Source organism: Mesorhizobium metallidurans STM 2683 (assembly GCF_000350085.1).
In the GTDB taxonomy this organism is placed as follows: Bacteria; Pseudomonadota; Alphaproteobacteria; order Rhizobiales; family Rhizobiaceae; genus Mesorhizobium; species Mesorhizobium metallidurans.
In genome coordinates this window covers 1-52,733 of sequence record NZ_CAUM01000143.1, presented here as the reverse complement: position 1 = coordinate 52,733, position 52,733 = coordinate 1, and the positions used below count along the sequence as shown (strand labels likewise).

The window sequence follows — 52,733 nt, the reverse complement described above, 5'->3', positions numbered from 1 at the left end:
CCGGGCACTTCTCCCCGTATAGTGACGGGGAGAAGGAAGCTGGCCGCAACGCTGGTCCCCCTCTTTGCTGCGCTGATAATTGGTGAAACCGTCGATGATGCCGGCAGGCAGGTGAGGGGCAGCGCAAACCTGAAGCGATTGGCCTGCCCGTCCGGCGATGCCGCTCTTGCCGGCCGCCAAAATACATGTGCCGACCGCTTTTGGTCGCTTCGATGCCGATGCGTCTTCGTTCACGCCTGAAACATCGCCCGTTCTTCCGCGGTGAGATGGCGGGCCTTGCCCTTGGCGAGGTCGCCGAGCTGCAATCGGTCGATCGCCACCCGCACCAGGCGGAGCACCTCGATGTCACAGGCGTCCAGCATGCGGCGGATGTGGCGGTTGCGGCCTTCGTCGAGGGTGATTTCCAGCCAGGCGGTGCTGGTGCCGCTGCGCAGGATTTCGATCGACCGTGCGGTCAGCTGCTCGCCATAGACCGTCACGCCGGCGCGCAGCCGCGCCAGCATAGCCGCGTCGGGCAGGGCGGCGATCTGCACGTGATAGATCTTGGCGACGTGCGAGGTGGGGTCGAGCAGGCGCTGGGCAAAGCGGGTGTCGTTGGTCATCAGGAGCAGGCCTTCGCTGGCCTTGTCGAGGCGGCCGACCGGCGAGACGAAAGGCAGGTCGAGTCCGGCCAGGCAGTCATAGACGGTGCCGCGATCCTGCGGGTCGTCGCGGGTGGTGACCAGGCCGCGCGGCTTGTTGAGCATCAGATAGACCTTGCGTTCGGCGACGACGCGCTTGTCGTCGACCTCGATGCGGTCCCGGCCGGGATCGACGCGCATCGAGCCGTTGCGCACGACCTTGCCCGCGACCTTGACGCGTCCTTCGGCGACCAGAACTTCCGCCTGCCTGCGCGAGCACAGGCCGAGCTTCGACAGCGCCCGGCAAAGGCTCACTCCCGGCGGGCTTGCCCCTTGAGAGGCGGCTTCGCGGCGTGGCCGGCCTGTGTTCGCTCGAGGCGTCATGGTCTTGCGTCGTTCCGGCTAAAAGATCAGGGCTTTCTCGTCGGCCCGGCCTGGGCGAGCGTTGCCATGCCGTCGCCGAGATGCTTGCGCAGGACGCGGACGGCCGCCGCGGCATCGCGGTGGCGGCAGGTCGTCAACAGGTCGCGGTGCTCCTCCTGCGATTGGCTGCGATAGTTGAGGCTCGACAGGAGAATGCGGACGTAGCGGTCGGCGGCATTGTGATGGGCTTCGATCAGGCCGAGCAGGCGGGCGTTGCCGCAGGCGCTGTAGAGCGCCAGATGAAAGATGCGGTTCAGCGTGCCCCAGCGGCCGACATTCGGCTCGGCGTCGATCTGGTTGAGCACATGGCCGGCCTCGTCGAGCTTCTCCCTGGTAAGGTTCGGGACCGAGAGCCGCAGTGCTTCGCTCTCAAGCAGTTCGCGGACGGCGAAGATCTCCCTGATCTCGGTCGCGTCCATCCTGGCGACATGCGCGCCCTTGGTCGGATGGATCGAAACGATGCCCTCGGCTTCGAGCTGGCGCAGCGCGTCGCGGACCGGCATGCGGCTGAAGCCGAAGCGCTCGGCAAGGTCGTCCTGGCGCAGCGGCGTGCCCGCCGCCAGGCTGCCGTCGGCGATCGATTCGCGCAGCACATTCGCCACCTGTTCCGCCACCGTCAGCGGTTTCTGCACCAAGCCTTCGCCGAGACCACGCAATCGATGCCTCCATGTCACGCGGACCGATGCAGGGCCGGCCTATGTCACGCCGGCCTTGCCTAGCAGAAAGCCGTTTGTGTGGATATGTGGATTCTCGTATACGAGTATACGGTTAGCTTTGCGTGCTGCTGCTCGGGGAACGCCATGGCGCTTACATCGGGTGGCAAAAAATCGACAGAGGGGAGCAGGCCTTGACGCGGCCGACCGTGTTCCGTCTTGATGCACCAAACCGCTCGCTCTGGTATGTGCCCTGGGTCATCACGCTGGCCGCGAACCTGATCTACCTCTGGCAGTCGCTGTCCTTCGGCATCGGCTTCTGGCTGTGGCTGAGCAATGTCTTCACGGTAGACGTGGCGCTGATCCTCATCGCCATTCCGCAGATCAGGAACCGGGCGATCGACCAGATCCGCAACGGCACGGCGAGCCTGTCGCTCTATTGGGCTTATTTCGTCGTGTTCTTCTTCGGCTCGACGGCGGGTATCCAGCTCAACTGGGTACCGTCCTTCGCCACCAATCCGTGGCCGGCCGAAGTGTGGCCACCGCTGATCTTCATCATCTTCGCCGAGCGCGTCGTCTTTACCGCCGTCGGCGCCCTGGTCGCCTTCGCGCTCATCGCCGCCATTCGCCGGTCTCCCATCGCAAAGGCGAAGCTGGCGGGTTACTGATGGCGCAGGCCAACACAGTGCCGGGGGAGGATGGGCATTCACCCATCCTCCGGGATGAACGGCCCAAAGGGCCGCTCATAAGCTTCGACAATGTCAGCTACCGCTATTCCGGTGCCGATCGACCGGCGCTGGACACGGTCAGCCTGACAATCGGCCGCGGCGAGATCGTCGGCGTGATCGGCCCGACCGGGGCCGGCAAGACGACATTCTGCCTGGCGTTGAACGGGATCGTGCCGCAATTCTTCGGCGGCGAATTCTATGGCGGCGTCCATATCGCCGGCCTCGACGCCATCGAGACGCCGACAAGCCGGCTGGCGGAAATCGTCGGCATGGTGTTCGAGGACCCCGAAACGCAGATCACCGCGACCACGGTGGAAGGCGAGGTGGCCTTCGCGCTGGAGAACCTCAAAGTGCCGACGCCTGAAATCGCCCGGCGCGTCGGCGAGGCGCTGAAGGCGGTCGGCCTCGCCGGGCAGGAAACCCGGCACCCGGCCAACCTGTCGGGCGGCCAGAAGCAGCGGCTGTCGATTGCCGCGGCGCTGGCGCTGTCGTCCGACATCATCGTGCTCGACGAACCGACCTCGCAGCTCGACCCCGTCGCGTCGGCGGAAGTCTTCGCCATCCTGCTGAAATTGAACCGCGAGAACGGCCTGACGGTCGTCATAGCCAGCCACGCCAGCGAGGAGTTGGCCGAAATCGCCGACCGCGTCCTGCTCATTTCCGATGGCAAGGTGGCGGCCGAGGGGCGGCCCGAGACCGTCTTTGCCGCGACGAAGATGCTGGCCGAGCATCGCGTGCGGCCGCCCGACATCGTGCGCAGCTTCGAAGTGCTCGTCGGTGATGGGTCGAGCGCGCCTGGCCGTCGCAAACCGCCCGTCCTGCCGGTGACGCTCGGCGCGGCGGAAGCGGCCATCAAGGCGCATCCACCTGCCGTCTCGTTGTCGGCCGGCGCCCCGATGGATACGCGGCGCGACATCTCCAAGGCCGGGGTCGCGCTGGCGGTCGAGGGGCTGACCCACATCTATCCCGATGGCACGCAGGCGCTGCGCGGCGTCGATCTGACGGTCGCCAATGGCGAATTCCTCGGCATTGTCGGCCGCAACGGCAGCGGCAAATCCACGCTGGTGCGGCATTTCCTGAATCTGCTTTCGCCGTCCGCGGGCACGGCGCGCGTGGCCGGCGACGACATCTCGACGCTCAAGGTCAGCGAGCTTGCGCAGCGCATCGGCTATGTCTCGCAAAATGCGCATGCGCAGGTCTTCTGCGATACCGTCGCCAAGGAAGTCGGCTTCGCATTGTCGATGATGAAGCGGCCGAAAGCCGATATCGATGCCGCCGTCAGCCGCTCGCTTGCGGCGATGGACCTTGCCCGCGCCGCCGACCAGCATCCGATGTCGCTCAGCCGCGGCGACCGGCTGCGCGTCGTCATCGCCGCCGTGCTGGCGCTCGAACCTGAGATACTGATCTTCGACGAACCGACCACCGGCCAGGACTGGCGCGGATCGCTGGCCATACTCGACATGCTGCGGACCCTGAACCGGATGGGCAAGACGGTGGTGCTCATCACCCATCACCTCTATCTGCTGCCGGGCTATGTCGACCGCCTCGTCGTCATGGATGGCGGCAGGATCGTCGGTAATGGCGCGCTGCGGGACGTCTTCTACGACAATTCGGCGATGGAAGCCGCCGGCCTCGTGCCGCCGCAGACGGTGCGCTTCGCCGGGCATGTGCCCGCCCTTGGCGTCGCCCGTCCGCTTGGCCCAGACGATCTGGCGGCAATGCTCGGCCCCCGGCTGGAGGTCGCCTAGATGGTCAGCTACGCCATCCAGCTTTTGCCGGCCGAGACCATTTTCGCCCGGGCCGACATGCGGATGAAGTTCGCGCTGCTTCTCCTGGCAAGCTCGCTGATCTTCGTCTGGAACAGCATTGTGCTGCAGGCAACCTTTCTCGCTTTGATCGTCGGGCTGATGGTTTCCGCCGGTGTCACCGCCGCCACCATCCGCAAGCTGGTTCTGATCGTGTTGCCGGCGCTGGTGTTGATCACGGTGATCCAAGGGCTTTGGAGCCCGTTCGGCAAGACGCCGGTCTTCACCGTGCCGCCCGGCGTGCCGCTGTTCGGCTCGCTGAACATCTTCTATGGCGAAGGCTTGCTGTTCGGCCTGGTTGTGTGCTGCCGCGTGCTGATCCCGATGCTGGCGTTTCAGCTGGTGTTCATGACCAGCCAGCCCAACGACATCGTGCTCGGACTGGTGCGCATCGGCGTGCCTTACCGCATCGCCTTCCTGTTTTCGACGACGTTCCGTTTCGTGCCGCTGCTGTTCCAGGAATTGGAAGGGATCAAGGAGGCGCAGCGCCTGCGCGGCATCGACATCGACGGCATCGGCATGCTGCGCAAGCTGATCGCGCTCGGCCACATGCTGGTGCCGCTGATCATGATCTCGCTGACCAAGGCCCAGCTCATGGAAATCGCGCTGCAGGCGAAGGCGTTCAGCGGCTCGGCCGACCGCACCAGCCTGCATCCCTCGCGTGAAAAACTGTCGGCCGGCGAAATCCTGGCGATCGGCGCCTGCTTCGCCGTCTTTGCCGCGGCGTTGGCCGGCCGGCTGCTGTTCGGATTTGGAGGTTCGGTGCTGTGAGCATAGTGGCGGCGACTATTACGGCCCCCGATGCCAGGATCCATTGCGATGCCGCCACGCTTGCCATGCTCGAACGGCAGGCGGACGCGTGGAAATCCGGCGACTTTTCGATGGCCGTCGCCGACTGGCATCCAGACGGGGTGCTGACGGCGCCCGGCAACCGGATTCCCTACCATAGGCTGGCGCGCGCCATCGCCGATTTTTATCGCGACTATGGCGATCTCAGCGTCACCATCACCACCGCCTTTGCCTCCGCCGACGGCAGGCGGATCGCGCTGGAATGGCTGTGGGAAGTGACGCGGCGGCGCGACGGCGCCCGCAGCGCGACCGAGGACGCCATAGTCATCGATCTCGACAGCGACGGGCGCATCCTGTCGTGGCGCGAATATTTCGACACGGCAGGCGCCGTGGAAGATCACCACAAGCCGCAGAGCTCAGCATGAAAGTCCTCGTCGTCTATTGCCATCCCTGCACAGACAGCTTCAACGGCGCCGTGCGCGACACGGTGCTGGAGGCACTTGCCGAAAGGGGCCACGCGATTCACCTCCTCGACCTCTACGCGACCGGCTTCGATCCGGTCATGCGCGCCGACGAGTGGCGCGGCTATGGCGACAAGGCAGGCAACCTCGAACCGGTCATCGACCGGGCGCAGGAACTGCTGTGGGCGGAGACGGTGATCTTCATCTACCCGACCTGGTGGTACGGGCTGCCGGCCATGCTCAAGGGCTGGCTGGAGCGGGTGCTGGTGCCGGGCTTCGCCTTCGACATGCCGACGGCGCAGCGCGGCCCACGGCCGAAACTGCGGCACATACGCCGGGTGATGGTGATGACCACATGCGGCGCGACGCCGCTGATGACGTGGATCATGGGGCAGCCCGGCCGGCGAACCCTGCTGCGCGGCTTCCGCTCCGTCTGCCATCCGCTGTGCTCGACCAAATTCCTGGCGCTCTACCGGATGGATACCGTCTCGGCGGCCGGGCGCCAGGCGCATCTGCAGCGCGTCAGGCAAGCGGTCGCCAGTCTTGGGCATGCGGCTACCGTGGCTTCGGACGCGGTGCAGAAGCCGCATCGCGTCTGAAGAGATTTCAGCTGCGCTCTATGTTTGCGCATGGCGTTGTCCCGGCCCCGGCGCCGACATCCAATCGGCTGATCGGCGGGACAAGCGCGACAGAAGTCAATTCGACGCGGGATCGTTCAGCGTCTCGACAACGAAAGACGCTGCGATCAAGTCGTCGGCATCGAGCCGCAGCGAGCCTTCACCTCCTCCCATGATGGCCGCGACTTTCTGAAAGGTCTTCATCTCGTGCCTGGAGATATCGGCGTCTTGCATCCTGGCTTTGAGATTGGCGACACGCAGGCTCAATGTGTGGGACGTTCCAATTTCACGGTTCGACATAATGCTCCTCCTCCCCAACCCATGTTTGTTTGCCGCCGCTGTATTCGGGTCAGCCTTTTTTCTGCCTAAATATGAGGCATCGCGAATACAGCGCCCCGAACGCTTGGTGGAAGCGAAGGTTCCGGTCCGAAACGGTCACGAAATAATACGGGGCGGCTGGACGGGGTCCGCTTAAGCAGCGGCGCGTGGCCGCCGCTGACCGCGCCGGGCCAGCAAATTGGCGACGACCAGCAGCATGATCGACAGCGCCATCATCAGCGTCGCGGCGGCGGTGATCGCCGGGGAGAGTTTTTCGCGCAGGCCGATGAACATTTCGAGCGGCATGGTGCGCTGGTTGGCGCTGGCCAGGAACTGCACGACGACGACCTCGTCGAAAGAGGTGACGAAGGCGAAGGCCGCACCCGAGAGCACACCAGGCAGGATCAGCGGCAGCATCACCCTGGAGAATGCCATCACCGGTCTTGCTCCGGAGATGGCTGCGGCGCGCATCAAATTGCGGTCGAAGCCGGTCAGGCTCGCCGCTACCGTCACCACCACGAACGGGCTGGCAAGCGCGGTATGCGCCAGGATGATGCCGGCATAGGTACTGGCAAGGCCGACACGGGCGTAGAACAGATACGAGCCGACCGCGGTGATCACCACCGGCACGATCAGCGGCGACAACAAGAGAGGCATGACGATACGGCGCCCGGGGGCAGCGTCGCCCTGCTGGCCGACGCGATCCACAACATCGGTGACGCGACAACCGCCATTCCGCTGTGGATCGCGTTCATGCTCGCCCGGCGCAAGCCATCGCGGACGTTCACCTACGGCCTCGGCCGGGTCGAGGACCTCGCCGGGATCATCATCGTGCTCATCATCCTGTTCAGCGCCATTGTCGCCGGCTACCAGGCGATCGACCGTTTGATAAATCCGCAGGTGGTGACGCATCTCGGCTGGCTGACGGCGGCAGGTATTGTCGGTTTTCTCGGCAACGAGGCCGTCGCGGTGTTCCGCATCCGCGTCGGCCGGGAAATCGACAGCGCCGCCCTCATTGCCGACGGGTACCACGCCCGTACCGACGGCCTGACCAGCCTTGCCGTGGTCCTCGGGGCGCTTGGCGTCTGGCTCGGTTTTCCGCTGGCCGACCCGATTGTCGGCCTGCTCATCACGATTGCGATCTTCGGCATCGTCTGGCAGTCGGCCCGCTCGGTGCTGACCCGCATGCTCGACGGTATTGAGCCGGGCGTCATCGGCGAAATCCATCATGCCGCCGGGCACGTGCCGGGAGCGCGCATTGTCGATGCCAAGGCGCGATGGATCGGTCACAGGCTGCACGCCGACATTGCCATAGCCGCGGACGAAACCTTGCCATTGTCCGAGGCGAACAGGATCACGACAGCGCTGGAAGACGAGCTGTTCGAGCACATGCCGGCGCTCGCGGCTGCCAATATCCGGTTTTCCGCCGGGCATGAAGAGCACAACCTTCCGCCCTCCCATGGACACGCCCATGGCGGACATGACGGCCACAAGCACTGACGGCCGCTTCGACCGGCTCGTTTCCGTTAGCCCCGCCTGACGTTGAGCCGTGCCTCATCACCCTCGTTCAGGAGCCATTGCCGAACGGCTTGCGTCGGCTCGGGGTGCCGCTGCTTGCGTGGAACCACGACGTAGAAATCCTGCGTGCCGCGCATCTCCACGCCGAGAGGCTGGACCAGCCGGCCGGCGGCGAGATCAGCCGCGACAAGAAAGCGGCTGGCAAGCGCGATGCCCTGGCCCGCGACAGCCGCTTCTATCGCAAGGGCGGTCTGATTGAAGCGTATGCGTCTCAGCTCCGTCGTCATCTTTAGACCGACGGCCTTTTCCATGAATTCTGGCCACAGATTGTGCGCATCGTGGAGCAGCACATGATCCTTGATTTCTGCTGGCGCGATTTCGCTCGCGCCAGCAGGCAGCAAGGAGGGGCAGCACACGGCGATGATCTGTTGCCGAAACAAGAGATCGACGACGAGGCCGGCGCCGAAGGGCGGGCGGCCTTGCCTGACCGCGATGTCGACGCCGTCGGCGTGGAAGCTCGACAGGCTTTCGCTGGCCAGAATTCGCAGGTCGACAAGCGGGTTGTGCGCCACGAACTCCGGCAGTTTCGGGATCAGCCATTTGGTGGCAAAGCTCGGGGTTACGCTGATCGTCAGCCGGGCCGGCTCGGGGCGGAGCAGCAGGGTTGCATCCGAGATCAGGTCAAAGGCACGGCGAATGTTCGGCACATAGGCGCGACCCTCACTCGTGAGCGCGAGGCCGCGCGGCAGTCGCTCGAACAGCTTGACCCCCAGATCGGCCTCCAGCCCGCGGATATGCTGCGCCACAGCACCCTGCGTCACGTTCAGCTCTTCGGCTGCGATGCGGAAGTTGAGATGGCGCGCGGACGCTTCGAAGGCGCGAAGCGCATTGAGCGCCGGCAAGCTATAGAAGGCTTCGGGCATCCAGGAGTTTTTCTACAGGTTGATTTCAGACTTTCTGGTTCGAACCAGCCAGGAGAACCAGTTATATCACTGCTCCAGCCGCGAAGACATCGCTTTCAGATTCCTGCCACCCGAGAGGGAAGATACGATGAGTGTAGAAAAAGTAGCTCTTGTCGTTGCCGGTGGCAGCGGCATGGGCGCTGCGGCCGCAAAACGTCTGGCGGAGGATGGCTTCAAGGTCGCCATCCTGTCCTCATCCGGCAAGGGCGAGGCGTTGGCCAAGGAGCTTGGCGGGCTTGGCGTGACTGGCTCCAACCAGTCGAACGACGATCTGCAACGCCTCGTGGATCTCACGCTCGATCGCTGGGGTCGCATCGATGTCCTGGTCAATAGCGGAGGTCATGGGCCGCGTGCGCCGATCCTCGAAATCACCGACGACCAATGGCACACCGGCCTCGACATCTACCTGATGAACGTCGTCCGGCCGACGCGCATCGTCGCGCCGCAAATGGTCAAGCAGAAAGCCGGCGCCATCATCAACATCTCGACGGCATGGGTTGTCGAACCGAGCCCGATGTTCCCGACCTCGGCCGTGTTCCGGGCGGGGCTTGCCGCCTACACCAAGATCTTCGCCAACACATACGCCGCCGACAACGTTCGCATGAACAACGTCCTTCCCGGCTGGATCGACAGCCTTCCCGCCACCGAGGAGCGCCGCGACAGCGTGCCGATGCAGCGTTATGGCACCAGCGATGAAATCGCCGCGACGATTGCCTTCCTCGCCTCCGGAGGGGCCGGATACATCACCGGCCAGAACATTCGCGTCGACGGTGGCATCATCCGCTCGATCTGACACATCGGGCAGGAAAGCCGGGTCCCGATCCCTCGGCACGCCTCGACGGGATGGGTGTGAGTACGTGTGCCACTTCCTGGTGCGACCCACTGTTCAAATATGCAGAGCGAGGCTGCCTCGGTGGCCGCAGAAACCTGCATTCCGGTCAACACGCCGGGACGCCACTCTTCTGCCGGCTGAAGGCTATGATCGACAATCTGCATGATCCCCTCTGTTGTTGGCAGAGTAGCACGCCGCGCCCGCGTGAAGCCGGCAACCGGTGGTTCATCAAGTTAGTAGAGCCGGTCGCGATTGCCCGTGTCGATGATCGTTTGCATCTGCTCAACCGTCTCCGCGAGTTTGCCGTGGGCGACCAACATCTCTGCAAACGACGGAAGGTTGCTGGTATCAGGCCACGCCTCCGGCTGCCACAAGCCCGAGCGGACCATGCATTTCGGGCAATGAGAAAGTACGTGCGAGATCTCTATGACGAGTATGTGCTCAGGGAGCTTTCCGTTGACAGCCATGGCCTCACGCAGCTCAGCATCACGGACAATGAGCGCCCTGCCGGCCATGCGAAGGGTATAGGTCACACCGGGGATCAGGAAAATCAGGCCGACATTCGGGTTGCTCAGGACGTTGCGGAAGGTGTCGAGCCGACGATTGCCGGGTCGGTCTGGGATGGCGAGAGTTCTCTCATCCAGCACCGTGACGAAGCCGGCGGGATCGCCCTTTGGCGAGATGTCGAGCATGCCATCGGCGCCGGCGGACGCTACGAATACAAAAGGCGCATGAGCAATGAAGCGGCGAGCATGTTCGTCAATTACTCGCACAACCTTGGCAACTGCTCGATCTGTGGGTGCCCCTAATACCGATCGTAATTGCTCTTCGCTCGTGATGACATCGCGGAAACGGCGCCGAAGACTGCTCTCGTCGTCTTGCATGATGCCAATCCCCATCCGCGTACCTGCGCAGAATGATGCAAATGTCGCGCGACCGCAATGCAAGTGACGAGCCATTCCCTGCCGGCGCCGCGTTTCTGGCGCGCATTTGAGCCGTTCAGCCGTGCGACTGAAAGTCGGCGCGTCACTCTCTCCAGCCGTTCAGACGGCCGCGTCAAAATTCAGATGCCTGCTCTCCGGCTGGCCGCGCTCATTGGCTGCCGATCACCATACGGTTGCCCTCGCTGTCGCGAAATTCCGCCACCGTGCGGTCCGGCTGCCAGGGCGCCTCCTGCGGTTCGGTGATGATCTCGACGCCGCCCGCCTTCAAAGCGGCGATCGTGGCCTCGACATTCTCGTCGACCAGCACCAGCACGGGCTCTGCGCCTGGCGTGTCGTCGGCGCGCCTCACGAAATGCAGGTTGGTGACAGCGCCGGGTAATGTCAGTTCGATCCAGCGCCAGCCGCTATGGCCCATCTTCTCGTCGGCCGGTGGCAAAGGTGTTCGAGGCGCTGGATGAGACGGCGCCGCAGACCGTGCGCTATCTCGTGCTCGAACTGGACGACGGCGAGTTCATCCACGTCGTCGGCGAGGGAAATGATACGTCCGCGCTGACCGGGCTTGCGGCCTTCGAGGCGTTCACGCAAAACCATGCGGAGCGGCGTTCGACCCCGGTCAAGCGATCGCCCGCCAAAATCATCGGCAACTACCATGTCCTCGAGGGCGGCAAAGCCGGATAGAATGGACGCCATGATCCCACGGAAACTCGACCGGCCGGCGCTGGAGGCGATGCTCTCCGAGCTCCGCCCGAAGCTGCACCGCTACTGCGCCCGCATGGCCGGCTCGGTGATCGACGGCGAGGACATCGTGCAGGAGACGCTGCTCAAGGCGCTGCAGGCGGTCGACGGCAGCGCGGCGGTCGAGCGGCCCGAGCAATGGCTGTTTCGCATCGCCCACAATGCCGCGCAGGACCATCTGCGCCGGCGCCAGCGGGAGCGGTCGCGCATCACCGAGGCCGACATGACCACGATCGAGGATCCCTCAGGCGGTGCCGACAGTCGGCTCGCCGCCGCCACCGGCCTGCGCAGCTTCATGCGGCTTTCGCTGGCGCAGCGCAGCGCCGTGATCCTGGTCGACGTGCTCGGCCTTTCCCTGCACGAGACCTGCGAGGTCTCTGGCGCGACGCTGGCCGCGACCAAGGCGGCGCTGCATCGCGGGCGGGCGCGGCTTCGCCTTTTGGCATCAGAGCCCGAACAGGCCGCTGTGCCAAAACTCGACGCCGAGGACGAGCGGCGCCTGCGCCGCTATGTCGACCTGTTCAACGCGCGCGACTTTGACGCCGTCAGGGCGCTGATCGCCGAGGATATAAAGCTCGAAGTCGTCAACCGCACCCGCATGCGCGGCAAGGCCGAAGTGTCGACCTATTTCGGCAATTACGACCGCGCGAGCGACTGGACGCTGTCGCCCGGCTTCGTCGACGGCCGGCCGGCGATCCTGATCCGCGACCCAAGGCAGCCGGACGGCCCCGTGCGCGGCTTCATGCTGGTCGAGTGGTCGGGCGAGCGGGTGATCGAGATACGCGACTTCCGCTACGCGCCCTGGTGTCTGGTCGATGCGGAAATCAGCACGATCGAAGGCTGAGGGCCGGAATGGCGCTGAGATGGCGCGCGAAGGCGACAGAGGGTGGCGGTGCGGCCGGCGCAGGTGTATGATGATGGTCTAATATTCCGAGATCAGGGAGGATCGTCATGACGTCTTGGGAGATCAGGGGACGCGAACTCGTCAATTGCACCTGCGAATATGGCTGCAACTGTCAATTCAATGCGCTGCCCGACAAGGGCCATTGCCATGCGGTGGCCGGCATCCAGATCGATGAAGGCCATCATGGCGAGACCGGTCTCGATGGCCTGCGGATCGCGGCGATCTTCAAATGGCCTGGCGCGATCCACGAAGGCAATGGCGAAGCCATCGCTTTTGTCGACGAGAATGCAACCGACCGGCAGCGCGAAGCGCTGCTGCGCATCATGACGGGCCAGGACACCGACCCGTTCGCGACGATGTTCGCCGTCTACGCCTCAACCGTGACAAAAATGAATGAACCGGTTTTCACGAAGATCGATCTCGACCTCGATATCGACGGCCGCAGGGGTCGTATCTTCGTCAAGGACTATATCGAAACGGTCGGCGAACCGATCCGCAACAAGGTGACAGGCGCGGACTCGCGCGCTCAGATCGTGTTGCCGAACGGCTTCGAATACGCGGTCGCCGAGATCGGCAGTGCTTCGAGCACAACCAGCGGGCCGGTTCAGGTGGACACGAAAGACAGCTACGGCCAGTTCGCGCGGCTGCATCTCAACAATCACGGGGTGGTGCGCGCCTGACCGCCGCATGGACGGCGCGTCGCCACTGGAACGCCTGCTCAGACGCGACCGCGTCCTCACGATTGCGGGCGTGGTGGCGCTGTGCCTGCTGGCCTGGCTCTATATCGTCGCCGGTGCAGGGCTCGGCATAAATGCGTGGGAGATGTCGAGGCTCGCGCTGTTCCCCTATCAGCAAACCGCCGACATGACCTCCGATATGCCCGGCATGGACATGGGTGGTATGGACATGGCGACGGAACCGCGGGTCTGGGGGGCCGCGATCTGGGCGCTGATGATCGCGATGTGGTGGGTCATGATGGTCGCCATGATGTCGCCAAGCGCCGCGCCGACTGTCCTGCTCTATGCGCGCGTGCATCGCCATGCGCTCGCACAGGGTCGGATCCAGGACAAGCTCGCGCCCACCGGCGTATTCATGGCAGGCTACCTCCTGGTCTGGCTGGGGTTCTCCGTCGCGGCGGCCGCGCTGCACTGGCTGCTCGAACGCGGGGCATTCGTTTCCGCGACGACGATGAGTTCGCAGAGCCGCTGGCTTTCAGGCATCGTCCTGATTACCGCGGGCCTGTATCAGCTCTCGCCGCTCAAGAACGCCTGCCTGTCGCACTGCCGGACACCGACGGCGTTCCTTTCCCGCCACTGGCGTCCGCACGCACTTGGCGCGCTGCGTTTGGGCGCACTGCACGGGGCCTTTTGCGTCGGATGCTGCTGGATGCTGATGGCTTTGCTGTTCGTGGGCGGCATCATGAACCTGGTGTGGGTTGCCGCGCTCGCCATTCTGGTGCTGGTTGAAAAGGCGTTTCCTGCCGGCCACTGGGTCGGCCGGGCAGCCGGCATCGCCCTGATCGCCTGGGGCGGCGCAACACTTCTGGTCTGACGACCAGCTGGCCGAGGCGAACAGATAGTTCCATTCCTCGATCCATCCGGACGCGGCAGCAGGGCGGGCCGCGACGACTGGGCGATTGCCTTTTTGTCCGACCTGATCGCTGGGAGCCAGTCGGATCCCGCACCTCAGAATCCGATATCGCGGCCGAGAATGCCCTCGAGATCGTGCTTGAGCTTTTCGCTCTCGGCGGCAGGCAGCGCCGTCAGCGGCGGCAATGGCGAGGCATAGGACGGGTCGGCCATCATTTCGGCAACCATGGCCTTGATGCCGGGGATCAGCGGGCCCGAGGCCACGCGTTTGCGAACGGCCGACGCCGTCGCGAGCGCGCCGGCATCGCCGTCGCGCCAGGCGGCGGCGCACAGCCTGCTGGAGAGATTGGCGGTGGCGGAGATGCAGCCGGCGAAGGTGCCGTCCCTGGCCTCCATCAGCGATCCCTCGTCGCTCGGGACCGTGCGGGAATAGGCGAGGTCGCCCGATGAATCCTTGAGGCCGCTGAGGCGCGGTCCGATCCGCTCCCGCAATGCCGTCACCAGCGCCGGGTGGAAGGGAACTCCCGACAAAGCCGGGAAATGATAGAGGTAGAGCGGCGTCGCCTGCGCCGCGGTCATCTGCGCGACTGCGTCGAAATAGGCGATCACCCCGTCGTCGCCGACGTTCTTGTAGTAGAAGGGCGGCAGCAGCAACGCGCCGGCGAGGCCGAGTTCGCCGGCATGGCGGGTGAGCTCGATCGCGTCGGTGACGGACGCGGCCCCGGTGCCGACCATCAGCCTGTCGCGCGGCAGGGCGTTGGCGGCGGCCGACATCAGCGCCTTGCGCTGGGCAAGGCTCATCGAGGTCGCCTCGCCGGTGGTGCCGCACATGTTGAGCGCGTCGCAGCCTTCGTCGAGCAGCCTGCCCGCCAGGCTGACGAAACGGCCGATGTCGGGTTCGAGTGTCTGGGTGACCGGGGTTGGAATGGCGGCGATGACGCCGCGCAGCTTGCTTGTCATGACGGATCCTTTTCTCGGCGCCGGCTCGCCGAAGCTGCCCGGCCGGCGCGGCGGATCATTCACAGGCGGATGCGGTTCGTCAACCGGGCGGCCGGGGATCGCCAGCGCCGGTTCACAATTCCTTCTCGGCCAGTTCGCGGAACGCGTCGGGAACCGACCGCCGCGGCCCGAGCGCCACCGAGGCATAGCCGACCGCTTCCCAGCCGAAACGGTCGCGGATCTTGTCGATGGCGCGGTCGGCGGTCCAGCGTGCCGCACCCTTGCGGGTACCGGGACGGCGCCGGTCATCGTCGAGGCCGAGCGGCAGTTCCAGTTGCAGCCCCGCCTGCTGCTCCAGATGCGAGACGGCGATGGCCAGCAGCGAGATGGTCTTTTCGTGCGGATGGTCAACGAGCACCTTGCGCACCAGCGCCTCGGCGATCTCGGCCAGCATGGCGGTTGCCGAAATCGGCTGGTCAAGCGTGATCGAGCGCGTCACCGAGCGCAAATCGGCGAAGCGGACGCGGACCGTCACCGTGCGGCCGGGCCGCGATTTCGCCCGCAACCTGGTGGCGACCCTGTCGGCCAGATGCAGCAGCGCCGGCACGAAGATTTTTTCCGCTGCGGGTTTCCTGCCGAGCGCCGATTGCGCGCCGGCCGATCGCGCCCGGCGCTGCGTCTCGAGCTTGCGCGGATCGCGATTCCACGCCAGTGCATTGAGCTTTTCGCCCGCGGCCGGACCGAGCAGACGCTCCAGCGACCATCCCGGCATCTTCGCCAGCTCACCGATGGTGTTGACGCCGATGCCGGCCAGCCGCTGCCTGGTGACCGGGCCGACGCCCCACATCAGCTCGACCGGCAGATCATGCAGGAATTCCAGCTCATGGCGCGGATCGACCACCACCAGCCCGTCGGGCTTGGCCACTTGCGAGGCGATCTTGGCCAGATGCTTGGTGCGCGCCACCCCGACCGAGATCGGCAGGCCGAGCTCGGACTTGACGCGGCGGCGGATGGCTGCGGCGATCTCGGCCGGCGGGCCGAACAGATGGGTGCAGCCGGCGACATCGGCGAAGGCCTCGTCGATGGAAATGCGCTCGACCACCGGCGTGAAATCGCCGAGCACTTGAATAGCCGCATCGCCTAGCCGCTGGTATTCCCTCAAGTTGCCGCCAACGAAGATCAGCCCGGGGCAGAGTTCGCGCGCCCGCCGCCCCGGCATTCCGCCGCGCACGCCGAAAGCCTTGGCCTCGTAGGAGGCGGCCAGCACCACGCCGCCGCCAGCAGCGATCGGCCTGCCGCGCAGGGAAGGGTCGAGCAATTGCTCGACCGAGGCATAGAAGGCGTCGAGATCCGCGTGGAGGATGTTGGCTTCCATCCGAGCCGTTCGCCCGCGGCGGTTGGAATGCCGCATTGTTGAGAGGTGATTTTGAATAGAACATAAAGGGAACAAAATGGGCGGATTGTCAAGAAGCTTGATCGCTCAAGACTCGGGTTCCTCCCCCACTTTCGTGAAGGCGAGGAACGCCGACCTGCCCGGCTCACGCGGCTTCCCGTGTCCAAAGGCGCTGGCCGAAGCGGCGGAAGAAGCGCGCCAGGAGCCGCTGCTGTTTGGCGCGGGCCAGATCTCGCATTCGCCTTTCCTGGCGCCAGCGCGGCATGTTGCGGTAACAGGCGATGAAGCGGGCGGCATCCTCGATCGCCTCCCCGGCCGACAGCGCCGGACAGATCGCCGCCAGGAACAGGGCCTCGCTCTGCTTCAGCCGGTCTACCACCGCCTTGCGCTGGTCGTGGCCCTGCCGGGCCCTGGCTATGCCGTCGAGGCGGATGGCCGTCAACGCGGCCAGCATGGCCGGGCTGTCGCCGGTATAGCCGCAGTCGCGGGCGAATTGGGTGGAAACCATCGTCACTTCCTCAATGCCGACGGCCGCGCCTGCCGCCCATCGGTGTCGGTCGCGACGGTGGCTTGGCAAATATAAGCATAACTCAAAAATATGTACAAGCGAAACTTTTATTGTGACTTTGAGCGGAACCGACTCGACTCCTGGGGAAAAACCGACAATGATGTGAACAAAACAGGAACAAAGGGGCGAAGTGACGATGACATTGCCGGGCAAGGAGGCGACGATCGCCGATGTCGTTTCGATTGCGGTCGAATGTATCGATTGCGGTCGAAACCGATGGTGGAAACCGGCCGAACTCAGGCGATACGGCGTGAACGGACAGACCCCGCTGGCGGCGCTTTCGGAGCGCCTTCGCTGCTCCGCCTGCCAGGCCGACGGCCTGCCGGGCAGGGCGGTTTCGATCCAGGCGGCATTCATCGAGGAGCATGAGCGGCGGCGCAGGGCGGCGCGCAGGCGTAATGAACGCGAGATGCCGCTGGAGAGATCCAGGCGGGCTTGAAGAGGCGCGTCCCTTCTCCCGCAGCGGCAGGGCGGTCGCATATGGATTCTTGCGAAGAGGACCCCCACCCTAACCCTCCCCACAAGGGGGAGGGAACGCTGCCGCGCGCCTTAACTTCCCTCTTTGGCGCCGAAAGGCAGGCAATTTGCCGAGGTCAGCGCCAGCGCAAGTCTCCCTCCCCTTGTGGGGAGGGGTGGGGGTCCGTCGTAGAGCGAAAGCCTCGGTTTTCCGCCTGCGATAACCCCGCCCGCAGGGGAGAAGGGAAAGGCGCTAGTACCCCAGCAGTTCCTTGAGCGGGATGACGCGGAAGATGCTCTTGATCGCGTAGCGGTTGAAGGTCAGCGTCTTCGGCGGATTGTACTGCTCGACGACCAGCTCGCCGGCGGTGCGCTTGACCAGTTTCTTGACGAAGGCCTTGCCGTTGCGCTCGCCCTCTTCGGGCAGCGTCTCGATCACCACATGGTCGCCGGGTACGGCGTCGCGGCCGCCGCAATAGATCATGTCGCCGGGCTCGTAGCGCGGCACCATCGAATCGCTGAGCACATGCAGCGCAAACACATTTTGCAGATGCTTTATGCCCGGCGGGCGCTGGACATAACCGGCCGTTTCGCCGTTGAAGGTGAAGTCGCCGTCGTCGCCGCCGACGGCGGCGCCGAAAATCTTGATATCCATCGGGCCGGTGGGCAGGGGAGCCGGATCGGTGACGATCTCGGCGTCGGCGACATTGTCGGCGTCATCGAGGAAGACGACCTCACCCTTGCCCAGCGCCACCGGGTCGACGCGCAGGAAGGCGGCTGTCTTCAACAGGTTCTCGGTCTTGGGCAGGTTGCGGCCGGTCTCCCAATTGCCGACGGCGGCGACATCGGTGTCGTTGTGCTCGGCGATGTGGCGCATCACCAGGCCGCGCTGCTTGCGCGCCTTGCGGATCGCCGCCCCGACCTTGATCGACAATGGGGTTTTCGTCATGGCGCCATCTGAAACATAAGATTCGATTTCGTCCATGAAAGAATGACTTGCATTTATTTATGAGTTATGCTTATATCTCGCCATGCACAAGCCGCAGCGTCCCTTTTCGCTTTCGCATCCGTCCCGGCTGTCCTCCTCCCCCGCCGGGACGAAGCCCGAGGCTGAGGCCTCGGATCCGGCGCCGTCTCCCCCGGCGACCGGAACGGCCGGAGGCCTCGCGCCTCCGGCCACGAATTTCGGTTCGCCCGTGCGCGATGCGGGATGCAGATCGTGCATCCGCACCCACGACGGCACGGTCATTGTGCTGGACCGGCGGACGGGCAGGGCGGTGTCCGGCGCCAGCCGCGATGCGGCCGAGGCGAAGCTTGGCCGCTTCGCGGGCCAAGGCAGCACCGCACCGCCGGCCGAAGGCTGACCGGCCTCCGGTCGGCGCCTCTGACGGGCCTCTGGCCGGATTTGAATGACCAAAACCTTTCGAGCGTCTCCCGGCGTGGCCGGAGGCTGTCCAACACGCTGCAATGGATCAAGAGAATGGCCGGCTACACCGACACCGAACTGGAAGCGATCGCCCGCTGGCTGAAGGATGGACTGTCGGCCTCGAAGATCTCCGACCGGCTGAGCGCCCTGCGCGGCAGCGCGGTCTCGCGCAATGCCGTCATCGGCATCGTCCACCGCAACGCCGGTTTGAGCGCCATCGGTTTTGCCAATCCCGGCGGGGGCAGGTCGGGCGGGCGGCCAAAAAAGAACGCGGCAAAGCCGGGCACACGGCAGGCCAGATCTCCGGGGCAAGCACAACTGCCTGAGCAAGCGAAGCTGCCTGAGCAAGGCGGGCCTGCAACGGTCAGGCCGTTGAGACCGGCAAGCCATGTCAAGTCGGTCAGGCTGGCACCGCCGGTTTGGCTGCCGCCGCAGCGGTTCGGGCTTCCGGCGCAGAAGGGCGAGGCCCTCAAACCGCCGGTACCGCGCCCTGCCGGGCGCCAACCGCATGTCGCGGCCATGCGCTTCATCGATTGCCTGTTCAACCGCTGCCGCGCACCGCTCGACCTGACGCTCGAGGAAGACCCCGAAAACGACGCGCCCGGCGCCCGGCCGGGAGCGGAGATGCTGTGCTGCGGCCTGCGCACGCGGGCGCTGAAGAGCTACTGCGCTTATCACGCGGCGCGCTTTTATGACCATCGCCGCACGCTGCTGGCGAATGCGGCATCGGCGCCGGCTGCGCGAGCCGATCGCCAGGCGCGCGGCCAGGGCGTCAAATCAAACCAGGGACAAAATCCATGAGCAAGAAGACCGCCCAAAAGGCCAAGACCAAGCCGCCGAAGCTGCCCAGGGACGAGGCCGAGCAGGTGCGCATCCGCAAGGAGGTCGGCCATGATTTCGCGCTGAAGGACGACAGGTTCGGCCGCAAGCGGCTGGCGGCGGGCACGGCCGAGGCGCGGCGCGTCTACGAGGTGTCCAATGACGGCTACACCTCGACCGGCGGCATCGTGCGGGTGCGCAATGTCGATCCGCTCACCGGCATCACCTCGCTGTCGCACCAGCAGCGCGAGGCGGGCCTGCGCTACCGCGAGGATTTCCGCATCTCGCAGCAGGACGGCGTCAAGTCGACGACCTGGACCGAGCGCGTCGATGGCGGCCGCGTCGGCGGCGGCGTCGCCGACCGCATCCTTTCAGCCGGCCGCGCCCACGCCAATGCAACCAAGGCGCTGGCGCACTGGGAATTGGCGGGCGTGGTGCAGAAAGTGTGCTGCATGGGCGAAACGGTGAAGAGCGTGGCCGAGCAGACCGGCGAGGGGCGGGATGTGGTGACGAAGCTGCTGAAGCTCGGGCTGGATTTGCTGGCGGTGCATTACGGGATGATGCTGGGAAGGCGGGTGGGGTGAGGTGCCGATCCCAAAGGGAACGCAAGCCCATCAAGCCGGGCGGGATCGTTGGAAAACACTGGAGGTTTCAGCCGCCCTTGGCGACGTAGCCGGCGGTGACCTCGCCCTTATGGGCGGCGAAGGCTGCCAGGACCTCGTCCGTCTCGGGCTTCGGCACCTTGAGGAAGGCCAGGGTCCTTCCGAGTTCCGCTGCGACCTCATCGAATTCTGCGGGAGAGATCCGCAGGTCCCGGTGGGCCTGCTCAAGGCCGAGCGGTGTCGTGCCGGGCTTGGTGGCCGTGAACTTGAACGGCCCGCCGGAAACGTCGCAAACCCACAGCGTGCGCATGAATTTAAGGCCGGGCAGCCTGTCAAGATTCTTGGTGTGCCATTCCCGCAGCCGCGGGTTCTCGGACGTCTGGCCGACGATGGGGTTCTTCACGATGGCGTCGCTGAAGTGATCCACCACCGCGGCGCACCACCGATCCCATTCAATCACAGCCCGTGGCGTGAAGCCGGCACGGCTGACGCCCATGCCAAGCCCGCCAGCGCCCGCGAAGAGCTCGATCGATTCCATGCTATTCCCCCACGAATTGGCGCAGCTTGTTCTCTAATTGTTCACTCTGCCCCAATTCGCATTCCCAAACAACAAGGACGTTCCATCCAAGCCGCCTTAATGCTTCTTGATGGCGCACGTCGCGTTCGGCGTTCGCCGCTAGTTTCGGACCCCAAAAATCGAGCCTCGACTTTGGCAAGCGCGCGAGGCGGCAAGCCGGATCGTCGTGACGATGCCAAAAGCACCCGTGGATGAAAATCGCCTTCTTGCGTTGTCCAAAGACAATGTCGGGCTTGCCGGGCAATTCAGCTCTGTGAAGCCGATACCGATAGCCCATTCCATGGAGGAGGCGTCGCACGGCCATTTCAGGCTTCGTATCCCTGCCACGGATGCGTGCCATTCGCTCGCTGCGTTCGTGCGGCGTTAGACTGTCCACTTTCCCGTCATCTTCTCGATTCGTTTGGAAGATGGTGTTTCGTTTTTCATCGAATGGGAAGAGCTAACGAACGCATCACCCGGACAATCAGCTTTCTTAGCGATCGGGTAGGAGGGGCAGCTATCGCGGAAGGTGGCCGAGAAGCGGCCCGGTAGAGCAGCCCGAAGGATGGTCCTCTCTAATCCTTCGCCCGCTCCACATACGCCCCATCGGCCGTCATCACCACAACCCGCGTGCCGGCTGAGATGTGGGGCGGCACCGTGGTGCGTACGCCGTTGGAGAGCGTGGCCGGCTTGTAGGAGGACGACGCCGTCTGCCCCTTGGTCACCGGCTCTGTGTCGACCACTTCGAAGGTGGCGCGCTGCGGCAGCACCAGCGAGATCGCGATGCCATTGTGCTGCGAGACCTGCACGGCCATGCCTTCCAGGAGATAGGGCGCCATGTCGCCGACCACGCTTTCGGGCACCGCCACCTGGTCGTAGGTTTCCGGGTTCATGAAATGGAAGCCTTCGGCGTCGCTGTAGAGGAAGGTGTGCTCGCGCTCCTCGACATAAGCGCGCTCGACCTGTTCGGTGGTGCGGTAGCGCTCCGAAACCTTCACCCCGTCGGCGATGCGGCGCATGTCGAGCTGGGTCACCGGCGTGCCCTTGCCAGGGTGGATGTTTTCGGCAAAGAGGATCACATAAAGCTTGCCGTCCTTATCGACGACGTTGCCTTTGCGTAGGGAACTGGCGATGACCTTCACCACGATTTTCAATCCTGCACTGGTTCGTTGGCCTTGCCGGCCTGAAACGGTTGATCGGCGCAAATCGGCCGCGCGAGCCGTCGCCCTAGCGCATCTTGGCTTCAACCGCCAGCCTTCTGTGCAATTCCGGTTCGCATGACCGGCGCCTCGCCCTGGTGGACTCCGCACGTCCATGCCGACCGCCGGCCGCGGCTGATCCTGCGCAACCGGATCGCTGCCGCCTTTCGCGACTGGTTTGCGCGGCGGAATTTCGTCGAGGTGGAGGCGGCGGCCCTGCAAATCTCGCCCGGCAGTGAGGCGCATCTGTCGGCCTTCGCCACCGAGGCGATCGGGCCGGATGGTGCTCGCCAGCCGCTCTATCTCCATACCTCGCCGGAATTCGCCTGCAAGAAGCTGCTCGCCGCCGGCGAGAAGCGCCTGTTCAGCCTCGGCGCCGTCTACCGCAACCGCGAGCGCGGGCCTCTGCACCATCCGTCCTTCACCATGCTCGAATGGTACCGGGCCAATGAGACCTATGAGAGCCTGATGGCGGATTGCGCCGGGCTGGTCGCTCTTGCCGCGGAGCAGGCGGGCGCCAGGCGTTTTGCCTTTCGCGGCCGCGAGGCCGATCCGTTCGCCGAGCCGGAACGGTTGAGCGTCTCCGAGGCGTTTTCTCGCCATGCCGGCATCGATCTGCTGGCCACGGTCGGGGCGGACGGCAGCACCGACCGTGAGGCGCTGCACGCGGCGCTCGTCGAGGCGGGCTTGCGCACCGCGCCCGACGACAATTGGGCGGATCTGTTCAGCCGGGTGATGGTGGAAAAGATCGAGCCGATGCTGGGGCAGGGGCGCGCCACCATCCTCTACGGCTATCCGATCTCGGAGGCAGCGCTTGCCCGGCCGAGCGCCGAGGATGCGCGGGTGGCCGAGCGCTTCGAACTCTATTGCTGCGGGGTGGAGCTCGCCAACGCTTTCGGCGAACTGACCGACGCCGCCGAGCAGCGCCGGCGCTTCCGGATCGAGATGGACGAGAAGCAGCGCATCTATGGCGAGCGCTATCCGCTCGACGAGGATTTTCTCGCGGCCTTGGCCATCATGCCGCAGGCCAGCGGTTCGGCGCTCGGCTTCGACCGGCTGGTGATGCTGGCGACGGGGGCGGGCAAGGTGGAGGATGTGATGTGGACGCCGGTGGCGGAATTGTAAGGTAGGCTGGTGCTCTACGGCACCCCCCTCTGCCCGGCAGGACAGAGGGGGGTGCCTCGCGCCATCCTCGCTACCACCCCATCAGCAGCCCGACAATCAGCCGCTGCATGTTACCGCCCTGGCCGAATTCGACGCGATCGAAGTCGCGGCTTGCCTGGCGCTGGGTCTGGGACAGTTCGGAGAGCCGGTTGGTCAGCTCGGTCCTGATCTTCCTGCAACCGGGGTCTGCGGCCACCGTCAGGCCGACGCTCACGGCTTCGATCTGGCGCACCATGTCGACGATTGCATCGCCATGCACCTTTTCGTGGGCGGCGACACCGGCGGCGAAAACCTGCCAGCTCTTCTGGACCGCGGCCGGCAGCGGCTTTGAAGGCTTGGGCGAGGTGTAGGTGATAATGAGCTTCGGGCGCGCCGAAGCCAGCACGCAGGCACCGCCACGTGGCTGATAGTCCCTGACCCAGGTCAGCTTGAAATTGGTGTGCGCGATAACCCGGGCCTTGCTTTTGCCGATCGTCGGGCTCTTGCCGATCATGGGGCCGCGCTCGCCGATCGAGGCATAGAGTTCCGGCCCGGTCTGCCCCGAAATGGCGTAGGTCTCGACCTTTTCGACCGGTTTCCACCCAGGCTTCGACTGTGCCGCCGTCTGCGCCTGGGCGACCGGCGGCGCTAGCAGACAGGCCGCAAGCAGATATCTGAGAGGCTTCATGCGATTTCCAGGCCACAACGGGAAGTCGCCCGTAGCAGGGATCGTCAATTCGGTGAAGTGCGTGCCCGCAGATTTCGGTTTGCTGCCTGGTCCGGCAAGGAAGATGGCGGGCCTTCGCCCCGCCATCTTCTGTCCCGCAGCGATACCCTGGAGGTCAGTTCGCGCCGCCCGGCAATTTCGCTCCGCTTATTGCCGGCTGCGCCGCAAGCCCCAGATTCCCCTGTGTTGCCAGGTTGCAGACTCCAGGCATTCTCCCATGGAGGTGAGCATGACACGCGACGACATCATTTCGGTGCTGGGGCCGGTCGACGAGACTGTCATCGCCGACATCGTCTCGACCGGCGCGACGATCGAGGAACTGCGAGAGGCCTTCGCCTGGATCGGCGCCGATGAGGCGCTGGTGAACGAAGGCCGTCAACTGCCGTCGGCAAGGGTGGCGGCGCTTATCGAACTGCTCGACGCGCCGGACGAGGAAGACCAGCCGTAGCGGGGGCCGCCGCCTGCATACTTCACGGCAGCGGTCACCATGTTGGAGAACAGCGCGCGTTCGATCGGCCGTTCCAGCGTCCGCGCAAAGGGCGTCGCCATGTGGTGCCGGTCGCGATAGGCCAGCTTGCCGCCGATGAAGACGCGGCAGGTCTCGGCGTCGCAGAACTGGTCGGTCATGTCGACATAGAAGGCGTTCGGTATCGAGCGCACGATGTCGCGCTCCACCGCGGCGGCGGCGTCGTTGGCGGCGTAGGCCCGCGTCTGGTCGCACAGCGACGGTGTCTGCCCCCGCCACAGCGCGCGCGCCACGCAGGTGTCGACCGGCTTGTCGTTGAAGGGCACGTCGCGGATGAAGGCAACCTTCAGCCCGGCCCGGCTGAACGCCTCGATCGTCGCGCGCAGGCCGGCGCGCCATTCCGCATCCTGGCTGTCGGATATTTTCGCGTCGGGCGACAACTTGCGCGAACTCGCCAGCGCGATCTCCGAGATCACCACCAGGTTCGGCCGTGCGGCGATGATCTCCTTGATCGACTGCGCGCGCCATTGGTCGCACTCGGTGTAGTCGCGTTTCAGCTTGGTGACCCAGATCGTCAACCGAGAGGCCCGGCAGGAGGATTTGAGCCAGGTGAGGACCCGGTAGTTGTGCTTTTGCGCCGCGCCGATCAGCGGCGTCGACCAGTGGTCGGCATGCGAATCGCCGAACAGCGCGATCGAGCCTTGGGCGTTTTTCGAGCCGAACACGCAGGGTTTTGGCGTGACAATCTCGAAGTCGACAATGCAGCCACCGGCGCGCGCCGTGGAAGGCAGTGCGGCGCTTTCGGCGATGATGCGCTGTTCGGGGTCGATATCGTGCACGGCAAGGCGCGCATTGGCGTAAGCGCCTGCGACGCCGGTGCCGGTCAGGAGGACGGCCGGCACCAGCGCCCTCGCCGCATTGGCCATCAGCCAGCCATTGCGGCGGATCGGGTTCTCGATGAAATTATAGGTGAAGACCGACAGCACCAGCGTCAGCGCCAGGCCGCCGAGCCGATCGGCAAGCGACAGATCGGGAACCAGCATCGCCGCATAGACGATGACCGGCCAGTGCCAGAGATAGAGCGAATAGGAAAGTTTTCCCAGCCACTGCAGAGGCGGCAGCGACAGCACGGCGCTCGGCCCGCTTTGCCTATTGCCGGAGCCGCTCAGCAGCAACAGCACGGCGCCGGCCACCGGCACCAGCGCCATCACGCCGGGGAAGGGGCGTCCTCGCTGAAGGTCAGATAGGCGCCGGCGATCAGCGCCAGGCCAAGCCATGCGCATGCCGCGCCCAATTGCGGGCGCTGCCGCCAGAATCCTGCCGGCGCCATCGTCGCCAGGCCGCCGGCCGCGAATTCCCAGGCCCGGAGCGGCGAGAAATAGAAGGCCCAGGGCTGCGATATCTCCGTCAGCCAGGCGCAGACGGCGAACGACACCGCGCCGGCGAAGCCGATCACCAGGATCGCCGCGCGCCTGCCCGGGCGCAGCCATGCGGCAAGCAGCAGCAGCGCCGGCCAGGCGAGATAGAACTGCTCCTCGACCGAGAGCGACCAGAAGTGGATGAAGGGGTTGTTCGCCGCGTCCGGGGCGAAATAGTCGAAAGACCAGCGGATCAGCCAGAAATTGATCGCATAGGCCGACGCGAACATGGCGCCCTTCGAATAGAGCGACTGTTCCTCCGGCGCCAGGATGAAATAGCCGGCGACAAGCGTGACCAGGATGACGAACAGCGAGGCCGGCAGCAGGCGCCGGGCGCGGCGGGCGTAGAAGCGCCACAGGTCCAGCCTGCCGGTGTCGTCGATTTCCCGCAACAGCTGGCCGGTGATCAAATAGCCGGAGATGACGAAGAAGATGTCGACGCCGGTGAAACCGCCCGGCAGATCCGAGAGGCCGAAATGGTACGCGATGACGCCCGACACCGCGAGCGCCCGCAGCCCTTCGATATCAGGCCGGAACGATGCTGACACGACGAACCCCCGTGTAGGTCGTTGACACCCCACCCGTTGCAGAACCTCGACTCTATGTGTCGATACCGCAATGCAACAAATCTAACGCAGTGCAACATAAAGGGAAGTTCGGGCAGCGTCGGCCGACGCAACCTGCATATCTGTCCGGCCTCTTAGAGGAGCCAGTCGCTCGCGCGCCGGGCTCCTCCTCTCAGTTGGCACCCATCACGCGTGCGCGTGCGGGTGACGGTAGTCCCAGACTGCCCAGGCCGACGCGGCGACGACCAGCACGCCGAGGACCACATGGGTCCCCATCGCGTTGACGCTCGCGGCGAAGCCTAGCAACCAGGGCGAGACGATCAGCCAGAGCCCTACCACAAGGTTCAGCCACTCTTCCCACTCGGCGAATGCCGAGAGCGCGGCGAGCGCCAGGGCACCGAGCACAATGCCCGAAATCCAGGCGTTCCACGCAGGATTGGCCTCCGTAACGAAGCCGATGATCCAGGGTGAGATGAAGAGGCAGATCGCAAGGACCAGATTGATCCAATCCTGGGCCTTCTTTCCTTCCATCAAGTTTGCCATGACAACCTCCACAGATGAAGCTTGAACAAAGCACGATAGTCGCGTGCAAATGCACGCTTAACTATTGATGTAATTACGCTTCAACCGGCCTTCAAGAACCTCCCCCGCCAGGTTGAGGTCTCTGCGCGGCGTTAGGATGCACGAACGGAAGCGCATCTCACGTCCAGAAATAGCGCACAGTGTGGAAGGAAAATCGCTGGATGGCCAGCAACCTTGCAACGACCAGGCCCTTGGCGATCGACAGGGCGGCGGCGAGAAAGGTGATCTGGTTGGCGGTGACGCCAGCCCGTGCCAACCGGTCGGCAAGCGGCCGCAGTCTCGCCCGGAAGGCCGGTTTCAGCGCATAGAGCGTCGGCATGTGCGAACCCCCCGGCCGCAGCTCAAGATGATATGGCAAGGATGGTCAATTGGCAGCCAACACGCAAGGGCCGCACGCGCACTCGCGCGTGGTTACAATCAGCAGTTACACAAGAGCCTGTCGCAAGGCGGAAAAGCCAGCCACGGATCGTTGCCGAGCAACGCGACAAAAGCCCCGGTGGAGACCACCGAGGCTTTCAGCACTGTAGATTGATAACTACCAGACCCAGATCCGCTGGCGATAGCACCGAACGCGCCGCCGGCCATGGCGCCAATAACTGCGGCAGACCCGTCTCCAGACGCGCCGTCTGTGCCGTCTGTTGTATCTGCGCCAATGTCTGCGCCGATAGCCGATCGGCTCCAACTCCGGCTGGGCGTCTCCGTCCTCGATGATTTCTTTATCCTGCGCCTCGAGTTCATCGAGGATGCCGCTTCTGGCGGCTGGAACACCGGCCAACGCGTTGACGGGCCGAACTGCGCTCGCGAGCGCCGCCGCCCCCGCAATGCCAAACATTCCTGTCAGAAATAATCGCCGATCCATAGAAACCTCCCAATCACCTTTGAGCGAGACAAGGTCTACATCCGGAGAATAGCGCGATGGTTGTAAAAACCAAGGGCTCGCAACAGAAGTGGTAAACACCTCAAATGCCGAGCCGGTGTTGCAGTAAAGGCTTGGGGCTGCCGACTCGTTCATAACCGATCTAGAGGTTGTTCAATCGCGATGGCCGCTGCGCCGATCGCCTAGGACATCTGCCTGCTCCTAACGCAGCGCATGGCGTTTTTTGGATGAAACGTCGCCGCCCGACGGCCTAGTGCGGTCCGCCACCGGCAAGATGTCGAATGCCGCTCGTCGTCATCCAGCGGGCGCGAGCCAGATGCGTCGCCCAGGCCCGGAATGCCCTCTCCGGTTCCCGGATCGGGTCGATGTGCAGAACAATTTGCGCGACCTCACGCCAATCGGCTCCATCCGCCGAAGCATCGAGCAGCCGGACATAGGTCAGCATACAGCCTTCGTCATACCCGGTCGGCACCGACGACATCGGCGCCACGTCCGCTATATGAGTCGGCTTTGACATTGCGACCTGCCAACGGTGACCAAGGCGGCATCATGACACGCGGCAGTGTAGCCAGCGCCCTGTATTCGAAGGACGCGGACCAGCCGGAATTGTATTTCAGTGGAACCTAATCTTAACGCTACGATTACCATGCATGGGTAAACATGAGATCCGGACTGTTGCTGAACACTGGCTGACAGCAGATCAGCTGGCAGAGGATTCAATGATTGCCGTCAAGGACCGGATACTGGAAGCAGCCGAGAATGATACGATTTCCTTCGTTGTTGCCAAGGCTGAGCAACAGGACGCCGACCTCGTCGAAGCAGCCGGCCCCGTCGAGGAAGCCGATACCGCCCAGAAAGTAGAGCCTCAACAGATCAGGCTCGCGGTTAGCTTTTTCCATGATTTAGAAGTGTCTATCCTTGTTCTTTATGCCGCCTATGCCCTCGTTGTGGTGGGTGTGACCTACCTGTTGCTGCGATTGGGGCATGTTCTGTAGGCAGCGCCTTCGGTGGCAACAGCAAACGAGCCACCCGTCCACTGGAACCCGCTCGGCTCGATAAGCACCGGCCTCGTGCATCGGCTAAACAAATGAAGGCCCGCGCTCTGGCGAGGGCGCGGGCCGATCGGGTTGCAGCCCGATCCGCAGGCGGAACCCGAAGGCTCCGCTGCTCAGACGCAGTTATTAGATATGGCTAATGTTACTGCATCGGCCGAATGAATGATGTGACCGCCCTCGAGCACGAGCACGCTGGCAAACGATGCTTTTCGCCTGAAGCAGTGCGCCGGCAATTTTCTGAGAATGGCGTTCGTGTTTGCGGGGGGAGGGCTCGCTTTCGGGGGGAAGCCATGCACAGGAAGCAACGTCTCGTCTTCTTGGTGGCGGTCTTTGCGTCTGTTCTGGGCTTTGCGCTGTTGGTGGTGATCCTGCAAATACTCAGCTCGTTCGATTAAAGCGTCGCAATGACCGGCCTCATACGCGCCGCGCACAAACGCTCGGGCGACGATGCAGTTCCTGACCAGCGCTTAAGAACGTCACCGACCAGTCCGCCGCAGGAAGCTGATGCTGGCGGACTTGTCCCTCAAGATATCCAAGGCAGTGGTTCGGACATCAAGACAACCGGGCGCGACTTTCGCGCCCGGCCGCCGTCAGTGCTTGCTCTTGCCGGAATCGACGGCGCTGCTGCTGATGGCGATGCGCTTGGCCTTCGCCTGCGCGCGCTGGGTCTTGGGCAGCGTCACGCTGAGCACGCCGTTATGGAAGGCGGCGTTCACCTTACCCTCCTCGACCTCGTAGCCGAGCGGGATGCGGCGCTCGAAGCGGCCGTAGAACCGCTCGGAGAAGTGCCTGTCCTTGTCCTCGGTCTCGGAGCGTTTCTCGCCGCGCAGCGTCAGCACGCCGTCGTCGAGCAGCACCTCGATGTCCTTCTCGTCCATGCCGGGGATTTCGGCGGTCACGCGGATCTCCTTCTCGCCGTCGGAGATTTCAACGCTCGGCCAGTTGGCGCGCGCCGACGAAAATCCGCTGAGCGAGGGCATACGCGTTTCGAAACCGCGGAACGCGTCGTCGATCATGCGGTTCATCTCGCGATGCAACGCCATGAAGGGATCCCGGTCATCGTCACGATAGAAAGTGGGAGCCGGACTATTCTCCCGACCCCAGGGAATAAGATCACGTATAGCCATTGGTGTTCTCCTTTCTCAACTGGTTGTGCCAAAAGTGACACCAGAGATCGCCTTCGCTCAGGCGGCCTGCTTCGGCTTCTCGACCTGTCCGCTCGGCGCACCGTCGTCCCTGGTGATCGTGATGCGACGCGGCTTCATCTCCTCGGGCAATTCGCGCACGAGGCCGATCGTCAGCAAGCCGTCGTTGAGCGAGGCGCCGGTGATCGTCATGTGATCGGCAAGCTCGAAGCGCCGTGTGAACGGTCGCACCGGCAGGCCGCGATGCAGATATTCCGCCTTGTCCTGTTCCTTGCGCTCGCCCGAGACGATTAGAAGGTTCGGCTCGTGGCTGACGTCGAGATCGTCTTCGGAAAAGCCGGCGACGGCGATCATCACGCGATAGCTGTTCTCGTCGCGTCGCTCGATGTCATACGGCGGCCAGCTATCGACTGGCTGAGGCGCGTTTTCCAGCAGGTTGAAGATGCGGTCGAAACCGATGCTCGACCGATGGAGCGGGGAAAAGGCGAATGCGGTTCTCATAGCTACATCCTCCATAGAGCAACATAGTACGAGCGACGCCAAAGAGCTGGCGCCCCCTGGACCGTGCCGGCCCCATTCAGCAACCGGCACCTTCGATTTGGTTATTGTCAGCCCGAAATCAAGACCCAGATTCTGTCCCGCTGTCGGATTTTTTTGTTGCCTCATCATCGCTGGCAATGCCGGTTTCAACCGTCATTTGGGGGTCGCGCCGGCATGTCGCGTGGAGGATATCATGACCCTGACACGCGACGACAGTCGTTTCGGTGCTGGGCCCGGTGGACGACGCCGACATCGCCTTGCCCGGCGTGACGATCGAGGAGTTGCGCGAGGCGTTTGCGTGGGTCGGCACGGATGAGGCGCTGGTCAACTAGGGCCGCCCCCGGCCGTCGGCAAGGGTGGCGACGCTGATCGGCTTCCCGAACCTCCCGACGACATGTAGCCGGCCGTTGCGTCTGGGTTTGGGCAAGGAGCTCTTGAAGCGTGCAGGCAGACGAACCATCTCGTCCACCGGCGCCGATAGGACATCGGCCGCCCTCCTGCTTATTCGAGGATGCTACTTGAAAGGAGGAAGAGATGAACGACGTCCCATTTTCCGAGCCGATCACGCTCAAGCTCCAATCCGCCGGAGAGCGCAAGGTCGCCAGCAGTTGGGAAGCCATCGAATGCATGCAGCAGTGGCCGGACCGGGCGCGCGGCCGAAGCTGGCGCGCAGCCTATCGCGCCTGCCGCGACGCGCTCGACGGTTGGCGCACGGCCCACGAGGCGCGCACGGCCTTCGTCAAGGCGGCTCGCACGGCCGGACTGCTTGTCACGGGACATAAATCCACCTGAACGACAATCCACCAGAACGTCAGCGCGAACGCGCCGTGCTGGAGAGGCGGCGCCTTTCATGAAAAGCGCCGCCCTTCCTGTGTCATTGCAGCGTAACGACACCGTCCACCGCGCGCCATTCGGAGGGCTGGATCAGACGGTGATGGGCGACGCGCACGGAATGCAGCGGGCCTTCGATCTCACGTTCCCAATAGTCGAAGAAATGCTTCAGCGTCGGGAAATCCGGGGCGATGTCGTATTCCTGCCAGATGAAGAGCTGCAGCAGGTCCCGATAGTCGGGAAGACGATAGTGGATCTCCGCCGTCGTCAGGCCAAAGCCTTGCATCTGGAGCTGGAAATCGTTGCTGACCTGGAACTCTTTTCCGACCATGCCGTCTCCTTTCCGAACGATCCGGCGCCCTTCCGCCGGCCGCAAAAACGCCTCCGCTTCCTCATCGGTTCCGATAGCCGGCAGACGGTGCCGGGATCGACGACGATGTCGGAATCTTGCGCCGCGATTTCAAGCCGCATCCGTCGTTCGAATCCTGGAATAGCGCCATTATTACAGTGCGTTGGCACTCGACCATGGCGAGTGCCAAAATTTTTTCGACACCCTCTTGAAAGCCTGGATAAGCAAACTAATTCGATATGCGCGCGATGCCTGAGCATGGGGGTCGCGCACCGTCGCATCGACCGTTGTACCGGTCGGCTGCGAAGGGAGGTCCAATAAAATCTGTTTGTCTTATGAGGAGAACGACATGGCGTTCCGTCCATTGCATGACCGTATCCTAGTCCGCCGCATCGAGGTCGACGAAAAGACCGCGGGCGGCATCATCATCCCCGACACCGCCAAGGAAAAGCCGCAGGAAGGCGAGGTCATCGCCGCCGGTCCCGGGGCGCGCGACGATAGCGGCCAGTTGCAGCCGCTCGACGTCAAGGTCGGCGACCGCATCCTGTTCGGCAAGTGGTCGGGCACCGAGATCAAGCTCAACGGCGAGGATCTGCTCATCATGAAGGAAAGCGACGTACTGGGCGTGATCGAATTGATCGACAAGATGTGGAAGGCCGCCTGAGCGGGGCCTGGACAAGCAATCAGTCAACGAAAAGCTGCCTATTTGAAGGAGTAATCCAATGGCTGCCAAGGATGTGAAATTCCATACCGAAGCCCGCGAGAAGATGTTGCGCGGCGTCGATATCCTCGCCAATGCGGTGAAGGTCACGCTCGGCCCCAAGGGCCGCAACGTCGTCATCGACAAGTCGTTCGGCGCTCCGCGCATCACCAAGGACGGCGTCACCGTCGCCAAGGAAATCGAGCTGGAGGACAAGTTCGAGAACATGGGCGCACAGATGGTGCGCGAGGTGGCGTCGAAGACCAGCGACGTCGCCGGCGATGGCACCACGACCGCGACCGTTCTGGCGCAGTCGATCGTCCAGGAAGGCGCCAAGGCGGTTGCCGCCGGCATGAATCCGATGGACCTGAAGCGCGGCATCGACAAGGCGGTCGACGCCGTCGTCGCCGAACTTAAAGCCAATGCCCGCAAGGTGACCAGGAACGACGAGATCGCCCAGGTCGGCGCCATCTCGGCCAATGGCGATGCCGAGATCGGCCGCTTCCTCGCCGAGGCGATGGAAAAGGTCGGCAATGAGGGCGTCATCACCGTCGAGGAAGCCAAGACCGCTGAGACCGAGTTGGAGGTGGTCGAAGGCATGCAGTTCGACCGCGGCTACCTCTCGCCTTATTTCATCACCAACCAGGACAAGATGCGCGTCGAACTCGAAGAACCCTATGTGCTGATCCACGAGAAAAAGCTCTCCAACCTGCAGGCCATGCTTCCCGTGCTCGAAGCCGCCGTGCAATCGAGCAAGCCGCTGCTGATCATCGCCGAGGACGTCGAAGGAGAGGCGCTGGCGACGCTGGTCGTCAACAAGCTGCGCGGCGGCTTGAAGGTTGCGGCCGTCAAGGCGCCGGGCTTCGGCGACCGCCGCAAGGCCATGCTGGAAGACGTTGCCATCCTGACCGGTGGCACGGCGATCTCGGAAGACCTCGGCATCAAGCTCGAGAACGTCACATTGGAGATGCTCGGCCGCGCCAAGAAGGTGCTGATCGAGAAGGAGAATACCACCATCGTCGACGGCGCCGGCCGCAAGGATGAAATCCAGGCGCGCATCAGCCAGATCAAGACGCAAATCGGGGAAACTACTTCCGACTACGACCGCGAGAAGCTGCAGGAGCGGCTGGCCAAGCTCGCCGGCGGTGTCGCCGTCATCCGCGTCGGCGGCTCGACCGAGGTCGAAGTCAAGGAGCGCAAGGACCGCGTCGACGACGCCATGCACGCCACCCGCGCGGCGGTCGAGGAAGGCATACTGCCTGGCGGCGGTGTGGCGCTGCTCAGGGCGGCGAAGGCGCTCGATAGCGTCCCCGTCGACAATCCTGACCAGAAGACCGGCGTCGAGATCGTGCGTCGGGCCATCGAGCAGCCGGTGCGCCAGATCGCTGAGAATGCCGGTGCGGAAGGTTCGATCATCGTCGGCAAGCTGCGTGAGAAGACCGAATTCGGCTATGGCTGGAACGCCCAGACCAACGAGTTCGGCGACCTCTACGGGCAGGGCGTGATCGACCCGGCCAAGGTGGTGCGCGCCGCTCTCCAGGATGCCGCGTCGGTGGCTGGCCTGCTGGTGACCACCGAGGCGATGGTGGCCGAGAAGCCGAAGAAGGAGGCCGCCGCTCCGGCGATGCCCGCCGGCGGCATGGACTACTGACGCCAGGCTTCTAAGCACAAACGGCCGTGCCCGCCGACGCGAAGGCGGGCACGGCCTTGCTCGGAACAGATGCAGGTGCTGCCATGGACATGATGAACAGTTTTGGAAAGATCGCCGCGCCGACCCTTCCCACGACCGATTTCAACTATGAAACGGAGTGCAGGACGGCGCTGGCGCCGCTTGTCGACGGATTGCTGGACGCGGTCGAGTCGGCCGGCTGGAACCGTCGCAAGGCGGCCTACACGCTGATGTTCCTGTCGGCTCAGCGATTTGGAGCCGGCAAGGAGGAGCGCAAGTGATTGCAGCGCGGATGCGTGAATGCCTGCGCCTGCTGAGGTGGTCGGAAACCGATTTCGCCGAAGAGGCGGGCTATCCGGTCGCCAAGGCAAAGGCCTGGTTCCACGGGTGTGAACATCCGCCCCTTGTCGTAATGGCCTGGCTGGAGACGCTGGCCAAGGTGCACCGGCTGCTACCACGGCCGAGCATGCCGCCGCAGCCGGCCGCGCTGCATTCGCTGATCGGCGCTGTCGTCCCGCAGGCCACTCTTGAGGATCGCAGCGGCCGGACAGTTGAGCCCCGAAAGGAGCCTGTTGAGCTTCCAAAGGAGAGTGTCATGGATCGTTCTTCTTTTGAAAAGCCGGTCACCATCCTTACCGGCCTTGGCACACCGACCAAGATAGAAAGCGCCGCTGAAGCCTATGCGCTGCTTGTCGACTGGCCGTCGGCGAGCCGGACGACCGCGCATGACATCGCCGCAAAGGCCTGCCGGGCCGCAATGGACGGAGAGATCGACGCCGAGACGGCGCGGGCGACCTTCGTGGCGTTCGCCCGCCGCAGCGATCTTCTCGCGCCGCGGGCGAGCTCTACGGTTGCGGGCGGGACGGTCGTCGATTGGGCCGCGTTCGCAGCGCGTCAACGCACCGGCGTGAGTGGAAGACGAGGCGGGCCGAACGCGGGAACCATGCGGCCTGACCTAAGCCCGTGGCAGAAGCCTGCGCATGATGAATGACGAATGGCCTTCCGCGCCGTGGGAAGCGGGCCTGCGCTCGACCACTTCGAATCCGTGCTTGCGATAGAAAGCTATCGCCCGGTCGTTGCCCTCGATCACTTCGAGCGCGATGCTGGGGATGCCCGCATGGGCGGCAAAGACGGCGTGCAGCATATCGGCGGCCAGCCCCGTGCCGAACTCGCTCTTGTCGATGTGGAGCCGCTCGAGCATGACGTCGCCGGTTGCATCCATCTTAGCCATCGCGTAGCCGGCAATCGAGCCGTCCGGCCGTTCCGCCACGAACGACATCTTGTTGTCGTCCGCAAGCTCCGCCGCGATCCTGTGCGGGGCATGATATTCATCCGAGATGCGTGCCGTGGTCTCGGCGCCGATGATTGGCGAGTACGTGCGGCGCCAGGACTCGCCCAGCAGGCGCGACGCCGACGGCACGTCCTTCCCGGTCATGGCTCTGATGCGGATCATCGCCGGCAGTCTTGCTAGGCTCGCGCCAGCAATCAAGCCGCTGCTCGACGCGTGACCTGTTTTTTTGTCGTTTTGGTGCGAACTGAAGTGCGAGGCGCCTCCGCGAGGCTTTCGTCGCCCAATCCCGCCAACACCACGGGCGCATGGTCTTTGAATCTGACAACCAGGTCCAGTTCGCCCCCAAGCGCCTGAACGTACCCACGCAAGGTTGATAGAAGAAAATCTGACCGTTTTTCGAGCTGGGCAACTGAGACCTGTTTCTTGCCTAACTTCCGGCCAACGTACTCCTGGGTAAGTGCCCGAGCCTTGCGAAGCTGTTTAAGGGTCTCAAATTCTTCTAGCAGATCCTTGGTACGGCGGTCGGATGCCTTGATTAGTTCGGGAGACATCGTTTCGGCAAATACATCATCGGCGGAAATGGCCATCACTTTTCTCCTTCTTCTGCTCTTCCTTGGCAGTTTTCTGTGCCTCTCTAAGGCGCTTCAAATGGGCATCGAACCTTTTATCGGCAATCTCAATCAGCTTCTTGTAGAAGCGTTTTTCCTTAACGCCTGACTTGTCCCCCGCGACAAGAAGAATCGCCTTCCTCTGGGAGTCGAATGCGAACGCGACTCTCCACACACCGTCGGCAGCATCGAAACGCAATTCCTTCATGTTCGCGTGCTTGGAGTCGTTCAGAGTGTCGACCCTCGGCCTGCCATAGGACGGGACCCAACTGCTTCAGAACATTTACCAAAGCGCGGATTTCGACTTTTGCGTCGTCCTTCAGCTTCGAGAATTCCGTTTTGAAGTCATCGTCGAATTGCACGGTCCATGTCATAGAAAATAGCTTTCACATTATATAATGCCAAGTGAATGTCATCGATGATATTCTCTCTTGCTGACCTTGGCTCTCACCGTCTTACCCGCGACTTCAGCCAGCGGTCGAAGGCCACGGCGAGAATGAGGATCAGGCCGATGACGATGCTTTGGGTGTAGGACGAGACATTGTTGAACTGCAGCCCATTTTGCAGCACGCCGATCAGTGCCGCTCCAACCACCGTGCCACCGACGCTGCCGATGCCGCCGAACAGCGAGGTGCCGCCGATGACGACCGCCGAGATCACCGTCAATTCGTAGCCGATGCCGGCGACGGCTTCCGAGGAATTGAGCCTGGCCGACAGCACGAAAGCGGCAAGGCCGGCGAAGAAGCCGACGATGACATAGACCGAGATCAGGATGCGGTCGACGCGCAGGCCGGACAGCCGCGCCGCCTCGGCATTGCCGCCAACGGCGTAGACCGCGCGGCCGTAGCGCGTGTAGCGTAGCACGATGTGGCAGAGGATGGCCGCGATCGCGAAAATGATCGCCGGCACCGGCACCGGGCCGATCAGGCCGGTGCCGAACCAGCGCATCGAGGCATCGAAGCCGGAGATCGGGCCGCCATTGGAGATGGTCAATGTCAGGCCGCGAAACACGGTGAGGCCGCCAAGCGTGACGACGAAGGGCGGCACTTTCAGCCTTGTGATGGCAAAGCCCTGGACGCCGCCGGCCATGGCGCCGACGACAATGGCGGCGAGCAGTGCTGCGAACCAGCCATAGCCCTGCGTTCCGGAAGTCGACAGCGACAGCGTGTTGGCGGTGCCGCCCTTGGCCACCACCGCCGCGACCATGCCGCAGAAGGCCAGCAGCGAGCCGACCGACAGGTCAATGCCGGCGGTGAGGATGACGAAGGTCATGCCGAGCGCGATCAATCCGGTGATCGAGATTTGCCTCAAGATGTTGAACAGGTTGATCGGGTCGATGAAGCTCGGCTTCAGCACGGTGAAGACGACGATCAGCACCGCCAGGAACATCAGCGGGCCGAAGCTCATCAACAAACGCGCGACATTGATGCCGCCGCGCTGGCTGGGTTCGGTGGTGCTGGTCATTGCGTCGCTTCCTGCTTCCGGTCGAGCGCCATCAGTTCCATCAGTTTTTCCTCGGTTGCTTCGACGCCCGGCATCTCGCCGGTGATGCGGCCGCGCCGCATGGTGACGATCCTGTCCGACACCGCCAGCACCTCCGGCAATTCGGACGAGATCATCATGACCGCGATGCCGCGCGCGGCGAGCTGCACCAGGATCTGATGCACTTCGGCCTTGGCGCCGACATCGACGCCGCGCGTCGGTTCATCCACAATCAGCACCTTGGGGTCGCGCGCCAACCAGCGCGCAAGGATGACCTTCTGCTGGTTGCCGCCGGACAGCCCCTCGATCGCCTGCTCGGGCGAGGCCATGCGGATCGACAGCGTCTTCCTGTAGCTCGCCAGCGCCTCGCGCTCGCGGCGCTCGGCCATGAAGCCGGCGGCGTTGGAGTAGCGGCCAAGGGCGGCAATGGAGAAATTGTTGAGGATGCCGAGTGCGGCGAAGATCGCCTGGTGCTTGCGGTCTTCCGGCACCAGGCCGATGCCGAGCGCGATGGCATCGGCCGGCGAGGCGGGCGCGATCGGCTTGCCATCGAGCGTGATGGTGCCGGCGGCGATGCGGTCGGCGCCGAAGATGGCGCGGGCCAGCTCGGTGCGGCCGGAGCCGACAAGCCCGGCGACGCCAAGGATCTCGCCCGCCCTGAGATCGAGATCGACGCCTTCGAGCACGATGGCGTGCGGCGCCTGCGGATCGCGCACGGTGCGCAAGCCGCGTACGGAGAGCCTGACGTCACCGGCGACATCGCGCTGCGTCGGCCTGGCATAGAGTTCGGAGGCGGCGCGGCCGACCATCTTCTCGATGATTTTCGGCAGCTTGATCGGCCCGCCTTCGCGATCGAGATGGCCGGCCAGCCTGCCGTCGCGCAGTACCGTCATGCGGTCGCAGATGGCGGAGGCCTCTTCCAGCCGGTGGGTGACGAACATGATGGCGACGCCGTCCTTGCGCAGCCGGTCCATGATCGACATCAGTTTTTGCACTTCGGTCTCGGTCAGCGCCGAGGTCGGCTCGTCCATGATGATGAGGCGGCTCTTCAGGGATAACGCACGTGCGATCTCGACGAGCTGCTGCTCGGCGACCGAAAGCGCCGAAACCGGCGTCGCCGGGTCGAGGTCGAGGCCGACGCGGGCGATGATCGCGCGTGAATCTTCCTCCATCTTCCGCCAACTGACCAGCCCGAGCGGCCCGAGCGGCGCGCGGCCGATGAAGATATTTTCCGCCACCGTCAGCGTCGGGATCAGGCTCAGTTCCTGGTAGATGGTGACGATGCCATGGCGCTTGGCATCCTGCGGATTGTGCGGAGCGAATTCGGCGCCGTCGAAGACGATGCGGCCGCTGGTGGGTGGCATGACGCCGGACAGGATCTTCAGCAGCGTCGACTTGCCGGCGCCATTCTCGCCGAGCAGGCCGAGGATCTCGCCGGGACGCACTTCGAGCGAGACGTCGCTGAGCGCCGTGACGCCGGCAAAGTGCTTGGTGACGCCCTCGACGGCGAGGAGGGCGGGGTTTTGTGATGGTTCCAAGGCTTCGGCTGGCAAAGGATGCTCCTTGAATTCCAATCCACCCGAAAGGCTGGCGGGACAGCGCCCCCCTCTGTCCTGCCGGACATCTCCCCCTCCAGGGGGGAGATCGGATGTCACCCAAGCTTTCGCCGATCTTCGGCGTTGAAGAGAGGGCGACGCGTTGAAACTGCCAATCTCCCTTGAGGGGGAGATGCCCGGCAGGGCCGAGGGGGGCGCGACGGAGCGCTACTTTTGTCGTTGCGCGCCCTTCGTCGCCCTATTTCGTCTCGTTCAGCCTCTCGGCCTTGTCGAGATTGTCCTTGCCGATGACGATCGGGGTCAGCAGCACCAGCTTTTCCTTCGGCTCGGTCTTGTCCCTGGCATAGGCGACCGCGATCTGTACTGCCGTGCGCGACTGTTCGCCGGGGAACTGTTCGACCGTGCCGGCGAGCTTGCCGTCGCGCACGGCGACCAGCGCTTCGGGCAGCGCGTCGAAGCCGTAGATCTTGACGTCGGTGAAGTTACGCGCCGCGCAGGCTTCGAGCGCGCCGAGCGCCATGTCGTCATTGGCGCAGATGATCGCATCGGGCTTGCCGTTGGCGGCAAGGCCGGCCTCGGTCACGGTCAGCGCCTCGGCGCGGGCGAAGTTGGCGGTCTGCTCGTAGACGATCTGGTACTTGTCCTTCAGCGGATCGAGCACATTGCGCACGCCCTTGTTGCGGTCGATCGCGGGGCCGGCACCGGGCTGGCCCTGCAAATGGAACAGCTTGGCGCCGTTCGGGAACGCCGCCACCATGGCTTGCGCCTCGGCCTCGCCGCCCTTGACGTTATCGGCGCCGACATGGGCGAGGATGCCTTCGACGCCGTCGACGCGGCGGTCGATGGTGACGACGGGAACGCCGGCCTTGACCGCTTCCTCGATGGCCGGAGCCAGGGCGTTGACGTCAAGCGGCGAAATGACGATGGCGTTGACCTTCTGCACGAGCGCGGCCTCGATGTCGGCGGTCTGCTTGGGCGCCGAGTTCTGGCCGTCGCTCTCGATCAGGTTGACGCCTTGCGCCGCAGCCTCCGCCTTGATCTGGTTCAGCATGTGAACGAAAAACGGAAAGCCGAGGCTCGGCACCGAACCCAGGATTGTCAGCTTGTCCTGGGCGAAGGCCAGTTGCGGAGCGGCCAGCGCCAATGTGCTCGTCGTCACGGACGACAGCAGGAACTCACGTCTGTTCATCAATTTGGTCTCCTCCACATGCGCATGAACCCGAAAACCGGTTCGGTTTTCCGGGAGGGTTCCTGCGTCGATTCGAAAATGGAGTGTCCTTTGAGCGCCCCAAGGGGACGCAATGGCGCTCCACCCGGTCCACCGCGACGTTCTCCTCCGCTCGGCGCCGGCGGGCGGATGCTAGCCAAGGGCAAAGGATTGCGCAACTGGCCCACAAGGGGAGAGGCGGCTGCAGCGGAGCGGAGGCCAGGTGGAACTACCTCAGAATCAAATTAGAATGCTCGCAAATTCCGATTTCATGCGCGATCTTTCATCGAACAAGGACGACCGCCGTCAACCATCCCTGGCGACCAGCAGGAAAGGTTCGCGCTCCGGCGTCGTCACCGAAAAGCCCCCCGGGCCGACGGCGGTGAAAAAGCGGTGGAACATCTCGATGAAGACACGCACGAAGAGCGGCTTTGCCGAACCGTACATGTCGGCGACGATCAGCGTCGGTGGCGGCAATTCGTCGAAGATCGGCTTGCGGACGATCTCGTCGCCATCGGCGGTGGCGCGGCCGATCGGCCGCATTTTGAGGATGGCCATGCCGAAGCCCGTGGCGACGGCCGAGCGTACCGTTTCATAGGAGCGCGTGCGAAAGCGCACCTCGGGCCGTTTGGCCAGCACGTCGAACAGGGTCAGAAGATAGGTCGCCGTGTGCGGCAAGTCGAGCAGCACCAGCGGCCGCGCCGCCAGTTCCGCCAGCCAGATGCCGTCGCGCGTGGCGAGGGGATCGTCCGCATTGAGCACGGCGTGGGCCGGCACCTTGCAGACGCGGGTGACGCTGTCGATGCCGATCGGGCCGATGTCGTAGAGAATGGCAAGATCGATCTGGCCGGCGACAAGCCGTTCCTGCAACTGGATCTGGTCGGCCTCGACAAGGTCGATCTCGACATCGCCGACGCTGTCGAGGTAGCTGCGCAGCATCTCCGGCATGAACAGTGCCCCGAACGGCTCGAAGCAGCCGATGCGCAGGACTTTCGGCATGCGGCCGCTGAGGTCGCCGATCGACCGGTTGAATTCCGTTTCCGCCGCCAGCATGATTCGGGCGGCGGCGACGAAGCGCTGGCCGGCGGGCGTGATGGAGACGCCGCGCGCCGGCCGCCTGTCGAAAATGCGCGCCCCATCCCGGCTTCGGCCAGTGTGATCGCCGCCAGAATGGATGATTGCGAGATGTAGAGCGATCTGGAGGCAGCCAGCACGCTGCCGAGGCGGGCGACTTCGCAGACATAGCGCAACTGCCGGATGGTCAGGTTCATGGTTCTTGCTGCAGCGGCCCGACAGCCGCGGTGAGATCCGTCTGCGCTCGGCCAATCCGGTCGAATATCCGGCGATCGACCCGCGCTACTTCATCAGCGACGAGGACGGCTCGGACATCGCCACGCTGGTCGAAGGCATCCGTATCAGCCGCCGGATCGCGGCGCAGTCGCCGCTTGCCGAAATGCTCGTCGGCGAAATCACGCCAAGCGCCGAATGCGAGAGCGACGCCGAGATCGCGCAGTATATTCGCGGCCACTGCACGACGCTCTATCATCCGACAAGCACCTGCCGCATGGGCACCGACGCGATGGCCGTCGTCGATCCCGCCTCGATGAAAGTGCATGGGCTGGGCGGGCTTTGCATCGCCGACGCCTCGGTGTTTCCAAAAATGGTCTCGGGCAACACCAACGCGCCGACGATCATGATCGCCGAACGCGCCGCATCGATGATCCAAGCGGGTTAACAGATGACGACGGGCTGGAACTTCCACGAACTCTATCTCTGGCACGAGACCGGCAACGCCGCGCAGTTCTTTCAACCGAGCCTGACCATCGAACCGGGCGAGCATGCGGAAAATGCCGCGACCAAACGCCGGTTCCGCAATCTGATGGAGGTCTCAGGCCTCACCGAGAAACTGTCGAAGATAGCATCGGTGCCGGTGAGCGAGGATGATCTGGCGCTGTTCCACGACCGCGACTACATCGGCCGCATCAAGATGCTCAGCGACGGGCGGGGCGGCGATGCGAGCTATCTCACGCCGTTCGGCCATGGCAGCTACGAAATCGCCTGTCTGGCGGCCGGTGGCACGGCGGCGGTGATGGATGCGGTGCTGAGCGGCGATGTTGACAATGGCTACGCGCTGGTGCGGCCGCCCGGGCACCATGCCGAGCACGCGCAAGGCATGGGCTTTTGCCTGTTCGGCAACGTTCCGGTCGCCATCCTGAAGAATCGGGCCAAACATGGCTTCGGCCGCGTCGCCACCGTGGACTGGGACGTCCATCACGGCAATGGCACCCAGTCCGCCTTCTATGCGGACCCGTCGGTGCTGACGATCTCGATCCACCAGGATGGGCTCTATCCGCATGACAGCGGCTTCCATAGGGAACGCGGCGAGGGCAAGGGCGAAGGCTACAACATCAACGTGCCGCTGCCGGCCGGCAGCGGCCACGGCGCCTATATCTCGGTCTTCGAACGCATCGTGCTGCCAGCGCTCCATCGCTACAAGCCCGATCTCATCGTCGTGCCGTCGGGTTTCGACGCCTCGGCGGCCGATCCGCTGGGACGCATGATGCTGCATAGCGGCAGCTACCGCGAGATGACGCGGATGCTGATGCAGGCGGCGGACGATCTCTGCGGCGGACGCCTGACGATGTCGCACGAAGGCGGCTATTCGGCGGCCTACGTTCCCTATTGCGGCCTGGCGGTGATGGAGCAGTTGTCCGGCATCAGGACCGATATCGACGATCCGTTCCTGCCGGTCTTCGAAGCCTATGCCGGCCAGCCGCTGCAGCCGCACCAGGCTGCCGCCATTGCCAGGGCGGAGGAGCTGGTGGGCGGCATCGGATAGTGGATGTGAGTAGTTCCGGGAGCGCTCATCGCCGCGGCGCAGCTTGCCCAATGTCATGCGGCGGCGGCCTCGAAAGCTCATTCTCCCCGGCTGGCTGGGTGAAAAGGTAGCCTGATCATCCCAAATTGACACGACAGCCGGTCTCGGCCATCCTTATGCCCGCCGCGTTTTCCTGCGGCAGCGTGTGTGTGTGAGCGAGTTATGGCCAGTTCCGTCACCAGCCAGAAATCCAAGCGCGCCGCGGTGCGCAAGGCTCTCGACCGTCACAAGGTCTATATCATCGCGCAGAGCTTTTCCGCCGGCGCCTACAAGGCGCGTGTCCTCGTTGACGGCGAGGCCTACTGGGTCGACGAATTCCGGCTGAGCCAGCTTCAGCAGGGTCTGTCGCCGGCCGAGCTCGAATTGACGCCGGCCACCGACGATTGAGCTGTGTGAGGCACGACATCGGCCCGCCGCATGCTGACAAAATGATTCAAGTGATGCGGGTCAAGCCCTTGTTTTTACGGGGCCGACGCATCCCGCCTGGCATGCGGACATGACGTCGAAGCTCAAGGCCTATCGCGCCAAGCGCGAATTCAGCAAGACGTCGGAGCCCGCCGGCGGACTGGCTGCCGGAGAAGGCAACCGCTTCGTCGTCCACAAGCATCACGCTACCGCCGACCATTATGATTTACGTTTGCAAGTCGGGGATGTGCTGAAGAGCTGGGCGGTGCCTCGCGGCCCATCGCTCAACCCGGCAGACAAGCGGCTGGCGGTTGAGACCGAGGACCATCCGCTCGAATATATCGACTTCGAAGGCGTCATTCCTGAGGGCGAATATGGCGGCGGGCCGATGATCGTCTGGGACACCGGCATCTGGGCGCCGATGGACGACGTCGAAAAGAGTTTGCGCACCGGTTCGTTCAAGTTCCGGCTGGCCGGCGAAAAGCTGAACGGCGGCTGGATGCTGGCGCGGCTGAAGGGCAGGCCGGGCGACGAAGAGAAGAAGAACTGGCTGCTGTTCAAGGAGCGCGATCTCGCGGCCGACGCCAAGCTCGACATACTGGAAGCCCGGCCCGAAAGCGTGAAATCCGGCCGCCGCATCGAGGAACTGATCGAACCGCCGAAGCCTGCTGGAAGGCCTGTGAAACCGGTCGTGCTGAAGCCCGGCGCTTTGCCGGGCGCCGTCAAGGCGCCGCCGCCTTCCCGGATCGAGCCACAACTGGCGACGCAGGTTCCGAAGCCGCCGGGCGGCGAAGGCCCCGCGGAAAAAACGCGCGAAACCTGGCTGCACGAGATCAAGTTCGACGGCTACCGCACCATGGCACATCTGGCCGACGGGGCGGTCAAGCTGATCACCCGCGCCGGCCTCAACTGGACGAAACGCTATGGCGACTTGGCCGGTGCCTTCGCCAGGCTGCCCTGCCGCGAGGCCGTCATCGACGGCGAGGTTGTCGCACTCGATGCCAAGGGCGTCAGCCGCTTCGCGCTGTTGCAGGACGCGTTGGCGGAAGGCGCCGGCAACAAGCTGCACTTCTACGCCTTCGATCTTTTGCACCTCGACGGCTGGGACCTGACCGAGGCGCCGCTCATCCGGCGCAGGGCGCTGCTGTCGCAACTGCTGTCCGGTCTTGGCGCCAACTCCGCCATCCAATTCTCCGACCATGTCGAGGGCGACGGGCAGGGGCTCTATGACCAGGCCACTGAACTCGGTCTGGAAGGCGTCGTCTCCAAACGCGCCACCGCGACCTATCAGAGCGGCCGCACCAAGAGCTGGACCAAGACCAAGGCGTTGCAGTCGGGCGACTTCGTCATCACCGGCTACACCACGTCGGACGCCGCCGAAGGACTGGCGGCACTTGGCATGGCGGAATTCGAAGGCGACGAATTGCACTATCGCGGCAAGGTCGGCACCGGCTTCGATGCCGGGTTGGCCAGCGAATTGCTGGCGCGGCTGGAGCCCTTGCGCGAAGGCGCCACCGCACCCGAAGGCGTGCCGCGCGAGATCATGCGCGAGATGAACTGGGTGCGGCCGCTGCTGTCGGCCCATATCCACTATGCCAATCGCACGACAGACAATGCGCTGCGCCATGCCGTGTTCAGGGGGCTCAGGGATGTCGGCCTGTCGACGCGGGTGTCGGCCAAGCGCAAGCGGCTGATCGCCGAGGCCGACCTCGCCACGATCTGGGTGACCAATCCGACGCGGCGGCTGTTCGGCAAGACCGGACCGACCAAGCTCGACATCGCCGTCTACTACGCGCTGGTCGGCGACTTCATGCTGCCGCACATTCTCGGCCGCCCGGTGTCGCTGGTGCGCTGCCCGACCGGCAAGCCGCAGGACTGTTTCTTCCAGCGCCACGCCTTCACCGGCATGCCGCCTTCCGTCGTCACCTTCGAGGCGACCAACTCCGAGGGCGAGACCAAATCCTATCTGTCGGTCGAAGGCGCCAAGGGCTATCTGGCGCTGGCGCAGTTCGGCGTGGTCGAGTTCCACACCTGGGGCACGCGTCGAACAAAACTCGACAAGCCGGATTTGATCGTCTTCGATCTCGATCCGGGCGAGGGGATTGCGTGGCGCGAGGTAGTGGAGGCCGCGGTGCACATCAAAGGTGAGCTGGAAGGTCTGGGACTGACGCCGTTCGCCAAGACTTCCGGCGGCAGCGGCATCCACATCACTGTGCCGGTGACGCAAAAGCAGAACTGGAAGAAGCTGCATCAGGCGAGCAGCGCCATCTCCACGCATCTGGCCGCCACGGCGCCCGACACCTTCACCCCAACCATGGGCAAGGACAACCGCAAGCGGCGCATCTTCATCGACTATCACCGCAATGCGCGCGGCCACACCTCCGCCGCACCCTATTCGCTGCGCGCCCGTACCAATCTGCCGGCCTCGACGCCGGTGAGCTGGTCCGATCTGGAATCCATCGACGCTCCGCAGGATTTGAATTATTCTTCGCTGCCGGGCCTTCTGGCGACTTCGGGCGATCCCTGGGCGGACATGGAAGATTTCGCTAGGGATTTGCCGGTATTGTGAGGGCTCGATGTAGGATTTCGGCGTTATAGTTCGTCCTTCGGACGAACAGCGCTGCAACAGTTCGACAGTGCACGGCCGCGTAGGAGAGAATTCATGGCGCCCAGGGCAAGTTGGAAAGGTTACCTCAAGCTCAGCCTCGTCAGCTGTCCGGTCCGGCTCTATCCGGCGACGAGTGCCAGCGAACGCATCAGCTTCAATCAGCTGCACAAGAAGACGCATAATCGCATCAACATGAAGCCGGTCGACCCCGAGCTCGGGCTGGTCGAGCGCTCGGACCTGGTCAAGGGCTACGAGTACGAGGACAAGCAGTATATCATCATCGATGATACCGACCTCGATGCTGTGCGCATCGAATCCAACCATACGATGAACATCGAGGCCTTTGTCGACGAGGGCGAGGTCGACGTGATCTATCAGGACGCGCCCTATTATCTGGCGCCGGACGGTGCGATGGCGGAGGAAACCTTCGCGGTGCTGCGCGAAGCCATGCGCAAATCCGGCAAGCTGGCGATCGCCAGGCTGGTGCTGTCCAGCCGCGAGCGCGTTGTGACGATCGGCGCGCGCGAGAACGGCATGTTCGTCTGCACCTTGAGGAATCCCAACGAAGTGCGCGGCACGGCTGAATATTTCGGCAACATCCCGGCCGGCAAACCAGACCAGGAAATGCTTGAACTGGCCGAAGCGCTGATCAAGCAGAAAGAAACCACCTTCGATCCGAAGAATTACGAGGACCGCTACGAGATTGCACTGATGGCGATGATCCGCGAGAAGCTCAAGGGCCACAAGCCGATCATCGCGGCGGCGCCCGAGCGCGGCAATGTCATCAACCTGATGGATGCGCTGAAGGCGAGCCTGTCGCAATCGGCCAAGCCGCCGGCCAAGTCGAAGAGCAAGGCCGATGAGGCTGCGAAGCCCGCGGCCAAGAAGGTGGCAGCAGGCGGCGCTGCCAAGGAAAATCCGCTGAAGGCCAATCTGCTCAAAGCCGTCGGCAAGAGCAAGGCGTGACGGTCTCCGCCGGCGGCATCCCCGGCGCTGTCTTCGGCGTCGTCGGCGCGCTGGCGGCGTTTCCGCTTCGGCTGGCCGCGCGCGAGGTCGCGCGCCAGCAGGGCCAGTTGCGGCGCGGCGTCACCCGGCGCACCAGCCATGTCGTATTCGGCCGCATGGTTCTGGCCAAGGCAGGCGATGCCGAGATCGAGCGCCGCGCCGATGCCGAGCGCGGGGCGGGGCGCGCGCTTCTCAGTGAAAACGGATTTCTGCGCCTGCTCGGTCTGATGAAGGCGCCGGAGGCTTCGGCGCTGTCGCGCCAGTCGCTCATCGACCAGTCGCGGCTTGCCGCCGTCGATCTCGATCTTTTGTCGCTATTCGATGCCTTCGAGCACGACGGCGAACCCTACTCCTTCCGCGACCTCATTCTGGCCCGCAAATATGCCGGGCTGATAGCAGGCGGCGCGAGTTGGGGCGCGATCGCGCGTTCCGTACACCGCTCCGGCCCGGTCGCCTCGCTCACCGCAAAGTCGCTTGCTGTCGGCTCGGCATTTGGCCGTCCGGATGCGATCTATCTCGAGGACGGGCAGAGCGAGCTCGACGGCCAGTTGCTGTTCGATCTGGGAACGCCTGACGACGACACGCTGGAAGAGTTGTTCGCCGAGGCGGAGGCGGCGGAAGAGCAGGGCGATCACGAGCAGGCGGTAACCCTTTACCAGCGCTGTCTTTCCATCGATCCAAGCGATGCCATCGCCGCCTTCAACCGCGCCAACTGCCTGCGCGGCGCCGGCCACGTGAATGAGGCAGCACACGACTATGCCCGCGCCATAAAACTCGATCCGGGTTTCGTTGAAGCCTGGTTCAACCTGGCCGGACTGATGAGCGACGAGGGCCGCGTGGCCTCGGCGCGCCGGCATTTGCAAAGGGCGATCGCGCTCGACAAGACCTATGCCGATCCTGTGTTCAATCTCGCCCGGCTGGAGTTCGACGCCGGCAATCTGGCGGAGGCGCGGCGGAACTGGGTGCGGTACCTCGAGCTCGACGCGGAGTCCGAATGGGCGCGGATGGCGGCCAAGGGGATACAGTTCGTCGATCTGCAGATGGCGCGCACGGCGGGGTGAGGGAATTCATGCTTGCGCTTGAACACCCCCCTCTGGCCTGCCGGCCATCTCCCCCGCAAGGGGGGAGATTGGATGTCGCCATCGCTTTCGCCAATCGCCAACGTTGGAAGTTGGCAGCACGGAGAAGCTGCCGATCTCCCCCCTTGCGGGGGAGATGGCCGGCAGGCCAGAGGGGGGTGTGAAGGAACTCGGCCGTCATCGGGATATCATCCCATGACCCACTTCCTCTTCGACGGCTCCGACTCTGCCGACATCACCATCCTGCTCGCCCACGGCGCCGGGGCGCCGATGGACTCGGCTTCGATGGCGGCCACAGCCAAGGCGCTTGCCGCCGCGGGCTTGCGCGTCGCGCGCTTCGAATTCCACTATATGGCGGCCCGCCGCTACGGCCATCGCAAGCCGCCGCCGCGGGCCGAGACGGTGAACCCGGAATATGTCAAGGCGATCGCTGATCTCAGGGCGAAGGGCGTGACCGGACCGCTTGTCATTGGTGGCAAGTCGATGGGTGGGCGTGTTGCCTCGATGGTCGCCGACGAGATGTTTTCCAAGGGCGAAATCGCCGGGCTGATCTGCCTGGGCTATCCCTTCCATCCGCCGGCCAAGCCGACGCAGTTGCGCACGAAGCATCTGGCCGGGCTGAAGACGCCAACGCTGATCTGCCAAGGCACGCGCGACGAGTTCGGGACGCCGGACGAGGTCGCGACCTATGATCTTTCCGACAGCATTGAGATCCTCTGGCTGGAGGATGGCGACCACGACCTCAAGCCGCGCAAGAGCATTTCGGGCTTCTCCACCGCCGATCACCTGAAGTCGCTCACCAAGGCGGTGAAGGCGTGGACGGGAAGGATCGTCGGCTGAAGCGCCCGATGAAGATCGCCACCTTCAACATCAACAACATCAATGTGAGGCTGCGAAACCTGCTGGCGTGGCTGGCTGTGGCCAAACCCGATGTCGTCTGCCTGCAGGAGATCAAGGCGAGGGACATGCAGTTTCCGCGCACGGCACTCGCGGATGCCGGCTATGGCGCGGTGTGGAAGGGCGAGCCGACGTGGAACGGCGTCGCCATTCTGGCGCGTGGTTCAGAGCCCGTGCTGACCCGCGAAGCGCTGCCCGGCGACGATGCCGACCGGCAGAGCCGCTACGTCGAGGCGGCGGTCAACGGCATCGTCATCGCCTGCCTCTATGCGCCGAACGGCAATCCGCAGCCTGGTCCGAAGTTCCAGTACAAGCTGGCCTGGCACGACAGGCTGGAAGCGCATGCCGCCGAGCTGTTCGACACCGGCCTGCCGGTGGCACTGATCGGCGACTACAATATCGTGCCCGAGCCGCGCGACATCTATCCGACCCGCTCTTATGACGACAATGCGCTGGTGCAGCCGGAAAGCCGGGCTTCGTTCCAGCGTCTGCTCGACCAGGGCTGGCTCGATGCGCTGCGCAAGAAATACCCGAAGGAAACGCTCTACACATTCTGGGATTATCGCCGCAACCGCTGGCCGCGCGACGCCGGCATGCGGCTGGATCACATATTGCTGTCGAAGAAGCTGGCGCGCCGGCTTTCCGGCGCCGGGATCGACCGCGACGTGCGCGGGTGGGACGGCGCCAGTGACCATGCACCGGTGTGGGTGGAGTTGAGGTGAGTTTAGCGAATAGCGAATAGCGAATAGCGAATAGTGAAATTAGTGGTGAATGCCGAATAATGAATGGACGGCCGTCGAGCTGCCATGTGTATTTCTATTATTCGCTATTCGCTATTCGCTATTCGCTATTCGGCATTCGCTCACGATTGACTGACCGCCATCACCCGCCCCGTATCCAGCTGGCGCACGAAATCGACGCTGGCGCCGTCCCAGTGATAGCTGTAGTGGCGCCCCTGGATGGGAATGGTGATGGCGTCCGGCCAGAATATGCCGATGCAGCGGCCGCCTGATATGCGCACGCTGGCCCAGGTCAGACCGTCGCTTCCGGCCGTCCGGAGGTCGCGTCCTTCCGCCTGCGAGGCGCTGTAGTTATCCGCGTCCAGCACGCCGGGCACCGCGTCGACATCGTCGAGGTCGCGGTCGACGCTGCCGATCAGCACGCGGAAATCGGCAGTCCAGCCCGGCTCCTCCTTGGTGGCGCGCATGAATTTCTGATGGTGATGGATGGTCTCGGCGAGCGCGACGTATTCGCTGTCGCCGGCATAGTAGATCCCGTAGCTGCCGTCCGAGAACCGTCCGGGCCGCAGGGTCGAGCAATGCACGAAGGGCGCCATCACCAGGCTTGCGCCCGGGCCGGAAACCCGCCTGGCGGCCGGAACCTTGCCGAGGTCTCCGATCTCAAGCCGGATGCGCGGATTGGTCTTTTCCTCGACCGCGGCAAGCGCCTCCCAGTCGCGCGGATCGGCGATGTCCTCGAAGAGATCGATCGGCGGGTAGATGGAGCGGATGATGCGAAAGGTCTGCTGCCAGCGGACATGGCGGCGAACCGCAAGTCCACTCACCATGCGCCGCGTTCCGCATCGATCCATTCACGCATTGCGGCAAGATCGGACATTTCCCCGCGCAGCATGAGATCAAGCGCCGATTGGCCTGCGAAGGTGGCGTTGGGCTTGCGGATCCAGGCATAGCCGCGCGACGGCTCGCTGAACAAATAGCGCAGGCCTTTGTGGATGCCCATCAGGTGCGCCATCCTCATCCTGAGATCGCGGTCGATCCTGCCGATAAGCCCTTCCTTCCAGCGCGCCCAGGTGCGCGGCGACATGCCGCCGAGAAGGATGCAGGCCTCGCCATCGGTGAGCGACCAGGCCTTGAACAAATTGACAGTGGTGCGCGCCAGGGCGCCGGCTTCTTCCTCGGTAATGGCGGCCGCTCCGGCCGCGGCCGGCGTGGTGATGATAGGCTGAAGCTGCATCGCTCATCTCACTTTCTGGCAAACATATAGCACATGTTTGCCAATTGGCAAGGATTGTCCAAAGATTCCTGGGTCAAGCAAAGGAGCGGTGGTGTCGATCACGCCGTGTCGGGCTTTCGTTCCAGCGCCATCTGTCCAGCGGCCAGCGCGCAAGCTAGGTTGCGGCAAAGCTCAAAAAAAGCGCCAACAAGGGTTTTCAATGATCGACATCTCGCCCTCGAACGAATTCAGTGCATTGCTGTCGGGGCCTGGCCTCCATGGGTGATTTCGGCCTGGTCGAAATCACGATCGCGTCCGCTGCCGTCCTCGCCGCCGCCTTGGCGTTTCTTTACTGGCGGGTGCGGCAAGCCCGTCTTCGGCGAAAGGCTCGGCGCTGGGCTAATCCCGCGAACGACTATGCCGTGCGCGCCGATTGGCGACCGAGTACCACCACCACGCTCAACTACTCGTCCTTCGTCTACATGGATGTCGATGGCGACGGAAAATATGGGCTCGCCGACCGGCCCATGGCCGGCATTGTGGTGAGGCTGTTCGACGGGCAGGGCGCCTTCATGGCGGCGGCGCGAAGCAACGGTGGCGGCTTCGCCAACTTCAAGATGTCTGCGACCCGGCGCCGGGCCGCGATCCGCTCGCCCGGCACCTACCGGTTTTCGGTCTCAGTTCCGCCGGGCTGGCGCGCCAGCGGCGCCAATCAGGACCAGTCGTTGCGGCTTTCAGACGCGCCGGCATCGCTGGTCGGCCTGGTCGGCGAGAGCCTGCCGAAGCCGGTCGGGCTTGTGCCCGGGCGCCGGCTGACGGGCAGAATGCCGGCAGGGACCGAGACCACCCTGTCGGTGACGGGCAAGGGCGAGGTTCTCGAAAGCCGGACACTGGCACCCGGTGTGCCTTTTCGTATTGATCTTCAGGATCGGACCGACGAAGTGCTGATATCGGGCGGCGGACTCGACCGGCGCCTCGCGTTGTCATCCTACCCAACCGATCTCGGCCTGCTCTTACCCGATCCCATCGCGCCCGATGCAGCGTTACACACGATCGGCTTCGACGACGTGACCACGCTCGGCCTGCGCAAGGTACCCTCGGGCCATTCGGGGCTCAACTGGCGCAATCTCAATGCCATGTCGCGCGATCACGTCAAGGACAGCGAGGGCTATGTCAACGGCAATGTATCGGGGGCGCATATCGCCTACACCGGCAGCGGCCATCCGGCCGAATTCAGCCGCGAACGCCCTTTCGGGTTTCACTCGGTGATGCTGACGGCGGCGTGGTTGATGTCCGAGGGGGAGACGGCGGTGATCGAAAGCTGGCTTGGCGAACAACAAATTGCCAGCGACGAAATCGTGCTGTCGGCGCTTACGCCAGTGCACTATGCGCCGATGCTCAAATCAGTGACGCGCGTGCGCCTCTCGACAAAGCACCATTGGCAGCTCGTGCTGGATGATCTGATCCTGATCCTCTGATCAGGTTCCTGCTCCCGCGCCATTGACGGGACCCGACGCGCCGTTGCCGGCCGTGATCGCCGAAAGCCTGCCCTTTTTGACAAGTGTCGGCTTCTCATAAATCTTTTTCATGCTCAAACTCTCCAAATATCCCCACGCGGATAATGTCTGGCTTCCGCCCAATGTCAACCATGGCTGGGACGACGCCGCATATGCCTGTTGCCCAGGAAAGTTCTGGTTCTGGCCGCCCGGGATCAGCCTGCGGGACCGATGGGTCCGGAAGCGCCATTGACGGCCGACAGCCTGCCTTTCCTGACAAGCGTCGGCTTCTCATAGATCTTTTTCAAACCGAACCTCGCTGCAAATATCCCAGCAACAAATTT

At 64.0% G+C, this 52,733-nt stretch carries 62 protein-coding genes and 3 pseudogenes; 31 read left to right on the top strand and 34 right to left on the bottom strand.

Going from position 1 to position 52,733, the window contains the following annotated elements; genetic code table 11:
• Positions 1–230: 230 nt before the first annotated feature.
• The gene (locus MESS2_RS23755; RefSeq protein WP_051069158.1) at positions 231–1,004 is read right to left on the bottom strand and encodes a pseudouridine synthase; all 774 of its coding nucleotides are present in this window, start codon (positions 1,002–1,004) and stop codon (positions 231–233) included.
• Between the two features lie 26 nt (positions 1,005–1,030).
• Positions 1,031–1,699, bottom strand: a complete 669-nt coding sequence (locus MESS2_RS23750) for a GntR family transcriptional regulator (RefSeq protein WP_008877052.1) — start codon at positions 1,697–1,699, stop codon at positions 1,031–1,033.
• Positions 1,700–1,890: 191 nt separating this feature from the next.
• On the opposite strand from MESS2_RS23750, the gene MESS2_RS23745 reads away from it, so the two are divergent.
• Genes MESS2_RS23745 through MESS2_RS23725 form a run of 5 tightly spaced genes read left to right on the top strand, consistent with a single transcriptional unit; the run spans position 1,891 to position 6,078 of the window.
• The gene (locus MESS2_RS23745) at positions 1,891–2,364 is read left to right on the top strand and encodes a hypothetical protein (protein ID WP_008877051.1); all 474 of its coding nucleotides are present in this window, start codon (positions 1,891–1,893) and stop codon (positions 2,362–2,364) included.
• Positions 2,364–4,172 (top strand): ABC transporter ATP-binding protein, encoded by a 1,809-nt coding sequence (locus MESS2_RS23740; RefSeq protein ID WP_008877050.1) that lies wholly within the window; start codon positions 2,364–2,366, stop codon positions 4,170–4,172. Before MESS2_RS23745 ends, MESS2_RS23740 begins: the two co-directional genes overlap by 1 nt.
• Entirely contained in the window at positions 4,173–5,000 is an 828-nt protein-coding gene (locus MESS2_RS23735) for an energy-coupling factor transporter transmembrane component T family protein (RefSeq protein WP_008877049.1), read from the top strand.
• On the top strand, positions 4,997–5,443 hold the full coding sequence (locus MESS2_RS23730) for a nuclear transport factor 2 family protein (protein ID WP_244440067.1): 447 nt from the start codon (positions 4,997–4,999) through the stop codon (positions 5,441–5,443). Before MESS2_RS23735 ends, MESS2_RS23730 begins: the two co-directional genes overlap by 4 nt.
• Positions 5,440–6,078, top strand: coding sequence for an NAD(P)H-dependent oxidoreductase (locus tag MESS2_RS23725; RefSeq protein ID WP_008877047.1), 639 nt, complete (start codon positions 5,440–5,442; stop codon positions 6,076–6,078). Before MESS2_RS23730 ends, MESS2_RS23725 begins: the two co-directional genes overlap by 4 nt.
• A 96-nt stretch (positions 6,079–6,174) precedes the next feature.
• Here the strand turns inward: MESS2_RS23725 and MESS2_RS23720 are convergent, their stop codons facing one another.
• Positions 6,175–6,396 (bottom strand): hypothetical protein, encoded by a 222-nt coding sequence (locus tag MESS2_RS23720; RefSeq protein WP_008877046.1) that lies wholly within the window; start codon positions 6,394–6,396, stop codon positions 6,175–6,177.
• A gap of 171 nt (positions 6,397–6,567) precedes the next feature.
• Positions 6,568–7,122 (bottom strand): ABC transporter permease, encoded by a 555-nt coding sequence (locus MESS2_RS23715; protein ID WP_008877045.1) that lies wholly within the window; start codon positions 7,120–7,122, stop codon positions 6,568–6,570.
• Between MESS2_RS23715 and MESS2_RS23710 the strand changes: the two are divergent.
• A pseudogene (locus MESS2_RS23710) lies at positions 7,090–7,890 on the top strand (cation diffusion facilitator family transporter); the annotation flags it as partial. The gene MESS2_RS23715 and the pseudogene MESS2_RS23710 sit on opposite strands and share 33 nt — an antisense overlap.
• A gap of 50 nt (positions 7,891–7,940) precedes the next feature.
• On the opposite strand, the gene gcvA reads toward MESS2_RS23710, so the two are convergent.
• Positions 7,941–8,855 carry a transcriptional regulator GcvA gene (gene gcvA, locus MESS2_RS23705; protein ID WP_008877043.1) on the bottom strand — a complete coding sequence of 305 codons (915 nt, stop codon included), beginning with the start codon at positions 8,853–8,855 and terminating at the stop codon, positions 7,941–7,943.
• Between the two features lie 127 nt (positions 8,856–8,982).
• On the opposite strand from gcvA, the gene MESS2_RS23700 reads away from it, so the two are divergent.
• Positions 8,983–9,687: an SDR family oxidoreductase gene (locus tag MESS2_RS23700; protein ID WP_008877042.1), complete on the top strand. Its 705-nt coding sequence runs from the start codon at positions 8,983–8,985 to the stop codon at positions 9,685–9,687.
• 272 nt (positions 9,688–9,959) lie between these two features.
• Here MESS2_RS23700 and MESS2_RS23695 read toward each other — a convergent pair whose 3' ends face one another.
• A complete protein-coding gene (locus MESS2_RS23695; protein WP_008877041.1) occupies positions 9,960–10,610 on the bottom strand; it encodes an MSMEG_1061 family FMN-dependent PPOX-type flavoprotein in 651 nt (216 codons plus the stop codon).
• Positions 10,611–10,818: 208 nt separating this feature from the next.
• Positions 10,819–11,085: a VOC family protein gene (locus MESS2_RS23690; RefSeq protein ID WP_008877039.1), complete on the bottom strand. Its 267-nt coding sequence runs from the start codon at positions 11,083–11,085 to the stop codon at positions 10,819–10,821.
• A 23-nt stretch (positions 11,086–11,108) separates the two neighbouring features.
• Between MESS2_RS23690 and MESS2_RS23685 the strand changes: the two genes are divergently transcribed.
• The 4 genes from MESS2_RS23685 to MESS2_RS23670 all read left to right on the top strand — a co-directional run bounded on the left by MESS2_RS23685 (position 11,109) and on the right by MESS2_RS23670 (position 13,860).
• Positions 11,109–11,348 carry a hypothetical protein gene (locus tag MESS2_RS23685; protein WP_008877038.1) on the top strand — a complete coding sequence of 80 codons (240 nt, stop codon included), beginning with the start codon at positions 11,109–11,111 and terminating at the stop codon, positions 11,346–11,348.
• A gap of 10 nt (positions 11,349–11,358) precedes the next feature.
• Positions 11,359–12,249, top strand: a complete 891-nt coding sequence (locus MESS2_RS23680) for a sigma-70 family RNA polymerase sigma factor (RefSeq protein WP_040593912.1) — start codon at positions 11,359–11,361, stop codon at positions 12,247–12,249.
• 107 nt (positions 12,250–12,356) lie between these two features.
• Complete coding sequence (locus MESS2_RS23675; protein WP_008877036.1) at positions 12,357–12,989, top strand: DUF1326 domain-containing protein; 633 nt, start codon at positions 12,357–12,359, stop codon at positions 12,987–12,989.
• Positions 12,990–12,996: 7 nt separating this feature from the next.
• Positions 12,997–13,860 (top strand): DUF2182 domain-containing protein, encoded by an 864-nt coding sequence (locus MESS2_RS23670; protein ID WP_008877035.1) that lies wholly within the window; start codon positions 12,997–12,999, stop codon positions 13,858–13,860.
• Between the two features lie 134 nt (positions 13,861–13,994).
• Here the strand turns inward: MESS2_RS23670 and MESS2_RS23665 are convergent, their stop codons facing one another.
• The 3 genes from MESS2_RS23665 to MESS2_RS23655 all read right to left on the bottom strand — a co-directional run bounded on the left by MESS2_RS23665 (position 13,995) and on the right by MESS2_RS23655 (position 16,738).
• Entirely contained in the window at positions 13,995–14,858 is an 864-nt protein-coding gene (locus tag MESS2_RS23665) for a dihydrodipicolinate synthase family protein (RefSeq protein WP_008877034.1), read from the bottom strand.
• A gap of 112 nt (positions 14,859–14,970) precedes the next feature.
• Positions 14,971–16,212: a DNA polymerase IV gene (gene dinB / locus MESS2_RS23660; protein WP_008877033.1), complete on the bottom strand. Its 1,242-nt coding sequence runs from the start codon at positions 16,210–16,212 to the stop codon at positions 14,971–14,973.
• 163 nt (positions 16,213–16,375) lie between these two features.
• A complete protein-coding gene (locus tag MESS2_RS23655; RefSeq protein ID WP_008877032.1) occupies positions 16,376–16,738 on the bottom strand; it encodes a hypothetical protein in 363 nt (120 codons plus the stop codon).
• Positions 16,739–16,934: 196 nt separating this feature from the next.
• Between MESS2_RS23655 and MESS2_RS23650 the strand changes: the two genes are divergently transcribed.
• A complete protein-coding gene (locus MESS2_RS23650; RefSeq protein WP_008877030.1) occupies positions 16,935–17,237 on the top strand; it encodes a hypothetical protein in 303 nt (100 codons plus the stop codon).
• A 270-nt stretch (positions 17,238–17,507) separates the two neighbouring features.
• On the opposite strand, the gene MESS2_RS23645 is transcribed toward MESS2_RS23650, so the two are convergent.
• On the bottom strand, positions 17,508–18,203 hold the full coding sequence (locus tag MESS2_RS23645) for an XRE family transcriptional regulator (protein WP_040593911.1): 696 nt from the start codon (positions 18,201–18,203) through the stop codon (positions 17,508–17,510).
• 531 nt (positions 18,204–18,734) lie between these two features.
• Here MESS2_RS23645 and MESS2_RS23635 point away from each other — a divergent pair.
• On the top strand, positions 18,735–19,481 hold the full coding sequence (locus tag MESS2_RS23635; protein WP_008877027.1) for a GcrA family cell cycle regulator: 747 nt from the start codon (positions 18,735–18,737) through the stop codon (positions 19,479–19,481).
• Positions 19,478–20,083, top strand: a complete 606-nt coding sequence (locus tag MESS2_RS23630) for a DUF6456 domain-containing protein (RefSeq protein ID WP_008877026.1) — start codon at positions 19,478–19,480, stop codon at positions 20,081–20,083. Before MESS2_RS23635 ends, MESS2_RS23630 begins: the two co-directional genes overlap by 4 nt.
• Positions 20,084–20,150: 67 nt before the next feature.
• On the opposite strand, the gene MESS2_RS23625 is transcribed toward MESS2_RS23630, so the two are convergent.
• The 3 genes from MESS2_RS23625 to efp all read right to left on the bottom strand — a co-directional run bounded on the left by MESS2_RS23625 (position 20,151) and on the right by efp (position 21,802).
• A complete protein-coding gene (locus MESS2_RS23625) occupies positions 20,151–20,639 on the bottom strand; it encodes a DNA cytosine methyltransferase (RefSeq protein WP_008877025.1) in 489 nt (162 codons plus the stop codon).
• Between the two features lies 1 nt (position 20,640).
• On the bottom strand, positions 20,641–21,054 hold the full coding sequence (locus tag MESS2_RS23620; protein ID WP_008877024.1) for a very short patch repair endonuclease: 414 nt from the start codon (positions 21,052–21,054) through the stop codon (positions 20,641–20,643).
• Positions 21,055–21,232: 178 nt separating this feature from the next.
• Positions 21,233–21,802, bottom strand: a complete 570-nt coding sequence (gene efp, locus MESS2_RS23615; RefSeq protein WP_008877023.1) for an elongation factor P — start codon at positions 21,800–21,802, stop codon at positions 21,233–21,235.
• A 132-nt stretch (positions 21,803–21,934) separates the two neighbouring features.
• On the opposite strand from efp, the gene epmA reads away from it, so the two are divergent.
• Positions 21,935–22,981 carry an EF-P lysine aminoacylase EpmA gene (epmA, locus tag MESS2_RS23610; protein ID WP_008877022.1) on the top strand — a complete coding sequence of 349 codons (1,047 nt, stop codon included), beginning with the start codon at positions 21,935–21,937 and terminating at the stop codon, positions 22,979–22,981.
• A 70-nt stretch (positions 22,982–23,051) separates the two neighbouring features.
• Here the strand turns inward: epmA and MESS2_RS23605 are convergent, their stop codons facing one another.
• Positions 23,052–23,687 (bottom strand): DUF922 domain-containing Zn-dependent protease, encoded by a 636-nt coding sequence (locus tag MESS2_RS23605; RefSeq protein ID WP_040593887.1) that lies wholly within the window; start codon positions 23,685–23,687, stop codon positions 23,052–23,054.
• Between the two features lie 268 nt (positions 23,688–23,955).
• On the opposite strand from MESS2_RS23605, the gene MESS2_RS23600 reads away from it, so the two are divergent.
• Entirely contained in the window at positions 23,956–24,174 is a 219-nt protein-coding gene (locus MESS2_RS23600) for an RNA-binding protein (RefSeq protein WP_244440065.1), read from the top strand.
• A 47-nt stretch (positions 24,175–24,221) separates the two neighbouring features.
• Here MESS2_RS23600 and MESS2_RS32015 read toward each other — a convergent pair.
• The 5 genes and pseudogenes from MESS2_RS32015 to MESS2_RS23575 all read right to left on the bottom strand — a co-directional run.
• Positions 24,222–26,158, bottom strand: a pseudogene (locus MESS2_RS32015) (acyltransferase family protein); the annotation flags it as partial.
• A gap of 204 nt (positions 26,159–26,362) precedes the next feature.
• A complete protein-coding gene (locus MESS2_RS23590; protein WP_008877017.1) occupies positions 26,363–26,719 on the bottom strand; it encodes an SPW repeat protein in 357 nt (118 codons plus the stop codon).
• 157 nt (positions 26,720–26,876) lie between these two features.
• The gene (locus MESS2_RS23585; RefSeq protein WP_008877016.1) at positions 26,877–27,077 is read right to left on the bottom strand and encodes a hypothetical protein; all 201 of its coding nucleotides are present in this window, start codon (positions 27,075–27,077) and stop codon (positions 26,877–26,879) included.
• A 216-nt stretch (positions 27,078–27,293) separates the two neighbouring features.
• On the bottom strand, positions 27,294–27,770 hold the full coding sequence (locus MESS2_RS31425) for a hypothetical protein (RefSeq protein WP_244440064.1): 477 nt from the start codon (positions 27,768–27,770) through the stop codon (positions 27,294–27,296).
• Between the two features lie 115 nt (positions 27,771–27,885).
• Positions 27,886–28,116: a hypothetical protein gene (locus MESS2_RS23575; protein ID WP_008877013.1), complete on the bottom strand. Its 231-nt coding sequence runs from the start codon at positions 28,114–28,116 to the stop codon at positions 27,886–27,888.
• Positions 28,117–28,285: 169 nt separating this feature from the next.
• Between MESS2_RS23575 and MESS2_RS23570 the strand changes: the two genes are divergently transcribed.
• On the top strand, positions 28,286–28,630 hold the full coding sequence (locus MESS2_RS23570) for a hypothetical protein (RefSeq protein ID WP_008877012.1): 345 nt from the start codon (positions 28,286–28,288) through the stop codon (positions 28,628–28,630).
• Positions 28,631–29,280: 650 nt separating this feature from the next.
• Here the strand turns inward: MESS2_RS23570 and MESS2_RS23560 are convergent.
• Complete coding sequence (locus MESS2_RS23560; RefSeq protein WP_008877009.1) at positions 29,281–29,817, bottom strand: Hsp20/alpha crystallin family protein; 537 nt, start codon at positions 29,815–29,817, stop codon at positions 29,281–29,283.
• A 57-nt stretch (positions 29,818–29,874) separates the two neighbouring features.
• Positions 29,875–30,336 carry an Hsp20 family protein gene (locus MESS2_RS23555; RefSeq protein ID WP_008877008.1) on the bottom strand — a complete coding sequence of 154 codons (462 nt, stop codon included), beginning with the start codon at positions 30,334–30,336 and terminating at the stop codon, positions 29,875–29,877.
• A gap of 573 nt (positions 30,337–30,909) precedes the next feature.
• On the opposite strand from MESS2_RS23555, the gene MESS2_RS23550 reads away from it, so the two are divergent.
• Positions 30,910–31,167, top strand: coding sequence for a DUF982 domain-containing protein (locus MESS2_RS23550; RefSeq protein WP_008877006.1), 258 nt, complete (start codon positions 30,910–30,912; stop codon positions 31,165–31,167).
• Positions 31,168–31,249: 82 nt separating this feature from the next.
• Here the strand turns inward: MESS2_RS23550 and MESS2_RS23545 are convergent, their stop codons facing one another.
• Entirely contained in the window at positions 31,250–31,537 is a 288-nt protein-coding gene (locus MESS2_RS23545) for an usg protein (RefSeq protein ID WP_008877005.1), read from the bottom strand.
• 367 nt (positions 31,538–31,904) lie between these two features.
• Between MESS2_RS23545 and MESS2_RS23540 the strand changes: the two genes are divergently transcribed.
• The 4 genes from MESS2_RS23540 to MESS2_RS33990 are packed head-to-tail and all read left to right on the top strand — an operon-like array spanning position 31,905 to position 34,915.
• On the top strand, positions 31,905–32,219 hold the full coding sequence (locus MESS2_RS23540) for a co-chaperone GroES (RefSeq protein ID WP_008877004.1): 315 nt from the start codon (positions 31,905–31,907) through the stop codon (positions 32,217–32,219).
• Positions 32,220–32,277: 58 nt separating this feature from the next.
• Positions 32,278–33,906 carry a chaperonin GroEL gene (gene groL, locus MESS2_RS23535; RefSeq protein ID WP_008877003.1) on the top strand — a complete coding sequence of 543 codons (1,629 nt, stop codon included), beginning with the start codon at positions 32,278–32,280 and terminating at the stop codon, positions 33,904–33,906.
• Between the two features lie 26 nt (positions 33,907–33,932).
• Positions 33,933–34,205, top strand: coding sequence for a hypothetical protein (locus MESS2_RS23530; protein WP_008877002.1), 273 nt, complete (start codon positions 33,933–33,935; stop codon positions 34,203–34,205).
• Positions 34,202–34,915: a DUF982 domain-containing protein gene (locus MESS2_RS33990; protein ID WP_341872366.1), complete on the top strand. Its 714-nt coding sequence runs from the start codon at positions 34,202–34,204 to the stop codon at positions 34,913–34,915. Before MESS2_RS23530 ends, MESS2_RS33990 begins: the two co-directional genes overlap by 4 nt.
• Here MESS2_RS33990 and MESS2_RS23520 read toward each other — a convergent pair.
• From MESS2_RS23520 to MESS2_RS34180, 8 genes and pseudogenes are all read right to left on the bottom strand, one after another.
• Entirely contained in the window at positions 34,880–35,377 is a 498-nt protein-coding gene (locus MESS2_RS23520; RefSeq protein WP_051069155.1) for a GNAT family N-acetyltransferase, read from the bottom strand. The two genes, MESS2_RS33990 and MESS2_RS23520, sit on opposite strands and share 36 nt — an antisense overlap.
• A 32-nt stretch (positions 35,378–35,409) precedes the next feature.
• Positions 35,410–35,802 carry a helix-turn-helix domain-containing protein gene (locus MESS2_RS23515; protein ID WP_008876999.1) on the bottom strand — a complete coding sequence of 131 codons (393 nt, stop codon included), beginning with the start codon at positions 35,800–35,802 and terminating at the stop codon, positions 35,410–35,412.
• Positions 35,783–36,031 (bottom strand): type II toxin-antitoxin system RelE/ParE family toxin, encoded by a 249-nt coding sequence (locus MESS2_RS33985; protein ID WP_008876998.1) that lies wholly within the window; start codon positions 36,029–36,031, stop codon positions 35,783–35,785. Before MESS2_RS33985 ends, MESS2_RS23515 begins: the two co-directional genes overlap by 20 nt.
• Positions 36,032–36,270: 239 nt before the next feature.
• Positions 36,271–37,287 (bottom strand): ABC transporter permease, encoded by a 1,017-nt coding sequence (locus MESS2_RS23505; protein ID WP_008876996.1) that lies wholly within the window; start codon positions 37,285–37,287, stop codon positions 36,271–36,273.
• Positions 37,284–38,858, bottom strand: coding sequence for a sugar ABC transporter ATP-binding protein (locus tag MESS2_RS23500; RefSeq protein ID WP_008876995.1), 1,575 nt, complete (start codon positions 38,856–38,858; stop codon positions 37,284–37,286). Before MESS2_RS23500 ends, MESS2_RS23505 begins: the two co-directional genes overlap by 4 nt.
• 241 nt (positions 38,859–39,099) lie before the next feature.
• Positions 39,100–40,050: a substrate-binding domain-containing protein gene (locus MESS2_RS23495; RefSeq protein ID WP_008876994.1), complete on the bottom strand. Its 951-nt coding sequence runs from the start codon at positions 40,048–40,050 to the stop codon at positions 39,100–39,102.
• Between the two features lie 324 nt (positions 40,051–40,374).
• On the bottom strand, positions 40,375–41,121 hold the full coding sequence (locus MESS2_RS33550) for a LysR substrate-binding domain-containing protein (protein WP_008876993.1): 747 nt from the start codon (positions 41,119–41,121) through the stop codon (positions 40,375–40,377).
• A 137-nt stretch (positions 41,122–41,258) separates the two neighbouring features.
• A pseudogene (locus tag MESS2_RS34180) lies at positions 41,259–41,339 on the bottom strand (hypothetical protein); the annotation flags it as partial.
• 5 nt (positions 41,340–41,344) lie between these two features.
• Here MESS2_RS34180 and MESS2_RS23485 point away from each other — a divergent pair.
• The 8 genes from MESS2_RS23485 to MESS2_RS23450 all read left to right on the top strand — a co-directional run bounded on the left by MESS2_RS23485 (position 41,345) and on the right by MESS2_RS23450 (position 49,662).
• Complete coding sequence (locus MESS2_RS23485) at positions 41,345–41,803, top strand: GMC oxidoreductase (RefSeq protein WP_008876992.1); 459 nt, start codon at positions 41,345–41,347, stop codon at positions 41,801–41,803.
• A gap of 3 nt (positions 41,804–41,806) precedes the next feature.
• Positions 41,807–42,907 carry a class II histone deacetylase gene (locus MESS2_RS23480; RefSeq protein WP_008876991.1) on the top strand — a complete coding sequence of 367 codons (1,101 nt, stop codon included), beginning with the start codon at positions 41,807–41,809 and terminating at the stop codon, positions 42,905–42,907.
• A 201-nt stretch (positions 42,908–43,108) separates the two neighbouring features.
• On the top strand, positions 43,109–43,333 hold the full coding sequence (locus MESS2_RS23475) for a hypothetical protein (RefSeq protein WP_008876990.1): 225 nt from the start codon (positions 43,109–43,111) through the stop codon (positions 43,331–43,333).
• Between the two features lie 109 nt (positions 43,334–43,442).
• Positions 43,443–45,920: a DNA ligase D gene (ligD, locus tag MESS2_RS23470; protein ID WP_008876989.1), complete on the top strand. Its 2,478-nt coding sequence runs from the start codon at positions 43,443–43,445 to the stop codon at positions 45,918–45,920.
• A 93-nt stretch (positions 45,921–46,013) separates the two neighbouring features.
• Positions 46,014–46,925, top strand: coding sequence for a non-homologous end joining protein Ku (gene ku, locus MESS2_RS23465; RefSeq protein ID WP_008876988.1), 912 nt, complete (start codon positions 46,014–46,016; stop codon positions 46,923–46,925).
• The gene (locus MESS2_RS23460; protein ID WP_008876987.1) at positions 46,922–48,025 is read left to right on the top strand and encodes a tetratricopeptide repeat protein; all 1,104 of its coding nucleotides are present in this window, start codon (positions 46,922–46,924) and stop codon (positions 48,023–48,025) included. The genes ku and MESS2_RS23460 overlap by 4 nt, the downstream gene beginning before the upstream one ends.
• Positions 48,026–48,238: 213 nt before the next feature.
• Positions 48,239–48,883, top strand: coding sequence for an alpha/beta hydrolase family protein (locus MESS2_RS23455; RefSeq protein WP_008876986.1), 645 nt, complete (start codon positions 48,239–48,241; stop codon positions 48,881–48,883).
• Between the two features lie 8 nt (positions 48,884–48,891).
• On the top strand, positions 48,892–49,662 hold the full coding sequence (locus MESS2_RS23450) for an exodeoxyribonuclease III (protein WP_008876985.1): 771 nt from the start codon (positions 48,892–48,894) through the stop codon (positions 49,660–49,662).
• Between the two features lie 140 nt (positions 49,663–49,802).
• Here MESS2_RS23450 and MESS2_RS23445 read toward each other — a convergent pair whose 3' ends face one another.
• On the bottom strand, positions 49,803–50,507 hold the full coding sequence (locus tag MESS2_RS23445) for an RES family NAD+ phosphorylase (RefSeq protein ID WP_008876984.1): 705 nt from the start codon (positions 50,505–50,507) through the stop codon (positions 49,803–49,805).
• Positions 50,501–50,914 carry an antitoxin Xre-like helix-turn-helix domain-containing protein gene (locus tag MESS2_RS23440; RefSeq protein ID WP_008876983.1) on the bottom strand — a complete coding sequence of 138 codons (414 nt, stop codon included), beginning with the start codon at positions 50,912–50,914 and terminating at the stop codon, positions 50,501–50,503. The genes MESS2_RS23445 and MESS2_RS23440 overlap by 7 nt, the downstream gene beginning before the upstream one ends.
• Before the next feature lie 257 nt (positions 50,915–51,171).
• Between MESS2_RS23440 and MESS2_RS23435 the strand changes: the two genes are divergently transcribed.
• Complete coding sequence (locus MESS2_RS23435) at positions 51,172–52,371, top strand: hypothetical protein (RefSeq protein ID WP_008876982.1); 1,200 nt, start codon at positions 51,172–51,174, stop codon at positions 52,369–52,371.
• Here MESS2_RS23435 and MESS2_RS31405 read toward each other — a convergent pair whose 3' ends face one another.
• Positions 52,372–52,482 (bottom strand): lasso RiPP family leader peptide-containing protein, encoded by a 111-nt coding sequence (locus tag MESS2_RS31405; protein WP_008876981.1) that lies wholly within the window; start codon positions 52,480–52,482, stop codon positions 52,372–52,374.
• Positions 52,483–52,733: the final 251 nt, after the last annotated feature.

What these genes read in the sequence shown, in the direction of transcription:
- MESS2_RS23755 (WP_051069158.1), bottom strand. Translation starts at nt 1,004, where the DNA reads ATGACGCCTCGAGCGAACACAGGCCGGCCACGCCGCGAAGCCGCCTCT.
- MESS2_RS23740 (WP_008877050.1), top strand. Translation starts at nt 2,364, where the DNA reads ATGGCGCAGGCCAACACAGTGCCGGGGGAGGATGGGCATTCACCCATC.
- MESS2_RS23735 (WP_008877049.1), top strand. Translation starts at nt 4,173, where the DNA reads ATGGTCAGCTACGCCATCCAGCTTTTGCCGGCCGAGACCATTTTCGCC.
- MESS2_RS23725 (WP_008877047.1), top strand. Translation starts at nt 5,440, where the DNA reads ATGAAAGTCCTCGTCGTCTATTGCCATCCCTGCACAGACAGCTTCAAC.
- MESS2_RS23720 (WP_008877046.1), bottom strand. Translation starts at nt 6,396, where the DNA reads ATGTCGAACCGTGAAATTGGAACGTCCCACACATTGAGCCTGCGTGTC.
- gcvA (WP_008877043.1), bottom strand. Translation starts at nt 8,855, where the DNA reads ATGCCCGAAGCCTTCTATAGCTTGCCGGCGCTCAATGCGCTTCGCGCC.
- MESS2_RS23700 (WP_008877042.1), top strand. Translation starts at nt 8,983, where the DNA reads ATGAGTGTAGAAAAAGTAGCTCTTGTCGTTGCCGGTGGCAGCGGCATG.
- MESS2_RS23695 (WP_008877041.1), bottom strand. Translation starts at nt 10,610, where the DNA reads ATGCAAGACGACGAGAGCAGTCTTCGGCGCCGTTTCCGCGATGTCATC.
- MESS2_RS23690 (WP_008877039.1), bottom strand. Translation starts at nt 11,085, where the DNA reads ATGGGCCATAGCGGCTGGCGCTGGATCGAACTGACATTACCCGGCGCT.
- MESS2_RS23680 (WP_040593912.1), top strand. Translation starts at nt 11,359, where the DNA reads ATGATCCCACGGAAACTCGACCGGCCGGCGCTGGAGGCGATGCTCTCC.
- MESS2_RS23675 (WP_008877036.1), top strand. Translation starts at nt 12,357, where the DNA reads ATGACGTCTTGGGAGATCAGGGGACGCGAACTCGTCAATTGCACCTGC.
- MESS2_RS23670 (WP_008877035.1), top strand. Translation starts at nt 12,997, where the DNA reads ATGGACGGCGCGTCGCCACTGGAACGCCTGCTCAGACGCGACCGCGTC.
- MESS2_RS23665 (WP_008877034.1), bottom strand. Translation starts at nt 14,858, where the DNA reads ATGACAAGCAAGCTGCGCGGCGTCATCGCCGCCATTCCAACCCCGGTC.
- dinB (WP_008877033.1), bottom strand. Translation starts at nt 16,212, where the DNA reads ATGGAAGCCAACATCCTCCACGCGGATCTCGACGCCTTCTATGCCTCG.
- MESS2_RS23655 (WP_008877032.1), bottom strand. Translation starts at nt 16,738, where the DNA reads ATGGTTTCCACCCAATTCGCCCGCGACTGCGGCTATACCGGCGACAGC.
- MESS2_RS23650 (WP_008877030.1), top strand. Translation starts at nt 16,935, where the DNA reads ATGACATTGCCGGGCAAGGAGGCGACGATCGCCGATGTCGTTTCGATT.
- MESS2_RS23645 (WP_040593911.1), bottom strand. Translation starts at nt 18,203, where the DNA reads ATGACGAAAACCCCATTGTCGATCAAGGTCGGGGCGGCGATCCGCAAG.
- MESS2_RS23635 (WP_008877027.1), top strand. Translation starts at nt 18,735, where the DNA reads ATGGCCGGCTACACCGACACCGAACTGGAAGCGATCGCCCGCTGGCTG.
- MESS2_RS23630 (WP_008877026.1), top strand. Translation starts at nt 19,478, where the DNA reads ATGAGCAAGAAGACCGCCCAAAAGGCCAAGACCAAGCCGCCGAAGCTG.
- MESS2_RS23625 (WP_008877025.1), bottom strand. Translation starts at nt 20,639, where the DNA reads ATGGAATCGATCGAGCTCTTCGCGGGCGCTGGCGGGCTTGGCATGGGC.
- epmA (WP_008877022.1), top strand. Translation starts at nt 21,935, where the DNA reads ATGACCGGCGCCTCGCCCTGGTGGACTCCGCACGTCCATGCCGACCGC.
- MESS2_RS23605 (WP_040593887.1), bottom strand. Translation starts at nt 23,687, where the DNA reads ATGAAGCCTCTCAGATATCTGCTTGCGGCCTGTCTGCTAGCGCCGCCG.
- MESS2_RS23600 (WP_244440065.1), top strand. Translation starts at nt 23,956, where the DNA reads ATGACACGCGACGACATCATTTCGGTGCTGGGGCCGGTCGACGAGACT.
- MESS2_RS23590 (WP_008877017.1), bottom strand. Translation starts at nt 26,719, where the DNA reads ATGGCAAACTTGATGGAAGGAAAGAAGGCCCAGGATTGGATCAATCTG.
- MESS2_RS23585 (WP_008877016.1), bottom strand. Translation starts at nt 27,077, where the DNA reads ATGCCGACGCTCTATGCGCTGAAACCGGCCTTCCGGGCGAGACTGCGG.
- MESS2_RS31425 (WP_244440064.1), bottom strand. Translation starts at nt 27,770, where the DNA reads ATGAACGAGTCGGCAGCCCCAAGCCTTTACTGCAACACCGGCTCGGCA.
- MESS2_RS23575 (WP_008877013.1), bottom strand. Translation starts at nt 28,116, where the DNA reads ATGTCGTCGGTGCCGACCGGGTATGACGAAGGCTGTATGCTGACCTAT.
- MESS2_RS23570 (WP_008877012.1), top strand. Translation starts at nt 28,286, where the DNA reads ATGGGTAAACATGAGATCCGGACTGTTGCTGAACACTGGCTGACAGCA.
- MESS2_RS23560 (WP_008877009.1), bottom strand. Translation starts at nt 29,817, where the DNA reads ATGGCTATACGTGATCTTATTCCCTGGGGTCGGGAGAATAGTCCGGCT.
- MESS2_RS23555 (WP_008877008.1), bottom strand. Translation starts at nt 30,336, where the DNA reads ATGAGAACCGCATTCGCCTTTTCCCCGCTCCATCGGTCGAGCATCGGT.
- MESS2_RS23550 (WP_008877006.1), top strand. Translation starts at nt 30,910, where the DNA reads ATGAACGACGTCCCATTTTCCGAGCCGATCACGCTCAAGCTCCAATCC.
- MESS2_RS23545 (WP_008877005.1), bottom strand. Translation starts at nt 31,537, where the DNA reads ATGGTCGGAAAAGAGTTCCAGGTCAGCAACGATTTCCAGCTCCAGATG.
- MESS2_RS23540 (WP_008877004.1), top strand. Translation starts at nt 31,905, where the DNA reads ATGGCGTTCCGTCCATTGCATGACCGTATCCTAGTCCGCCGCATCGAG.
- groL (WP_008877003.1), top strand. Translation starts at nt 32,278, where the DNA reads ATGGCTGCCAAGGATGTGAAATTCCATACCGAAGCCCGCGAGAAGATG.
- MESS2_RS23520 (WP_051069155.1), bottom strand. Translation starts at nt 35,377, where the DNA reads ATGATCCGCATCAGAGCCATGACCGGGAAGGACGTGCCGTCGGCGTCG.
- MESS2_RS23515 (WP_008876999.1), bottom strand. Translation starts at nt 35,802, where the DNA reads ATGGCCATTTCCGCCGATGATGTATTTGCCGAAACGATGTCTCCCGAA.
- MESS2_RS33985 (WP_008876998.1), bottom strand. Translation starts at nt 36,031, where the DNA reads ATGAAGGAATTGCGTTTCGATGCTGCCGACGGTGTGTGGAGAGTCGCG.
- MESS2_RS23505 (WP_008876996.1), bottom strand. Translation starts at nt 37,287, where the DNA reads ATGACCAGCACCACCGAACCCAGCCAGCGCGGCGGCATCAATGTCGCG.
- MESS2_RS23495 (WP_008876994.1), bottom strand. Translation starts at nt 40,050, where the DNA reads ATGAACAGACGTGAGTTCCTGCTGTCGTCCGTGACGACGAGCACATTG.
- MESS2_RS33550 (WP_008876993.1), bottom strand. Translation starts at nt 41,121, where the DNA reads ATGCTGGCGGCGGAAACGGAATTCAACCGGTCGATCGGCGACCTCAGC.
- MESS2_RS23480 (WP_008876991.1), top strand. Translation starts at nt 41,807, where the DNA reads ATGACGACGGGCTGGAACTTCCACGAACTCTATCTCTGGCACGAGACC.
- MESS2_RS23475 (WP_008876990.1), top strand. Translation starts at nt 43,109, where the DNA reads ATGGCCAGTTCCGTCACCAGCCAGAAATCCAAGCGCGCCGCGGTGCGC.
- ligD (WP_008876989.1), top strand. Translation starts at nt 43,443, where the DNA reads ATGACGTCGAAGCTCAAGGCCTATCGCGCCAAGCGCGAATTCAGCAAG.
- ku (WP_008876988.1), top strand. Translation starts at nt 46,014, where the DNA reads ATGGCGCCCAGGGCAAGTTGGAAAGGTTACCTCAAGCTCAGCCTCGTC.
- MESS2_RS23455 (WP_008876986.1), top strand. Translation starts at nt 48,239, where the DNA reads ATGACCCACTTCCTCTTCGACGGCTCCGACTCTGCCGACATCACCATC.
- MESS2_RS23450 (WP_008876985.1), top strand. Translation starts at nt 48,892, where the DNA reads ATGAAGATCGCCACCTTCAACATCAACAACATCAATGTGAGGCTGCGA.
- MESS2_RS23445 (WP_008876984.1), bottom strand. Translation starts at nt 50,507, where the DNA reads ATGGTGAGTGGACTTGCGGTTCGCCGCCATGTCCGCTGGCAGCAGACC.
- MESS2_RS23440 (WP_008876983.1), bottom strand. Translation starts at nt 50,914, where the DNA reads ATGCAGCTTCAGCCTATCATCACCACGCCGGCCGCGGCCGGAGCGGCC.
- MESS2_RS23435 (WP_008876982.1), top strand. Translation starts at nt 51,172, where the DNA reads ATGGGTGATTTCGGCCTGGTCGAAATCACGATCGCGTCCGCTGCCGTC.
- MESS2_RS31405 (WP_008876981.1), bottom strand. Translation starts at nt 52,482, where the DNA reads ATGAAAAAGATTTATGAGAAGCCGACACTTGTCAAAAAGGGCAGGCTT.